The sequence below is a fragment of the Methanobacteriaceae archaeon genome, from assembly GCA_013403005.1.
In the GTDB taxonomy this organism is placed as follows: domain Archaea; phylum Methanobacteriota; class Methanobacteria; order Methanobacteriales; family Methanobacteriaceae; genus Methanobacterium.
In genome coordinates this window covers 1-53,694 of the sequence record JACBOA010000009.1, presented here as the reverse complement: position 1 = coordinate 53,694, position 53,694 = coordinate 1, and the positions used below count along the sequence as shown (strand labels likewise).

Below are 53,694 nucleotides of genomic sequence, written 5' to 3'. Positions count from 1 at the left end.
CACATCAGTTTTCTCGTCACCCACAGCACCCGAAATAGGCACCGCAGCAACAACCAAACACAGCATACAAACTACTGCGTAGGTAAAGTTTCGCTTCACTCGCTTAATTATACCGCCTCCGTGTCCCTAAAAAACTTTTAAGGGACATTTTTTTGGTTACAATTTTTTGGATAAGATGTTCTATATAAAGGTTTCGAAAAAAATCGTGAAAAAACAAGTTATATGAGCTTTTTTTTTAATTTAAAGCAAATTTAGAGGTTTTAGATCATACTGATTATGGATAATCATCTTTCTTTATTATTTTTAGTAAACTAGCCATATATTTTCTTTATTTAGAGAAAAAGGCAATATTCAATTGTTTAAAACTAAATAGATAATATTCCTTATAATGATAAAATAGCCATGAATCAGCCCTTAAATAATTGAATAAATCTGGAAAGTGTTAATTGGCAAAAATAAGGTCTTTTCTAAATTTATATAATTTAGATGATTATAAAGTCTTTTCCAGCAATCAAGGTAATATTTGGTGTTAATTTATATTTGCAAGATGTTTAATGTGATTTGTAATAAAAGATTTTTAATAATATTTTTACTTGGGATTATGATAAGATCAGGCGATAAGCTCTTAGTAGTAAAAAATGAGAATAAATAATGTTAAAAAAAGAATTAAACTATTGATTCTTAGATAATCTATTACATTTATCCAATCTATTTAGGAATCATCACCTAATTTTATTCTGTTTATGTTTTCCGACAATTTTAAGAGATAATCTGTCAATTCATCAATTTTAGTGGCCACCACAGATTCAGTTATTTCTTCCAGATCAGGTTCATTACTTGTATCATATACTTTTATTGTGGTTTCGGTGAAGTTCTCCATGTTAAACCTTTTGATTTTCTCTAAGGCTATCTGGAGGTCTTCATATGCTTTCAGTTCACCCAGTATGTAATTCCGCTCAGCGATTAGTTCTTCTAAATTCACGAAACATTCACCCCTCAACTTCGATAATACACCACTATTAATACACCAGATTCCAATTAATAAGAAATTGTAATATTTCTTTTCACACCAAATCAAATATGATTTATTAAAAGATTATCATATTTTTAGTGGTTTATATGTTTTCATTTGATTTTATTTAAATACTGAAAATTCAGACAATTAAAATTAGTTAAATTTGTTAATATTCCACTGAAATATTAGTAGATTGAATATTGTATTAGTAGATTGAATATTGTTTTATAACCATCATTTAATGGTACTTGAATTATTTTTTAATAATTTTATCCATGGATGTTTGCAAAGACTTCAACCATGGTTTAACCGTTTCTGATAGTATGTTTTTGCTTTCATTAACATCAGACGTGGTTGAAGTTTTTTGGTTGGTTATAAAATCTTGTAACCAGTCTGCAAGTTCATATTCATCCAGGTTTTCTAAAAATACCCAAGCATAACCTTCGTGTTCCTTGCTGAGAGTGAGGTTGCCTTCAATGATCTTACCGGACATTATGATATGCACTGCTCTTATGACCTTTAAATTCTGCTCAGTCACACCTACAACATGTTCCAGAGAGATTTTGAGTTTAGTTTCTTCATATACTTCCCTAACTAGTGCATGATCGAAGGATTCGCCCTGGTCAACTTTTCCACCTGGAAGCTCCCATTTACCAGGATTAGTCTTTGAATCAGTAGATCTTTTTAAAATGAGAACTTTTCCATCATCATTTGTCAATAAAACGCGTACAGAAAGGCCAAAGATATAGTCAATCATGGTTTTTTCCTATTTTAGATAGCTACATAAACATTCCTAATTATGATTTATAGTTTTTTAATATTTTCTTCTTATTCATAATTCTCAAAATCCGCTGGTGAAGAACTATAAATTTCTCAAGTTTTTTTAGTTATCAATGATTTGAGATTCTAAGAATCTATTCCTTGAGATTTATTCATTATAATCATTAATGATTATCAATTTCTGCCTTAAGCTCTAAAAATCAGTATAATCATTAAATATGATTATTAAAATGGTATTCGCATTAACACTTGATTGGTGCATGAATTTCATTTAAAGTGTTAATTTAGCTGATCTTCATTAAATAAAAAATCTTAAAAAATGCTAGAATAAAATCCGCAAAGATGTTTGAAGATTAAAATTTCACTCAAGTTTCATTGTTAGATTAAAAAAATAAAAAGAAAGATGGAGTTATTGGTTCCATCTTTATTTAACCTTCATTAGGCTCCTACTGGATAACGGTCATTCCAGGTTTACTGCTTTGAGCGTAGTATCGATTTGAATATCCATTGCCTTTGTAGTCGTAATCCACCCATTCACCGTTTGAATATACTTGAACAGATCGGTGGTTTGAGACATAACTGTTGGCGTACTGTACGATTCTTGCTTTTTGACCGGATGCTGTAAGTTCATTGTACAAAACATAACTATTTTCCCAACAATCACCTGTACCTTTACCACTGCTCCATCCACTGCTAGTAGATCTGTAGGAGCTGGAATAGGATTTGCTGGTTCCATATGATGCTTTGGTAGTTGAACTTCCAGATTTGCTGTATGAGCTGGTTGCGGTGCCCTCACCAGATGCTTGGATATTTCCATTGACTAGATCATCCATGTACTGGCGGGATATTTTTCCCACAATACCGTCTTCTTTTATTCCAACGTACTGCTGGAATGCTTTGACTGCTTGTTCAGTGCAGTTTCCAAACTCACCATCAATTTTACCCTTGTAAAATCCCTGAGTTTGTAACCATATCTGCAGTTGGGTGACTTTATCTCCAGTCATTCCTAATTTCAAATCTTGGTCTGTATTTGCGTTTGTCACGACCGTGTTTTCAGTATTTGAACTTTCCACGGCTCCCACTGAAGGGATGACCATGAAAAGTGCACACAATACAAATGCTATTGCTTGTGTGAATTTTCGCCTAATTTTATCGCCTCCGTGTCCTAAATCTTAAAATAAATGATTTAGGACTTTTTTAACACCACAACTTCATTAATCATGATATATAAATCTTTCGGTTTATTTTCATTTTTTACAGCTATTTTAAGCTTGTATTTTTAATTAAAGCTTTTTTAGAAGTTTTTAATTTACTGTTAATTAGAAAAGACCAGCAGAGGTTTAAATCCATTAAATATCACTAAATCATTGCCTAATTTGAAAAAAAGAACATTGCCTTCGCTTTTTTACTAAGCTGATAACTGGTGGATTATAACCTTAAAACCGCTGCACCCCATTGATATGTAAAAAACCAATATATGCCTTTAATACAAATTTAAAACAATTATAAGTACTTATTTTCATATTTAAGTAAATATTTCTTCTTTAAATTTGTATTTAATATTTTTTTATCATTTCTTGAATTCAAGGTAAACAAAAATGAATTTTTAGACATTTTGTTGTACCAGTATAACAAATAATATCTGAAAATAGATGGATATTAACAAAAGATCTTAAAAAAGGTTTTGTGAGTAATGTCACAATTCATGTTGGAATGCTTATATTGATGTGAAACTACATAAAAAAAACATATACATGGCAAATAATGGAATTTATACCTCATAAAGGAGTTTTAATATGGAAAAAGATATCAATAATGAAAATCCTGAGAATTCCAATCTTATTGATATTTTTAATAATGATAAATATCGCAACTTTGTTCAAAAAATGTATGAAAGCGGTAATGAACAAATGTTTGCTCCAGTTTATTCTGGCATTCCCACATTTTGGAGGACCAAATCCTGCCAGTATTTTGCAGAACTTGATATAGCTCTTGCAGGATACCCTGTAGATCTGGCATCAGGTGTTCCCGGTGCACGTATGGGCCCCAGAGCCATTAGAGATAAATCCAGTTACACTGGAGGTTATATGAACCATTACAATGGAATTATACCTTTTGATATTTGTAGAGTGGCAGATGTGGGTGATGTTCCTTTAAAAAATTCTTATTCTATTGAAGAGATTAACAAAGATACGGAAGAATTTTACAAAGAGATTTGGGATGATGGAGCATCCCCCATAACAGCAGGTGGTGATCATTCAGGCACCTATCCCATATTAAAGGCTATTGGTGAAGAAAAACCAGTTGGTCTGGTGCATTTTGATGCCCATTGTGATACTGCCAAAGCAATTAACGGAGGTAAAAATTCCAGTGCCAGTATCCTTTACCATGCTGTAGAGGAAGGTGTTCTAGATCCCCGTAGAACTGTTCAGATAGGTATTCGAGGTTCTATGGAGCCTTTATGGGATTATTCTTATGAAACTGGAATGAGAGTATTGCATATTGAAGAATTCCACCAAATGGGTGTTTCCAAGGTCATTGATGAAGTTAGAAGAGTCATTGGTAAGGGACCTACCTACATAACCATTGATATTGATGCTCTTGATCCAGCCTATGCACCGGCAACTGAACTACCTACACCAGGAGGTTTGACTACATTTGAAATGCAACAGATTATCAGAGGACTTCAAGGAGCAAATCTAGTAGGAGGAGATGTTATGGAACTTGCACCCCCTCTTGATGGTCCTAATGGAGTCACTGCAATGACTAGTGCATTCATGATGTTTGAAATCCTGTGTGTAGTGGCAGATTCTATTGCTTCTAAGAAAAAGAAAAATGGATGTTAATCTAATTAGAATCTAATAAGAACAATTCGTGAGATTATTGTTAAAAATAATTTTTCATTCCTTATTAATATTACAACGGATTTAAAAAATCATTCCCACACAACAAAGTATTTATATTAGTTCGCATAATAACTTACGTTCGGGGATAGACGAACCAATACGAACCTATCGTTTGCCATAAAAAATTCTTCAATCCTCAAATTTACCCATACATCCAGTTAAAAAGATTATTGATATTAAAATAAGTAGAGTGGTGTTTGTAATGAAAACCGAAGATTTAAACATGGAATGCCCTAAATGTGGTTGTAAAGATAAAAGCATATCTCAAACAAAAAATAAAGAAACAGCTGTCGATATATGCTACATACCCCATATACCTGATGGAGTTGTTGGTGTAATACGCTGCAGTGAATGTGGTCATGTGTTCGAGTACTGTAAAAACCGAAAACTAAAACAGGAAGTTAAGAAAATTCAAATCTAATGGATAAGAAATAGCTTGGACTTCAAATTACCAAATTATTTTTGAAATAATTACAAAATACCTCGAATATTAAGGTAATTATGGTAACTTTAACAAATCTACTTGATGAATTTCCTATTTTCAAATCTATTATTTTTATGAATTTTTTTATAAAAAATTACTACATAGATTAAAATATAAAAGAAGATTAATCTTTCTAATAAGAAAATACAATTAATATCTTATATTGTATTAAAATAATATTATTGAGTCTTGTTTTTTCTAAAGACACTTTATAACTACATTATTTATAATCTTGATAAATAGAAATCGAACTGTTGTATTAATATAAAAAAATTTAAAGAAAATGATTCGAGTAAAATGAATTACAATTATAATACCCACTACATGAAATTCATAAACTTTATATGTTCATAAGAGCACAATATTGTTTATTGGATGTAATATGAAGGCGGGTGGATAATGGCCATTGATTATACCATGTATGATTTTATGGATAAAGAAGATGTTGAAAGGTTTTTTGATGATTTGATCGAAGAAAAACTTTTCGAATTGAAATTAAAATATAAGTAATAATCATACAAAAAAGAAAACACTAAAACTTAAGGCTATAATTTAATTTATGTGGTAAAGATTTCCTAATATGAATAATCTTATTTTACACAAATCGTAATTACACAAATCATAAACTAAACCGCCGGTTATCTCCAATAAAAGTATTAATGGATAAATATAAACTTATTAGATTGATTAGTAAAATTTGAATGAATAGACTTTAAATAAATCATTTATCCTTATTTCTTTGTCATATTTCCTTGAAAAGCATCTTATTCCAAATAATATCTTACAAGAAAACCTTATCATTTGTATTATAAATTCATTTGTTATTATCAATCATTTTTGTTCATATTATCACTGTTTATATCTCCCCCCTAATCATTGTCTTTTTTCTGATTTCTATAATCTTTGCAGGATACCTTTAACTTTTGCATCTAGATTATCTGCATAGTGCAAGGCCACAGCTTCTGGAGTTTTAGGATTCACTGGGGATCCCCAACCATTTTGAACATCACCATGATGACTTAAAATTAAATGTAAAACCTGTAATTGAATGTCTTCTGGGGTTCCGATTAACTGCATTTTTTCTTTTACCATGTCACATGATATGAAGAGATGATCCAGGAGTTTACCTTCCTCGGATATATCAATAGAAATTAAATCATAATCATAATTCTTCATTTTCCCCACATCATGGAGTATGGCGCCTGTGTATAATAAATCTGAGTTCAATCGCGGAAATATTTCACAAACAGTTCTGCAGATAGTGAGAACTTCAACCGTGTGCTCCAATAATCCTCCCAGATAGTTATGGTGGTGGATTTTTGCTGAGGGTGCATTGCAAAAATCTTCAGTGAATTTTTCATCATTGAAGAATGCTTCTAGAAGATTTTTCAAATCATTATTATCCATTTCATGGATAGTGGTGTAGATCTCATGGAGTAATTCTTCCTGATCTTTACCAGAAGTTCTGGCAAAATCATCAATATCATATTCATCTTCACCAAGCAACTTAAAACCATCTACTTTAATACTGAACTTTCCAGAATTGCGAGGAAACTCATCAACACTGCCGATTATGTTATAGATATTTTTTTCATGAATATTTTCATAAATCTCAGATGCATTATTGTTGGTGAACATGCGAGCGATTATTTCTCCAGTTTTATCAGTGAGCCTTAGCTCAATATAGTCTTTCCCATTTCTAGCAGTTTTAATGGTTTTACTGGCAACTACAAATGATGCTTTTATTCGTCGGGATGATTTTAAATTCTCTATGAAATCTTCTTCTTCCTTTTTGAACATTTATTATTCTCCTGAGACAATCAACAATCAATTGTGCAATTGAAAAGGTTTCAAAACTTTACAACCGATAAACTAATTACTTAATCCATTTATCCATAAGATTAATCTTAATCCTTGAACAAACATTATTAAATCTTTAATTGATCAAATATTAATTGTATTCTATAATTGTATTCTATTTTTGATTTGAGATGGAAATAATTTAAGATGGGAATGATCCTTTATAGTTCAAGGTAGAGATATTACTACCAATAAATATTAACTATCAATGATCTTTTCCAGGTTTAAAAAAATTCAAAAAAATGGTATTTAATTATTAATCCCATGGAGGCATTTGTTGACTGGTATTGACTTTTTTGGTGGGGTGGATGAAATTGGTGGAAACAAAATCAGAGTAAAAGATGAAAACGCTTCTTTCTTATTGGATTTTGGAATGGGATTCTCACGAGCCAATGATTATTTATCTGAATTTTTACAACCCCGTAAAGGTAATGGTATTCTAGATTTTTTCACACTGGGTTTATTGCCCTGCATAAAAGGGATCTATCGAGAGGATTACTTGAGACATGTAGGTTTATCTTACCCGGATAAAGCTTCAGTTGGGGGTGTTCTCATAAGCCACTCTCATGTGGATCATGTAGCTTATGTTCATCATTTACGTGAAGACATTCCCCTGTATCTTTCCCATGAATCCTTTCTAATTTTAAAGGCTCTTGAGGATACTGGTGCTGCACCTTTCTCAGAATATCTACATTTAAATAAATCTTTTTATCTTGAACCAAAAAAAAAGGGTGGAGGGTATAGAAGGAGCAGAGGTGTCCGTGTTGAACGCGAAATACAAATAATGGAACCTTACAAAGCCTTCAATATCGGAGACTTCTCTATCAAATCAGCTCCAGTTGATCATTCACTACCTGGAGCTTCAGCTTTTATATGTGAAAATGAGGATGATACTATTGTTTACACAGGTGATCTTCGTTTCCATGGACGTAAACCGCATTTAACTCATAAATTTGTGAAAGAAGCCAAAAAATCAAAACCCACCGTTTTGATCAGTGAAGGAACCCGTATTGACAGTGGGGATAATGTGAATGAAATTGACATTGAGAAAAGAGCTGTTAAGGAAGTGGATAACTGCAAAGGTTTGGTGGTTGTTAATTATCCAGTGCGAGACCTGGACAGGCTCATAACCTTTTACAAGGTGGCTCAGGATACCAATCGTGAACTGGTGGTAAGTCTTAAACAGGCTTATATTTTAAAACTTTTCCAGGAAAACCATGGTGAGTATCCTAAATTATCTGATGTGATGATTTACAAACCTCGTAAGGGATGGGGTCTTTTGGGAGAGAGAAGATATGCTTGTGTTGAGGGAGAATGGTTAAGTTCTGAAGATATTCAAGATGATGAATCATTAAGGGATTATAAAAAGTGGGAAAGGGAATTTCTAACAGATGAGAATATTGTCACTTTTCAGGATCTCAAAGAAGACCCTCAGGATTATATTTTCAGATGCGATTTTTTTGAGTTAAAAGAATTAATTGATATAAAACCTAAAGAGGGTATATATATTAAGTCCAGTACTGAACCCTTTGATGAGCAGATGGAAATAAATGAAGAGAAGGTTCGTAAATGGTTAGAGTTATTCAACTTACCTCTTTTAAATAAGGGCTTCCATGCATCTGGTCATGCCAATGGTGTTGAGATATTAGACATGATTCGAGACATAAATCCAGAAATTGTGTATCCAGTTCACACCCTCCACAAAAATAAATTCAAAGAACTTGAAAACAATGGTATTAAAGTAAAATATCCTGTTTTAAGTGATAAACTAGATTAAAAAGATATATTAAAAGATATAATTACTTATCAGACTTTGTTAATGGGATCTGTTTTGTTAGGTTTTGGAATACATTGTAAAGACCACTCCTATTAACAAAGATAAAGCAAAAAGGATGATAAGTCCTATTAAAGACTTGTCACTGTTTTTTATCCCCAACCATTTTATGAAATAAATATCATCAGCATTATCATCAGCATCAGATTTTTTTGAAGTTTTAGAATGCGACGGAATCTTAGAACTCTGTTTTGTTTTTAGGACTTTCTTGGAATTAATGGAATCTTCAGCAGACTCACTATTTTCCATAAGAGAGGTGTTTTTTAAATTTTTATCAACTTTGAATTCTTCTTTCAGTTCTTTATAATCATAAAAATCTTCTCTGATTTTAATTGTTTTTCCATTATCTGTCTTTATACTTTTATCCTCATAGAAACCGCTTAGTTTAGATTGAGTAAGTTCTGATGGAATTTGTGTTGAATGATTATGTTTATTTAGAGTTTCAGTAACATCAGCCATATTAATATCAGATTGATTTATATCAGATTGAGATTTAGAAGAAGCTTTATCTTCTAATGGGGGTTTAGCTACTGGTTTAGCTTGTTTTTCAACTGAGAGATTATCATTTGTCATATCCTTCTGGATGTTACGCCCTAGATAGGTATTCTTAGAAAGTGTTTTCCCTCCCGGGACACTTTCTAAAGATTTATTGTCAGAAACATAATCCTCACTAATCTCAGAATCTGGATAAGCATCCTCAGAACCCACTCTTATTCTCGAACTAACACCTAAGGAATCATCCTCGTTGTCCACTTCAACTGAATCATGGTCTATTGCTGAAGAATCAGGTGTGAAACTTGGTAATATATCACTATCCTCAATTTCCTCATGTGAATTGGTAGGAAGACCCGCAGAACCGGTATCTGCATTTTGTGTTATTTGAATGGTATCAGAAGAACCCTTCAAGGAATCTCTACTCTGACTACTATCCGATCCAAAGGATTTTTCCTCATTAACTCTTTCCCCTGTACTAATATCTGTTTTGTAAATATCTGTTTCATGAGGAGTATTTTTGGATTTAATTTTATCTGTTTTAATACTATAATCTGGAGTAGTTTCAGATTCAGAGATTTCTATTTGAGAAATTTCTTTAGTATTAATTTTTGCATCTGATTGATCTTTGGATTTTATAGAAGTTTCAGGGATTTTCTTATCAAATAATTCACTTTGATTAGAGATTTGAGTAACAACATCTATCTTTGAATCTTCCTTTCCACCTCTATTTATAGATTCTTCAATCTTCTCCTTTTTAGAGGATTCGAATTTTTTAGAATAATTTCTATTTCGATAATAATTTCTATTTTTCGATTTAAATCCATTTTTTTTGGATTTAATCTGATTTATAGCAATTTCAGCATACATCTTCAGAGTTGAAGTTTCTTCTTTAAGAAACTCTTCCAATGGTTTCAGAGCCCTTTGATCTGCTAGCACGCCTAGCGCCTGAACAGCATCCTGTTTTATTTTTTCATCAGGATATTTCAGAGCTCTTATTAAACTATCAACATCTTTAATCTTTTTGTATTTATTTATATCAGGCTTTGCAGAACCATAATAACTCTGTCGATAGTATGCTCTGTTTTTAACAGGAGAACCTTTAATTTGATAGATTGAAATTGAATTAACTGCAGATTTAACTTCATTTTCATCACAATCATCTTTCATATCACTTCTAGTAGGTTTCGATTCTTCAAATTTTTCTATAATCTGTTCAGGAGCAGTACTCTCAAGGGACTCGTCTGCTTTCTCATACTCTATACTCTCATTAAATTTTGAAGTATCCTCCAGCTTATAATACTCATCTAACTCCCTATTTCCCATACCATGAGATTCTCTGTCTATCTCTAACTCTTCTTCCAATGATTTATTTCCATCTATTCTATCAGCATCATATGATTTTTTAGGTTCAGCAGTGTTTATTTCATTAGAAGGTGAAATATCCTCAGTGAATCCATTATCTTCAACAGTATTCTCTTTTTTAACATCTATAAAATCCTCACTGGAGTATGACTTTTTGTTAAGTTTTTTTTTGGATTTTAAAAAGTCTTCTAAATCATCAACATATTTTAAAGGACCATAACATTCACATGATACAAAATCTTCGGCTGACTCTCCCTCCCGAAGTTTATAGTAACCTCCACATCGTAGACAAATCAAATAGCCCATATTTTCACCAAAAATAAACACATTAGTATATAATGAATTGTGATAATGTATGTAAAAATTTGTATGTATATATGTGTAAACATTTATGTAAACATTTTAAAAAAATTTTCTTTAGGAGTATATGAAGTTTTGCAATAGTTCTTCCCAAGCATCTTACAAAGAACCGATTTTTTATGATATAAATTGATATATTTCCAAATTTCACTTCATTGTAATAATCTAATATTAGTAGAAAAAATTAGGGATAATATAGTGATAATATTTTGCAGTTTTTTGAATAAAGCTTAAACTTAACTTAAACTTATCTTATTGATTATCAATCATTTTATAATAATTCAATCTGTTAGTACAGATTTGATCTGATACCTTTTTTAAGTTAATGGTTAGAATTAAATCTATGGAACATGGAGCTAGGAATAGAATTTTAATTCTCATTTTTATTGGCGTTTTTATGGGATCACTGGATATTGGAATAGTTGGTCCAGCACTGACTGCCATTCAGGAACAGTTCACAGTTAATGAGCGGATATTGTCTTGGGTATTTGCTATTTACATTTTATTTTTCATGATTGGAACGCCTTTAATGGCTAAATTATCTGATATTTATGGGAGAAGAAATCTCTATGTTTTGGATGTTTTCATATTTGCTTTAGGTTCAGCGATTACCTTTACATCAGTTTCTTTTGAACAGTTACTTCTGGGTAGGGCTGTTCAGGGTTTAGGGGCTGGAGGAATCTTCCCTGTTGCCAGTGCTTTTATTGGAGATACTTTTCCCCCTGAAAAAAGAGGTGGGGCTCTGGGAATTATAGGTTCAGTCTGGGGTTTATCTGGAATTTTAGGACCATTATTAGGAGCACTACTGTTGAATTTTGGTTGGCAGTGGCTTTTCATTATTAACCTCCCTATAGCTGCTTTGATTATTTCACTTAGCTTTTACATATTGCCACCATCTCAAGGCAGGAAGGATGTTCATTTCGACTGGTTAGGCACAGCGACTTTCTCAATTCTGGTGGGATCCCTGGCATTTGGTGTTAATCAAATAGACACCAATAATTTCGCAAATAGCATATTTTCACTTTATGTATGGCCATTTTTATTCTTAGCAGTGTTATTACTACCGATTCTGATAAAAATCGAAGGAAAATCTCCTGATCCTGTGGTAGAGATTGATCTCTATAAGAGTCGAGAAGTTAAGATAGCCACCAGTATCGCAATTGGAACTGGATTGTGTCAAACTGCCATTGTATTCATGCCCGCCTTAGCAGTCATAGCACTGTCATTATCCACATCCAGTGCAAGTTTAATGGTGATACCCCTTGTCTTGGCATTAGGAATTAGTGCACCAGTTGTAGGAAGGTTGTTGGATAAATTTGGCACCAAAATTGTGATGTTTGCAGGGACTTTAGTCCTGATAGCTGGTCTTTTTATGTTAAGCTTCTTTTCCACAGATTTCTACCTATTCATAATCTCAGGAGTTGTAATTGGACTAGGTTTGGGTACTGTAATTGGATCACCACTTCGTTACATAATGCTAACTGAAACCCCTCCTAACAAACGTGCAGCTGGACAGGCACTTATAAACTTCAATGCCAGTGCGGGTCAATTAGTGGGTGGAGCTCTTATTGGTGCAGTGATAGGTTCTCAAGGAGGTAAATTAATTGGGTATGAAACTGCCTATATCTTAATCGCTTTTTTAGCCATTGGAATGATGATTCTAACATTGGGGCTTAAAAGTCGCTCTGAACAACTATTAACAATGAAGGATAATAATATGTCTTAATTTTTTTATAAAAAACTCAACATTATATCTACACAGATATTAGGTATAAACAAATTAGATAAGAAATAAATATTAAAAAATTAATTCCCAAAAAAACCACTTTTAGATTTTTTTGATTTATATAATAGATTTAATGTAAATTTTTATTTAAATTTTTATTAGTTATATTCAACTATTGGTATATTTTTTGCATCCAGCCTTTATTCCTCTCATCATTTTGGATTTCAGATTATCATAGTTGGTTATAGCTCCAGGTCCAATGTGAAGAATAATATCCCCAGGTTTGGAGTGTTTAATGGACATTTCCCCGGCAGTGAACATATCTTCCACTGCTATCTTAAGAGCATCTGAATCTCGAGCCCCCTCTAAGAGTTCATGGGCTGATTTCATGTCCAGGATCTTGGTAGTTTCATTAAATCCACTGGCAATGATTACCTGGGCATATTCTCCTAAAACTTTACCAATTTCAAACTTGTCCCGTGGATTGGTGCTGTCAGGATTGTCTATTAAAATAATCAAATTTGATTTTTGAGGCCTGGTAAACTGTTCTAAGGTGGAAATAATACCTTCAGGAACAAATGCTGCATCGAAATGAACTTCACGGCCTGCATAATCACCTATATATTCAAGACGACCAGGGATACCTTTGATTTTACTTAAAGCATTCTCTATAGATTCTATTTTTAATCCGTAAGCTAAAGCCACTGCCACAGCTGCCACCGTGTTTTCAAAATAGTATCCGCGGAGATTGAATTCAGATTTAAATTCTCCTTCACGACCTTTTAATTTGTATTGGATTCCAATGATTCCATTATGAATTGAACCTGATACATCACATGAACTGTTATCCACTCCATAGAATATGGTATTTTTATGTAATTTATTATGTGATTTCAATATATCTCTACATTGTACATTTGAAATTAGAACATCACTGGAATCAGTGATCATTAGCTTTCTCTGAGCATACTTTTCCACTGATCCATCAAATTCCGATAAATGATCAGAAAAAATGTTGGTTATCAGTCCCACCTTAAGGTTGAGTTCAGAGAGTAATCTGATGGTACCATGGGGTAATTCCAATACAGCCAAATCGCTTTTAAGATGATCGCCTTCAATTATTCCCTCTACTATAACTTCGCTGAGAAGATTTCCAGAAAGTGATGAACAAGTCCATACATTATAACCTGCGTTTTCGAATATTTCAGAGATAATATGAGTGGTGCTGGTCTTTCCCAGGGTTCCAGTAACTCCAATAACATCCATGTTAATTGCACTGTCTAATATGTTAGCTATATCCTGGTTAATGAGTAACTTTAGTTCATTACTAACTAAATGATGTCTCACCGGGGAATCCTTAGGGATATTAGGAGATATATAAACTGCATCTACATCTTCAATATTAGCCGGATTATCACTTCCCAGATGAAGGCAAACACCTTCTTCCTCCATCTTTTTCAGAGTATTCTGCACAGCATCTGGAAATTCCTCCAACTTCTTTTGATCAGTTATCTGCACATTATGACCTGCGTAATTTAGAATTCTGGCAGCTGGCCTCCCTGCATTACCTGCTCCAATCACCACACACTTCATATTTAAGTCACCACGATTAATTTAAAATTTTTATACTTATGAAAAGTTCAAAGTTAGATTAAGATATTAGATTAAATAACCTGAACTGTAAATATTTACTAAATTTTGATTAAATTTATCATATCTTAATAAATTTAATCCAACCTAATGAAAGCTATGAATATACCAACAATATCAAGAATATAAATTATTATTTTTAAATTATGATTTTTAGTTAATGATTGTTTTGTATTCCTAATTAATAAATTAACAATAAATTTTAAAAATATTGGTAATAATGCTAGTGAACTTTATAAAAAGGATAACATCATTGAAAAATTATTTAACCTCTAATTGTATTTCAAAGCTTATAAATTCGACGAACTTTTGTTAAAAAATATTATTCAATACGTTAAAGGATTTATAGAAAATAATGATTAGTATTAGATGATGAAAAAGCCTATGGAAATATTATCAATCTTAAAAATAAGATTGTGCGGATAACTGTTTCTAATTCTATTTCTAATTCTATATTAAATTGAATTATACGATATTGAAAATGATATTACAAATGAAGTTTAAAACTTATGAAGACATAAAATAGATTGTAAAAAATTTAGAATTGTGAATATTTGTATCTAGAAAATGTATCAACAAAACATTTTTCTCAGCAAATATTTTTATACCATTAAAAAAGGAGTGCAAATCTTATGGCAGTTCAAATCAATGAAAACTACTTGTTGCTTCAAAGCAACTATATATTTTCTGAAATCAACCATAGAGTTGAAAAATACCAAAAAGAAAACCCTGATGCCCGTATTATACGTATGGGGATCGGTGATGTTACACGTCCTTTACCTGAAGCAGTGATTGAAAAATTTCAGGAAGCTGTCCATGAAATGGGTAAAAGTGAATCTTTCCGAGGCTATGGACCAGAACAGGGTTATGACTTTTTAATTGAAAAAATTATAGAACACGATTATGGAACTCGTGGTATTGAATTATCCCATGATGAAGTATTCATCAGTGACGGAGCTAAATGTGATACAGGTAATATTCAGGAAATATTTGGCCTTAATAACACTGTAGCAGTTACAGATCCAGTTTATCCAGTCTATGTTGACAGCAATGTGATGGCAGGTCGAACAGGGCCCATGCAAGAAGATGGGCGCTACCAGAAACTGGTTTACATCCCCTGCACTGAAGAAAACAGCTTTGTACCTGAACTCCCGGAAACCCCTGTAGACCTAATCTATTTATGTTTCCCTAACAACCCTACCGGAACCACACTAAACCATGAACAACTCAAAGAATGGGTGGATTATGCTGCGAGAAATAATTCAATCATTCTCTTTGACGCTGCGTACGAAGCATACATCCAGGAAGACAACATACCACATAGCATCTACGAAATTGAAGGTGCCCGGGAAGTTGCCATCGAATTTAGGAGTTTTTCTAAAAATGCAGGATTCACCGGCACTCGTTGTGCTTATACCGTAGTTCCTAAAGAACTTGTGGGCTTTGATGCTGGAGGCAATCCTCATTCACTTAACAGTTTATGGAATCGTCGCCAGACAACTAAATTCAATGGTGTTTCTTACCCTGTGCAGGTAGCAGCCAGTGCAGTTTATTCCCCTAAAGGTCAAAAAGAGATAAAAGAATCCATTGAATATTATATGAATAATGCATCTATTATTAGAGAGAGTTTAAGTTCTATCGGTTTAAGAATTTATGGAGGAATCAATTCACCCTACATATGGATAAAAACACCGGATGAAATGGATTCCTGGCAATTTTTTGACTTCCTACTAAATGAAGCACATATAGTAGGCACCCCTGGTGTGGGTTTCGGTCCCAGTGGAGAAGGTTATCTTAGACTTACAGCTTTCAACACCCTGGAAAACACAAAAGAAGCCATGGAACGGATTTCCAAATTATCATTATAAATTAAAAGAAATTTTAGAGAAAATAAGTCATTCTTTAGAAAAGAAGAGTTTAGTTGGAGTTTCGATGGTTAAACCTAATCTAAAAAAATCAATGAAATTCCATATTCCTATTTTTCTATTTTTTATCAAAATCATTTGATAATTTGATTATAAGGTAAAAAAATTGATGATATAATCTTAACATAAATTTAACAATAAAATAATGAATGAAATAAAAATGAATGTTTATAATAAATCATGTTTTACTACTTCAACAACTTCATATAGTCCAATAAAGCTTCTTTGTAACTTCTGAGTTCTGGAAATCCTTCCATTTTCCAGTTGTAATTTTCAAGTACAGAATATTTAGGGCGTGGTGCAGGACTTCCAAATTCTTCAGTTGTAACAGGATTCAATTGTACTTCAACACCTGCATTTTCAAAGATTAACTGAGCATATTCATACCATGAGCAGTGTTCACTATTGGTAATATGATAGATACCATAAGCTGGTTTAGTGATTAGCATTTTAATGGCTTCAGCCAGATCCACAGTGTAAGTGGGGGATCCTATTTGATCACTGACCACGGATATGTTGTCCATCTCCTCAGCCAGTTTTAGCATGGTAGTAACGAAATTGGGACCATGATATCCATATAACCATGATGTTCTGACTATGAAGAATTTGTTTAACAAATCACGGATGTATAATTCTCCCTGATGTTTGCTTTTTGCGTATATGCCCAGTGGATTGGTCTGGTCGTATTCACGATAGGGAGTGTCTTTAGTTCCGTCAAAAACATAATCTGTAGAGATATAAACCAGAGCACTGCCGGATTCCTGGCAGGCCACAACAACATTCCTTGTTCCCAGGGCATTGACTTGATAAGCGAGTTCTGGTTTTGATTCACTACCATCAACATCGGTAAAAGCTGCAGCATGCACCACTACATCTGGATTTAAATCTTTAACTGTGTTAATTGTTTTATCGATGTCAGTGATGTCCAGGGTTTGAATGTTGGTAGTGGCTACTTCATGGTCTATTTTGAATATAGCCTCTAAATCATGGCCTAACATTCCTTCTGCCCCGATTATCATTACTTTCATATTACCACTATTAATTTTTATACAATAATCTTATTATTTCACAGAAACAGTATTTTTGTTAATTTAGGGATATTTAAAACTTTTAAAATGGTTTTGGGTTTAGATTTTAATAGTTTAGGTGGAATATTCTGAATTTATGCGTACATAGTCATAGCTAAGATCACAACCATAGGCAGTTGCCTTGAATTTTCCAAGTCCTAAATTTACAATTATCTTTATTTCTTCCCGTTCCATTATACTTTCAGCCAGTTCCAATTCTTCGGTTCCGTCAAAAGCCTTTATTTCTCCGCAGTCAACGATTTTAACAAATCTTTCCCCTTCTTCCAGACGTACACTTATTTTATCTTCATCCATACGTGCTCCGGAGTATCCTACTGCAGCCACTATACGTCCCCAATTCGGATCTGCCCCAAAAAGTGCAGTTTTAACTAGGGGGGATTTCACTATTGCCTTGGCAGCACTTCTTGCATCTTGCTGTGTTAGAGCACCCTCAACTTCCACTTGCATGAATTTGGTGGCACCTTCACCATCATGGGCCATCATACGAGCCAGATCTCCGCAGAGATATTCCAGGGCTGTCTGGAATTTTTCATCGATTTTTCCTTTCCCTGGTTTGGCCATTAATACCACCACGTCATTGGTGCTTTCATCACCGTCAACAATCACCATGTTGAATGTTTTATCAACGGCTTCTTTAAGGGCCTTCTGAAGTTCGGAGGGGCTGGCTTCTAAATCTGTTGCTATAAATGACAGCATGGTTCCCATGTTCGGTGCGATCATCCCCGAACCTTTGGCTATTCCACCGATTCTAATTGATTCTCCATTTTTTAGGGTGGTTTCTACTGCGCATTCCTTAGGATAAGTGTCAGTGGTCATTATGGCTTCGGCAGCGTTTCGTGAGGCCTGAGCAGAGTTTTCCAATCTGCGTAGTGCCTGGGTGGTGAGTTCGCTGATAATATTTACTGGTAACTGGCGACCTATGATACCTGTGGAGGCAACTGCCACATCTTCTGGAGGTAGGTTGAGGCTTTCTGCAACTTGAGACGCCATTAATTCTGCAACTTCAATTCCTTTTTTTCCAGTGAAACAATTGGCATTTCCGCTGTTGGCAACCACTGCTGAGATTTTACCATTTTCAACAGCTTTTCTGGTGACGGTAATTGGGGCAGCTTGAACTTTGTTGCTTGTAAACACGGCTGCTGCATTACTTCCAGGGTAATGGATTACTGCTACTCCATAATTATCTTCACAAGCACCGGCTGCCTTAACATTTTCAACTGAACATATTCCGCCATCAATTTTTTTCATTTGAATGCCGCCCAAATCATATTATTATAATTTTATTGTAATGTATGTGATATCATTAATTTCTTAAAATGTGATTAAATCACTTGGAGTCTTACGATAGGCTTTAAATTCATCAGATTATAGAATCTCGAGAGATTCATCTATTTAGTCACCAATGAATAGTTAAATGACCTATTCAATGATATTCAGTAGGGAATGACTACTTAGGGTTTAGTTATATTATTACTTCCTGTTTGATTTGTACTCGGACTGGTGGGAGTGGTTGGAGTTTTTTCCTCATAAACATCCTGGGGACTGGATGGGGTGCTTGGTACAGTGGAAGGAGTAGAAGCTGTAGTTGTGTTGGGAGTGGTGTTATTTTTTACATTGTAAATAACTGGAAGCTCGCCTGGCACTTTGATGTTATATGAAAAATTATTAGGTGTGTGGAAACTGAAACCTGTGAACATACTAGCTCCTGTACCAAATCCGAATGCAATTAAGGATATAACCAGTGCTACTGCAGCTTTAGCTTTTAGTTCTGGATCCATTGAATCAAACTCTTTTTTATTAATTTTTAACTATTCTTTTTCTTAATTTTTAATTCTAATAATATTTAATAATATTTGGCTTTAATATTTTAACCCAATAGGTTTCATTTAATCTAATTATCATAATTTTCAGTTGAGAAATGATTAATTAGATCGTTTAGGGGATTGTTCCAATCACGAAGGTATAGCACGAAGGTATAATTTATGCCGTTAGTGCATATAACAAAGCCAGTCCAATGGCTACCAGTCCAAATTCCCAGTACCCTATATTCCAGCCAATTAATGTGACAATGAAAACAAATACAAAGATGAATATAACCCTGCCTGTTTTCTCCTGGAGGAATTCAACAACTGCGCGGGTGAATTCTGAGGGTACGTAATAAGCATAGACTCCATCTGCTAAATCGAAAACCATGACCGGTGAGTTATTCCATATTTTAATGCTATCAGCCATTTGAGCTCTTTCACCAGCTTCACGACGACTTTTACCTATGCCCACCCGTAAACGGGCCCCGTTGTTCAGAGCATGCCATGATGAATCAATACCTGCACGGAGTGCTGCGTCTTTGGTGGGTAGGTTGGCTATAAGATCGTCCCCTCCTTCTCGGTAGCCTTCTATTTTACCATGGCAATCTTTTTCAATGAAATTTTTAATCTCATTCATGATTTTAACCAGCTGGTCACGGCCCTGTTCCTCGATAAATTGGGTTGAGTCAAAAGCATCTATGAAAAGATAATTATCGTATACTGCTGGTGTGCCTTCCAGATTGCTTAGTTTGCTGGAGAATACTATGGCAAATTCTCCTCCCAGTTTGGTGAATCCAACACCGGATGTTTTTCCAATTTGTTTGTTTAGATTAATGGAACGTTCAATTGCTGCAGCTCCCGTCATACCTACAGCTGCTCTTACATCTATTTCCCTTTCCATCCCTATCTTTATAAGTTCCACACCTACCCTAATAGCATCATTTTTTGATAGGAGTCTGGATACTATCTCAGTATTGCTTCTTTCTACAATTGTACCGTTTTCTTTTTTTATGACACTGACAAATTCATCAATAATCCTTTTGTTACCTGTGAAGACTTCCACATAAAGGTAGCGGTCACTTCCCATGATGATATTACTTAAGAGTGCGTATTCATTAACATCATTCTCTGCAGGTTTTAATTCAACGAACCTGCGATTTTCAGGTATATTCCCACGTCCAACTTCCTTCAAGAGATTCTGGAAAATGTTTTCAGTGGTTATATTGGCTTTTTCAATTTCCAGAAGCATTGTTCTGGTGTAGTTCACCATTTCTACGTATTCCTGTTCCCTTTCATTGGTGGGGTAATATTTGGTACCTATACTCAAAACCCGATGCTTTAAGAGGAAACCAAATATGGTTCTCAACAGGTAATTGCCTGCCATCTAATTGTCTCCTCCCTTGTCCAGGTTTATATCGAAGTGTCCTGGTTTTTCCATTAGCATACTGGGTTTGACCGAGACTATAGGGAACTTCCAGGTTCCTAACCTGGCAGCAACAGTGCTGGCTATATTACGGGAGTTTTTCTTAACAAAAGAGTAGTCATGATCATTTATGGTGATGTTCACATTGAATGGTGATTCCTCTAAAATTTCATCAGAATAGATGATGTTAAGTTCAAATGCCCCGGGTTTAGTGAATAAATCATTACGAACAGCAACAAGAGGTGCGTGGTCCAGTTTCAAACGATCACCCACAGTTACTGCAATATTACCTGCATTTCTTACTGCATCCCTGTAGTCTCGGGGACTGACCAGTACAAATATTATAAAATCGCTGGTTTTCTCGGCATCTTCCACCATTTGCATTACTTTATCAAATAGGGGAATTTTCATAAAGACTCCTTCAATCTTAGAGTCAATACCTTCATCCCTGCTCTTGGAAATTCTATCTATTGCTTCTTTAGCAACTGCAATACCCGAAAGCTTCTTATTCTTTTTCAGTTTATATGAATCATATCCTTTTTTCTCAAACTCGGATAATATTTGGTTACAGATTTTCTGCAGGATATTTTTGATTTTTTTAGGCTTCGCAGAACTTCCTATTACGATTTCGTCTCCTTTGAAGCTGTAAGGAATTCTTCGACTGTTTATGTCTCTGAATTCATCATAATATTCTCTAAATGCATCATTTGATAATATTTTAGCATCTTCATCTTCGGCTAATTTCAGGATGTAGTGATCAGCTGTGGTTCCAGATGGTACTTGGTGTATTTTCTCCTCATCAAGAAGTTTGTTGAATTCTTCCTTCTCATCTATTTCATGCCTTAGCGAAGCATCAGCAATGAGTATGGGATGGTAACCTAATTTTTCCAGAGCCTGAACAGCTTTGAATATTTTTTGTAGGCTGGGCTTACCATCTTTTTTTCCAAAGTGGGCTACGTTAGATGCATCCACAATTACCTGCAATTAATCACCTGCACCTGTTTTCATATCGGGCTAGACTGCGACTATTTCCATCAGCACTTTCTAAGTTGATTTCTATATGTTCATTATCTATATTAATGGTGTTAAAGGACGGGATATCTTTACCTCTCAATTTCAGGGATGAAACAGTTCCAGCAGTTGCAAAAACTGTCTCATGAACAATCCAAGTATGTGGAACATGTTTATGACCGGATAAAACTAAATCAGCATTGTTTTCAATTAAAGACATTAGGATATCCCCGGCATCACTCAAAACATTTCTTTCCCTTCCAGTGCGAGGAACTGGAATGATATGGTGATGTAATGCGATAATTTTGAACAATCCTTCCCTAGATGCTATTTTAATCTCCTTTTCCATGAAGTGCTGCTGAGATCTGCCTATCTTTCCATAGTTAAGATCTGGTTCACTGCTATCAAGTCCAATAACTTTGAACCCTTGTTTTTCAGGAGTTTTTTCTACGGTAAGGGTTCCGTAACGATGGTCTTTAATTACTTCTTCAAAGCAGCGGTTTCCCAGGTGACGGGAATCATGGTTTCCAGGCACAACTACAATGGGACTTTTGAATTGTCTTAAATACTCTGCAGCCTCTTTTAATTCTGAGTAATATCCATTATCCGATAAGTCACCGGTTATTACGGTAGCGTCAACTTCCATGTCATTTATTCTATCAATAGCATTGAGAATTAATTCTTCTCTAAATGCCAGTGCACCTACATGCATGTCAGAAATATGGGCAATTAAAACCATTCAACTTAACCTCAAGATGGCCTCAGCCAGATCCCCATTAGTATCTTCCAGAGCTTTCCTGGCTTCTTCCTGGGTGACACCGGTCTGGGAGGCCACCAAGTCCACATCATCATCAGGAATTACCAGCTCAGCTTCTATTTTTCTTTCCTTGGCTTTTCCAGATATCTGATAAGTATCCTGTCCCATGAAATTCATCACATTAACTTTGGGATTGTTGATAACCAATTCTTTATTTTTGAATTTGATTACTACTTCCATGACACCTTTAACATCTTTCATGTCCATTCCCATCTGTTTCATGGCTCTTTGCATCTGTTTGAGCTGTTTTGGATTCATTCCTGCACCTGGTAACATTATAAGCCTCCTTTGCGTGTTTTAACTGCTTGACCTGTGTTAAAATCAAGTATTTCTTTTCCATTTAAAATTGACTTTCCAAAGGCCAATAATTGGTCTTCAGCATTCACTATCAATACTTCTTCCTTTGCATGGATATCTATATCACAATTTATAACGAATTTAGCAAATATACTTTTTCCTTCACGAGCAAAGGGTTCTGCATCCTCATTCACCACCACCCTGTTTTTAGGGTAGGGGAGGAATCGATGCAATCTCCGTGCTCCCTCACGTGCTAGGACAAATATACCATCACTGGCCCTTAAAGTGGCAATGAGTTCTTCACCATCATAAACATGACGTATTTTACCAGTTTTGCGACTTTTCACTATTTCTACTTTTTCATTAAATAATCCTTCACCAGCACCAGTACCAAACTGATAATCTGCAATCATTTTTATTCTATCAAGGTCGTTAACTTTATTTTCAGGGTTTTTTGAAAATATGTACTCTTTGGTTTGGAATATTGTATTAAGTTGGAATGTATCCATCACTTCTTCACTAACAATAATCTCCTCAAAATTCTTAAAGTAATCCTTAAGAACATGAACGACCCTTTTAATTGAATCTTCATCATAATCATGAGGTGATTCATTTTGAGCAAGTGGATAAACCTGATCCAACTCCAGGGGAATCACAGCAAAGGGTACATCAACTACAACCATCTGCATATCCTCATATTCATCAGTACTTTCTAGTTCATTGCATTCCATTTGACTTATTTTGTAGTATTTTTGCGGAACTTCTAAATGTTCTGAATAGGGTTTGTTGGTGCGAGGAAGGACTAAAACTTTCTTTTTTAATGGTGTTCTTTTAATCCTTTCCAGGTGTCTGTATACTTCTGGACGATGTAGAGATTCTGATCCAGAGTAGAAGAATGCAGATTTTTTGTAGGGAGGATCATATTTTTCCAAGTCTTCAATATAGTTTTTAAGACTTCTAAGTGCTTCCAATAAGAATGGATGTGCTCGACAACGCTGCTCAACAAGTTCCCATAAACTACCTTCTACTATAGCTTGACGTATTTGTCTTATTTCTGCAAAACTTATCCATAAATTGTGTTTAGCAATTAATTGTACCCTGTCTTCTTTTTCCATTTTAAGTAATTCATCTGGTGTATGGGTGGTGCATACTTCACAGGAACAGGGCATTTCATATAGGTTTTCAAGTTTTAGTGTTCCGTTGGGCATTAAAAGACGGTCATCCTCAGCGTATAAAATGTAGGCCGCCGAATCAAAGAGATCGCATCCCATGGCCACTGCCAGTGCAAAAATCATAGGATGACCTGCACCCATGAGGTGGCGGGGACGTGAATCTGGTAGATTGCTTACTGATGACATAACCACTTCCACCAGTTCTTCATAACGGTAAGACTCCATGAGTGGTACAACTGCTCCTATGGGGTGCACCTGGAAATCCATTTTTCCCAGTTTCTTTGCACACTTTCGGCGCAGATCAGGGAAAGTGGAACCCTGCACTACGGAATTAAGCATTAATTCTTGCCTCACTTCCAGTGCCTCTGCCGCTCTTTGAAGTGTTATTTCCAGTTCACTTTCAGCTCGTTCCCTTTTAACAGAGGGCGGGGTGGGTATGTCCAAAGAGGTTCCTATATCAGTCCCAATCTTCTCTTGAAACTGCAAAATCTCCTTATTAGTAACTTGTACGTCGCCATATTCGGATAGCTGGAATGAACCTGAATCTGTAACAATAGGTCCATCAAAATTTATGAGTTTATGAACCCCCTCTTTTTCTGCAATTATCTTCAAATCTTCATTCTTGTAGATTAAATATGCATTGGTAATCACTACTTCTGCTCCGTAATCAGATACATTGATGGTCTGTTTTCCAGGGTGTATTACTGGCATGAGTGCTGGGGTTTTAATATTTCCATGGGGTGTTTTAAGGATTCCCAGCCTTCCCCGAGCATCTTTGTATTTTATTTCAAAGTTCAAATTTTTCACCTTAAATCAGATAATTAGATTAAAATCATAAATTTTCATTTATATATCTTATTTAGATAATCTATTTAGAAAAATTCCAATAAATTATAATTCCTTTATAATTCCTTATTTTTATTTAAAAGATTTTAAGATCATATAGATACGTAATTATAGATACGTATCTTAACCATCAAATTGAAAATTTAGATTCAATTACTCTTGATGATTAGTTTTAATCTTCTTTCCATCTCTTTAACCCTTGCACTGGACCCTTTTGATCTTCCCTGTTTACAGTTACAGATACATGAAGAAAACTGAGGACAAACTAAAAATTTAGCTTTTTGGGAATTTATATCACTAATATTTAAGTCAGCCAAATGGTTTAATACTCTTCTTTTAGTTCGTTCTTCTTCTAAACTTTGAGCCAGGTAAATGGGAGTTTTCACAGTTGAAGCCATTTTAAAATTGCCCCTGGCATGAATTCGATCTTTTTTTCGTCTTTCTAGTATCATATTACTGGAATCTGTTAATTTATTATCCCTGTAAGGTATCCCTGCATCGGATAATGCTATCATACGTTCGTCATGGGATGAGAGGGGTTTTGAAATTTTATTTACATCTCTGGATGCAATTGTTCCTCCAGATCGATTCATGGCTGGGCCTTCACCAACTTCCAGACCACATGCAATCAATGCGTATCGCACCGGAGCTGCTGCGGTGTAGGTAAGGATTAAACCATCATCTTTCAAAAGAGAACTTAAGATTGAAAGAAATTCAAGGGTGTAAAGTTCTGGAGATTTGGCAGGGCTAAAAGGGTCCAGGAAAATCGCGTCATACTTACCCCTAGGAATATCCTGCACCATTTCTCTGGCATCTGTACAGTGAATTTGTATATTGAGAAATTCTGGGATTTTTTTGTCTTCGTGAGAAAATTCCAAGTAATGATTATCGATAAGGAAGGTTTCTATGGCCTTTTTTATTATCAAATGTGATTCAGATGGGCTGGGTATTAACAAAGATGCAGCAATGGTTTCAATGGATATTTCAACCATGTCAATTTTTATTTCATCAACCTTAATATTCACCTTTGAGTCTAAAATGTAGTCCAGTGCAGCTGCAGAATTAATACCCAGTCCACTGCAAATATCTAGAATTGCAACTTTTTTCTTTCCACCTAAACATGCAGGATTAACAAATTTTTCTTTAGCCTCAGAATAAGCACCGTAAGCTGTGTGCATCGTTTCTCTAGAATCCCCTAAATCATCGGACTGTAATGTATACGATCCATCAGATGTTTCAAAAAGGTACTTCTTGATTTCAAGTTGTGCCCTTTCACGGGCTTTCATGTCACCTTCTTTTTCATTTTTAAACCATTCCCTAACCAGGGAAATAACTGCTTTTTCTGGTGTTAATGGTCTATACGAAGAATAATTTTTATTATTTTTCATTAGAATTTCTCTTAAAAACGGTGTTTAGTCAATTTTATCTGATAACTGGATTTAAATTTATCATGATACTGATAAGCATTGTTAAGAATCATATAAGATAATTAAGATATGACTTTGATTTAATTATTAGAAAACCTAACAAAACCTAACTTTGTATTTAGAAATCTTTTTTCAATGTAAACTTTTCAATGTAAACATTATCAACATACCACTACTTAAAATGGTGGAGGGAACTGTAAAGTAATGGGTTTTGGACTTTTCATTAAAATTTGAAATTCGTTTTTTATGATTATTTCACCAAACAAAGACAAGTTATTGCGAAGATTGTTTGCAAATATCGTTCAAACCCAATAAATTTTCAGCCCTGATGGACGAAAAGTCTAATAGTTAATAACACTAATTTATATTATATTAAATTATAAATTTAAATTATAAAATATTAGAGATAAATAATTCAGGAATACTTCATTTTTCAAATATTAAAATATTTTTGGAGCTGTTATAATGACAAAAATTATTGGAATTGTTGGGAGTCCTCGAAAAGATGGTAATACAGAAAATCTGGTTAAAGAAGCACTTAAAGCTGCTGGAAAGGTTGGTGCTGAAACTGAAATTATCACTCTTGCAGATAAAGAAATTGAACCATGTGTAGCTTGTGATATATGTAAAGCAACTGGAGAATGTGCCATCTACGATGATGTTCCAGATATCTTGAGAAAAATGCTTGATTCTCACGGATTGATTATTGGAAGTCCAGTGTATTTTGGAAATGTCTCTGCTCAAGTTAAAATTTTAATGGACCGTTCCCGACCTCTTCGTGGTGATTTTAAACTCCAAAATAAAATTGGTGGTGCTATAAGTGTAGGTGGATCCCGCAACGGTGGTCAGGAAACCACCATATCCACCATACATGATTTCATGTTGATTCACGACATGGTTCTTGTAGGGGATGGTGCTCCTTTAGCTCACTATGGGGGAACTGGAGTTGGGGGGGCTAAAGACGCCTCTGAAAGTGATGAAATAGGCTTGGAAACATCACAAAACTTGGGTAGAAGGGTGGCTGAATTAGCTGTAAAGTTAAATGGTTAAGTTATATGGTTTAAATATTCAAAAATCGTGTTGTTATTTTTTTTATTGCTTAAGTTACAATCTGAATAATCACATCGTGGAAAGGAAAATAATATGTCTAACATAGTGTACATGATGCATGTTGATTGGGATTGGATAAAACAACGTCCTCATTTCATTGCTGAAGAGTTGTCACATTTTTTCGATGTGCAGGTATTTTGTAGAACCTATCCAAGTAGCCTTCTCATCAAGGCGTCTCATAAAACCAAAACGAATAATGTTAATGTTCATCATTTCTACACATTACCTTTCTGTTTTAAGAAAGGAATTTACTGGATTAATAAATTTTATCTAAAAGTGTATTTCTGGTATTTCCTAAAAAAATACAATCCTGAATTTCTTTGGATACCTTTTCCAACATTGTATGAATACATCCCCAAAAAAAAATACAAAATAGTCTATGACTGTATGGATGATTATACAGAATTTGGTTTTGACAAATATTATAATGAAAGAATAAAGAAATGCGAAGAAAAACTGATTAATGATTCCCTTGTTATTTTCACATCCTCTGAAAACTTGTATAAAAAACTTAATGAAAAATATTATGCTAAGATTAAGGATAAAATATTAGTCGTCCGTAACGCTTTCGATGGTTTGGTTTTAAATAATGAAATTGAAGAAAAAAAAAGAGATACCAAATTCAAAATAGGATATGTTGGAACAGTATCTTCATGGATTGATTTTGAATTACTGGAGAGAACACTAGAACATTTTAAAGAAATAGAGTATCATTTCATTGGCCCTGTTTATCCAGAAGTTTCCGAATTGACTTTAAACGAGAGGATAATATTTCATGGTCCTGTTGAACATGAAAAATTATACTCCTTCGTGAAGGATTATGATTGCATGATTATGCCCTTCAAATTAAGTGATTTAATTTTTTCTGTGGATCCTGTGAAACTTTACGAATACATCAATTATAATAAACCTATTATATCCATATTTTATGATGAAATAAATCGTTTTTCACCTTATGTTAATTTTTATTCAGATGAATCCGAACTGATGGAAGTTTTAAAAAATTTAATTATACAGAATTTTCCTAAAAAATATTCAAATGAAGAAAGAATTGAATTCCTAGAAAAAAACACTTGGAGTAACCGAGTGTCACAAATTCTGGAGCATTTGATGTAAAAGCAGATCAAGCTTACAAAGAAATAACAGGATCAATTTCCATGTTACTAGCACTTAGGAACAATTAGTTCCATTTCATCTGCAAGTTTCTCTATGCAGATTTTCTAAACCATTCTTTCTCTATTTTATAGATTAACATTCTCTAATATTAGTTCGTTTCCAATTTCCTTCCTGCAGTAACTAAATTTCAAACAGTAACATTTTCTCAGCATCAACCTCAATATTTATTCAGCAAACAATGCAGTTCCTTAGGCATCACCTCATGGTTCTGAAACGACACGAATGTTGTACAAATGCAAACTTATATTATCTTGTGAACGAGCAAACTTAAAATAACATAATCAATATTCATAAAAATATAATAAATTATAATTTAATTAATATAATAGCTTTAAAAGGAAAATATCCATTGATGGAGAACTAAAATTGAATCAAGACATTGAAGTTAATGAAATATTATTTAAAGAACATATTAATGACATTTACGTAGTTGTTCCCGCTTATAATGAATCAAGAACCATTAAAAGGGTTTTAACAGAATTGATTTCTCTTGGACTAAATCTTATTGTCATTGATGATGGCTCTACCGATAACACATACTCGGCAGTAGAAGATATCTTAAAACAATACCCAGACCAGCTAAATTTATATAGACATCCATTAAACAGGGGATTAGGTGCGGCCATTTCTACAGGAATTGAAGCTGCACTAAGGCAAAATTCCCAGATTACTGTAACTTTCGATGCTGATGGTCAACATCACTCCAGTGATATAATTCCATTATGCCAACCAATTCTCGAAAATCAAGCTGATGTGGTTATTGGAAAGAGAAATTTTAAGGAAATGCCTTTCCGTAAAAAATTTGGTAATCTGGTGATGAATATTATCACCCTCATCTTTTATGGTAAGAATGTTGGAGACTCCCAGTCAGGATTGAGAACATTTAACCGTAAGGCAGTTGAGTTAATGGAACTCCACTCCCGTGATTACGGTGTTTCATCTGAGATAATTGGTGAAGTGCAAAGAAAAGGACTCCGTTTGGTCGAGGTTCCTATAACCACTATTTACACTGATTATTCACTTTCAAAAGGAACTAATACAAAAATCGGTTTGAAAATACTTGCAAAACTTATCAGAGGTTTTTTTAAATAGTTAAACTTAAACGAATAAAATTTTTAGGAGTTAATAAATGATAATATACCAGTATATTGGATTATTAATTGGAATCGTAGGAGTTCTCTTTACTTTAATAAGGTTTAAAGATAAAAAGATGACTTTTAACATGCTCTTAGTGTGGGCAACAATCTGGTTACTTCTAATTATTTTTTCCATCTATCCCAATACAACTTCTATTTTGGCCAATATAACAGGTATAGGTAGAGGACTAGACTTAATACTAATTCTCGGACTGATCAGTTGTTTTTACTTAATCTTTAAAATTTACAACATGATTGAAAATATTGAAGAAGAAATAACTATTCTAGTTCGTGAAATGGCCTTGGAAAGTAAAAAAATCGACAATAAAGGAAAAAATGGCAAAGAAGAATCAACTGATAAAAAAAATTATAAAATAGAAGAGCAATTTACTAATCGATAAATTAGCCCTAAATAAAAAAAAATCATAATGTTGAAAATTGCTAGAAACATCTATTTTAACACCAATTTTGTATTCTTTACACTTTTGCAGACAAAGTAGGTTTACCGAGTAATCTTAGAAACAAATTCATTGCAAAAATTTGAATTCTAAATAAAAAGGATAATTTATTATTTTTATATACCGTTGTACACCATTCCCCCGAAGTATCACATAATTTAGGTTTACAGCTAATAACTGCTAACCATTCAAGATTTAACCTGCAAATAGCACAGATAATACCCAAAAAAGATTGTAATTTAATAGAAAAACCACCATTTTGAAACATATGTTTATATTGGGTTAATGCTTCATCCCAATTACCATTTAATAAGGATAATCTAGCTGAAACTGCAACCTGGTCAATTAACAGTTTTTCGTGAAACTTCACTTTTTCATTTATATCAAATTTAATCGTTTTTTTAATCGAAGGATCTAGTTTTTCAAAAAAATCTACTGAAATCATGAACGCTTTAGTTACTTCAGTCTCTTGTACCGTGGTTACCTGTGCCTTATGCTTCCTCCAATAGCCCAAAACTGAGTCAGAAGGATAGAATTTTCCTTTCAAACTAAGTTCTAAAAAAGTGCTGTAATCTACAAATGGTACATTCTCATACTGTAAAAAACCCCCGATGGATAATAAAGCTTTTTTATCTATCATCACAGTGCAAGGTTGCATGAAATTATAAATGAGGAGATTTTTTATTATTTCCTCCTGTGACATGCACATAAATGGCTTAAGGCTGTGAAGGTCAAAAGATATAATTTCATTTTTATTATTTATGGTATTCTTTCTTCCCCAAGTCAATATAATATCCTTACTTGCAAAAATTTTTACTTGTTCTTCTAATTTATTACTAGACCATGCATCATCACCTTCTAAAATAGCAATTAAATCACCGTTAGATAAATTCAAAGCTTTATTGTATGTTTCATTTAGTTTCCAGATGCCAAGATGATCTTGTTTGACATATTTAATTCTTTTATCCTTGTATTCCTGAATTATACGGCCAGTTCTATCCGTAGAACCATCATCTATAATAATCATTTCCCAATTTGGGTATGTTTGCTCTAAAACACTCTCTATGCAACTTGAAATGAATTTTTCATGATTATACGTTGGAGTTATAATAGAAACCAGCGGGTAATATTTTTTAGTGGTTTTTTTAAGTTTCTCTGGAGATTCCATACTTATAACCTAAGATTTTTTAAATGATTGTTGAAATTTAGAAATTTTTGCTTAATCTCATTTAAAAATCTCTATAAATATAATAAATTATCCCATTGATCGATAATTTTCTTGTAAGAAAAATTTGAAGCTAATTCACGTGTGTTTGAATATTTTACTTTTAAATCGGGATCTTCTATGATCTTAATCATCATATCCGAAAAAATATGTTCATCCTCAGTTAATGGTAATTCTTCCAGATTTTTAAATATGATTTCATTTTGGAAAGATCTGGTGAGGATTGCGTGTTTTCCAAAATAAGGATAATTAACTGCTTCTTCTAAATCCAGTTCTGGACATAAAACTTCCCTCGGACCTGTTTTGCAATCTGTGGATATAATTGGAATATTCATCGAAAGTGCTTCGATTAAAGATAGGGGCAGACCTTCCCATAGGGAACTGAAAACAAAACAGTCACTATTTTTGAGGAAGGGATAAACATTCTCCTGTTCACCTAAGAGAAATACATTCTCACATAAATCTAGTTGTTCAATTAATGCTTCGAGATCTTCTCTCAGAACACCTTCCCCCAAAATCAATAATCTTGCATTTCTATAATGTTCCACAACTCTTCTAAAACTCCTAATCAAAAACCAATGACCCTTTTGCCGGGTTAATCTACCTACATTAATGAAATTAAAATATTTTTGTTGATTCTTCACATTAAATAACTTTTTATAGTCTTCAGGAATTTTTTCCAGAGATAGATTAATGTTTTTTTCAATATCAATCATATTATAGATGGTTAATGTATTTGAAATACCGTAAGTGTTATTTAGAACCTTTTCAACTTCTTTTGAAACACACACCACATCATCCGCACGCGAATAGAAGAATTTTACCAATCTGAATTTCAATGGACTATCTAAAAATATTTCTGGATTAATATGCTGAGAAAGAATAATACGCACCTTGTTTCCATAAAGCCGACTTAAAACAGCATGAAAATTTGCCACTTCAGCCACTGAGATTATGGTATCAATATTCAAATCTTCACAAAGTCTTTTAATTTTTGGAGAATATCTTAAAAGATCAAATACTCTTTTAAAAGCATTTCCATAAATATAAGCCTGGTTAAGAGTATAATAGTCACCTTTAAAACTGTATTTTGGGTTTTCATCCATTAAAGTTAAATATGAAACATGATAACCTTTATGGTAAAGTTGTGTTCCCAAGTTGGCGGCGAACCTTTCAGATCCTCCTCCTACTTTAAGTGATTCAACCAAAATTAAAACTTTCATGATTTATACTACTCATTTTTTAATTAAAGCCCTTTCTATGTGGATTATGTGGATATAATTAGCAACATATGTTATTATGTGACTTTTGGTTCAATAAAATTTAGTATAATAGTAGTCATGGTTTTATGTGTATTTAAAATTATTAAATTATAAACCATTCATAGTATTAACCAATAGTATTAAAGAATCTCTTTAATAAAAGAAGAGTAATTACTGAAGTACTGGAAATGACACTAATTTAACCCTTTGAAATGTTCAATAAAAACTCAAATAAAAAACCACTTGGTTATAATTAAAAGGAGCTGTAAAGTTATTGGGGTTGGAGAGAATTTGTAAACAATCTTTGCTTTGACTAATCTTCTTTGGTGAAAGAACCATAAAAAAGAATTTCAAATTTTGATGAACAGTTATCAGCCATTAAATTTACAGTCCCAATTAAAAAAATATTATGTGTTATGATGCAGAAAAGATGGAATAAATTTTTTGGAGAAATATTTTTCTCTTACTTCCCTGAAGGAAAAATCAAAAATATTCTAAAATGTTTTATCGCTAATAAATACTTATTTAGAAATAGCGATTTTAATACAACATATAAGAATGATATTTTCATTGAAAGTACGGAGAAAATGTCTACAAATTCTGTGACTATCCCTCTAGCGATTTTTATGAAATTTTAGAAGGTTATTTAAGAAAATATACAATCAAAAAAAATGATACAATAATAGATTGTGGTGCTTATCAAGGAACTTTCTCAGTTTTAGCATCACAACAGGTGGGGGAAAAGGGTTTGGTAATAGCATTTGAACCTGATCCGGCAAACATTAAAAAATTATTGCACAACATAAAACTTAATAATATTTCCAATATAATACCCGTTAACAAAGGCTTATGGAATAAAAAAACACAATTAAATTTTAAAAAGAATGATAAAGGTTCATCGTTAATATTTGAAGAAAATATGGCAAATTCTACCATTAATGTTTCAGTTGTCTCTTTAGATCAAGAATTGGATAATTTAAGTATAAATAATGTTGATTTTATCAAAGCTGATGTTGAAGGGGCTGAAATTGAACTAATAAAAGGTTCCAAGAAGATTCTATTAAATAACAAGGTTAATTTGGCAATTGCATCTTATCACCAATTAAATGGTGAAAAAACATATATCCGTCTTGAAAAAATGTTAAATCAATTAGGCTATGATTCTATTACTGAATTTGAAGAACATTTAACAACATATGCAAAAAAAATCTAAATGATTTCCATTAAACACTTTTTGGTGATTTATGATATGAGTATTTTATGCAAATAACAGCAATTGATAAGTGAATTGAACTTTCAATCCATAAATCTTGATTTTAAATTCCCTAAAAATTTAAGTAAATGAACTATATAATGATTTGTGGAGTTATTATTTTAATAAGGTATCCCATTGAGTTATAATTTTTTCTTTATCAAAGTTTTTGGCGACTACTCGACCGTTAGAGTAATTTTTAATTAAATCAGGATCTTCAATCATTCTAATCATCAAATCAGCTAACATTGCCTCAGATTTATTGAGAGAAACTTGACTGACCGTGGAAAAAACAGGAACTTTATGAAATTTGTGTGTTAATATTGCGTGTTTGCCTAAATAAGGATAATTAATCTTTTCATCTAAATCTAGTTCAGGGCATAATATCTCTCTAGGGCCTGTTTTACAATCAGTAGATATAACTGGGAGATTCATTGAAAGGGCTTCAATTAAAGATAAAGGTAGGCCTTCCCAAAGGGAACTTAAAACAAAACAATCACTAGATATAAGGAATGGAAACACATTTTCTACCTCGCCCAACAAAAAAACATTCTCATTTAAACCAAGTGAAGTGATCAAATCTTGCAAATTCCCTCTTAAATCGCCCTCCCCCAAAATTAATAATCTTGCATTCCCATAATAATCTACTACACGCCGGAAACTTCGAATCAAAAAGTACTGTCCCTTCTGATAATCTAATCTACCCACATTAATGAAGTGAAAATTCTTCTTATTATTCTTTCCTTCAAAAAAGCCATTATACTCATCAGGAAGTTCTTCCAAGGATAGTTTAATATTTTTTTCAATATCTACCATATTATAGATAGTTAAGGTATTTTCAACACCATAATTTTCATTTAAAATTCTTTCTACATCTTTAGAAACGCAAACGACCTTATCAGCACGAGGAAAACAATATTTGATTAATCGGAATTTTAACGGACTGTCTAAAAAAATTTCAGGATTCATATGTTGAGTTAAAATGATACGTACCTTATTTTTAAAAATAAACCGACTTATGAGTGCTTGAAAATTAGCCGGGTCACCAGCTGATATAATAGTGTCTATATTTAGATCTTCACAGAGTCTTTTAATCTTAGGGGCGTAAGTTAAAAAATCTAATCCTCTTCTAAGATCATTACCATAGATATCCCTCTCATTAAGAGTATAATAATCTCCTTTAAAACTGTATTTGGGGTTTTCATCCATTAAAGTTAAATATGAAACATGATAACCATAATTGTATAGTTCAGTCCCCAATATTGCTGCAAACTTATCTGAGCCTCCACCAATCTTCAATGAATCAACCACTATTAAAATTCTCTTCTCCATAGGAATACCCATTTAATTGAATGTTTATTATTTACAGATACTCATTATAAATCCTTTTAAGACACCAAAACCATACCCTATATGTATAGCTGGAAATATTAAAAAAGCATATAGATATTTTAAACTACGATTTTTTAATGAAATAGTTAATGTATAAGCTAAAATGATTATTAAATAAATTAAAATGGGAAAAAATATGAAAAACAGTTCTTTAGTACGTATAAAACTTATCATACCTAATATTAAGCTAATTATAGAAATGAAAAGATAGAAAACCAACAAAACTGGAATTAAATGGTATAGTTTTAATGTTTCTTTGTATTTCAACACTAGTTTAGCTCTTCCTTCACCATAATCAATCATTTGTCTTAAAAATTGTAGAGTGTTAGGCCGACGATACTGGTATACCAAAGCATCAGGATGTTTCAACAGTACATAACCTTTTTTTAACAGCTTATAATTAAAATCAGTGTCTTCGCACTGAGTCATTAATTCGTCATATAAGATTCCTTCATTTCTAATGATGGAAAGTTTGTAAAGAGCAAATGCTACTGTGTCCACCATTTGAATCTTCTCATCCTTCCTGTAGGCTGTTCCCAAACCTCCGAGTGATGTGCGCAAAACCTGGGCAACTACTTTACCATAATCAGTGTCATCATCCGGACTGGAATAGGTGGAGCCCACACCACCAACTTTACACTTCCTTTCATACTTCTGGTAACTCGAAATGAGTGTTTCCAGCCAATCTGGATCTACATAGCAATGTCCATCAAGATAAGCAATGTATTGAGCCTGTGATGCCTTAATTCCAATATTCCTTGCAGAACTTATAACCTTCTTTGGATTATCAAAAAGTTTAATCCTAGAGTCTTCTTTCATTTTTTCCTGTACAATGTCGCGTGTTCGGTCCTTAGATTGGCCGTCAACAACGAATATCTGAATATCTGCAATAGTTTGAGCCTGTAAACTGGTGATGCATCTTTTCAAATGTTTTTCTTCGTTTCGAACTCCAACAATAACATCAACTAGACTCATAAACTGTTCCTCTATGAATTACTTAACCCGAATTAAACTGAAGCTAAACCCCTAAATTAAAATATCCATAAATTCAATTTATCAGTACTAATGTAAAATCCATTTGTTGTATAATATTTGTGAGTCTAAGGTGATAAAAATCATTATCTACTTTCAGGGCTGCACTGCCCGTGATAAACTTCAAAATATCTCTAGGAATACCCGTAAGATTCTGGATGCAGCTGGAATAAAATATAAAATTCTGGATAATGAAGGATGTTGTGGTTCCATCCTCCTGCGCACTGGATTCCAGGAAGATGCCATTGAAGTAATGGAAAAAACTTTTGAACAACTCAAAGGTGAAAAAGTACTCCTTAGCTGTGCTGGATGCTACCGCACTCTAAGTGAAGATTATCCTAAATTGTTTGGAGAAAATTTAGATGTTATTCACATCAGCCAGCTCCTAAAGGAACTGATAAATGATGGAAAAATCAGTTTAAAAAAAGACCAACTTAAAGCCACTTACCATGATCCATGTCACTTGGGAAGACACTCTGGGGAATATGATGCGCCTCGTGAGGTTTTAAGGGCAAAAGCTGAACTCCTGGAGATGGATAAGATCAGGGAGAATGCGAATTGTTGTGGTGCAGGAGGTGGTGTTAAGTCTGCCTATCCGGAATTATCATCCGAAATTGGCATTAGCCGGGTTGATGACGCCCTTGAAACTGGTGCTGATATTCTGGTAACTTGTTGTCCTTTCTGTGTTTTGAACTTAGAATCTGAAAAATTAAGTGTTATGGACCTCACTGAGTTTGTATCATTAGATGATGCATTATCAAAGGGAATTCTTCCACCAAAGAAAGATATAAAGAAAAATATTATCAAAAGTAAAGATGGTTCATCACCTATGTCAGTCACCACCAAAAAGGACACATTATCAAATCAGGATGTTCAACCACAGAGGAAGGTTTCCCATGAATGAATCTGAACTAAATATAATGAACCGTTCCTTCTCCAAATTAGATGAAAGACGTGCCAACCTCCTTCATGATGAAGCAACTATTAGTTTGAAAGAAAGGGTTAAACTTATCCGGAAAAATTCTGTTAAACACCTACATCACCTTTTAGAAAAAGCACAAGAGAACCTAATAGAAAACGGGATAGAAGTTATTCTGGCCAATGATGCGAAAGAAGCAAAAAAAGCCATTTACCACTTGGTGAAAAAGGAACAAATAATAGCTAAATCTAAATCCAACACTGCGGGGGAAATATTGTTAACGGAATATCTTGAAAATAAGGATATTGAAGTTCTGGAAACTGATCTGGGAGACAGGATAGTCCAATTCCATGCCAGCCGACCAACACATCCCATCGGACCTGCATGCCACCTGAATATGGAAAAAATTGCAAAAATAGTGTCCAATGAATTGCAAAGTGATGTGAAAGCTGAACCCCAATCAATTCTGGAAGCTGTTAAATCTGATATTCTGGAAAAAATCCCAAATTGCAAGGTTGGTATCACTGGTGCGAATTCTGTGGCTGCTCTAGATGGTTCCCTGGTAATGGTGCATAATGAGGGTAATATCGGCCTACTCACCATGATGGACCTTCACATTGTACTGGTGGGAATTGACAAATTGGTATCCACACTGGAAGAGGCAATTTCAGTGGTGAAATTGGAAACCATTTATGCAACTGGTAAAAAAGTTCCAGCTTATATGAATGTTATCTCATCACCTTCCAAAACTGCTGATATTGAACAGATCCTCTTAAAAGATATGTATGGTGCTAAAAGAGTGGTTGTAGTGTTTTTAGACAATGGCCGTAGCCAGGCTTTAAAAGAAATGGAAGAATGTTTGTGGTGTATTGGGTGTGGATCTTGCATAGTAAATTGCCCAGTTTACACGACTCTTGGCCCAGAGTTTGGTTACTTACGTCATCTTGGAGGCAGAGGAATCGTTATGAGTCATTTCATAGACCCTAATATTACCTATGATTCTGGTCTTTTCAAATGCACCTTGTGTGGCCATTGCACAGTTGAATGTCCAGTTGAAACACCGATTAAAGACATGTTAGAAGAGCTGAGAAGAGAATCTGTTAAAAATGGGATTTATACTGAAAATCATGCCAGAATTAGAAATAATCTCATAAAATCAGGTACACCCTATAAAGAATAATCATAATGGAAATGGACTTAAATGATAATAGAGAAATTCTAAAAAAAGGGAGATTTCAAAATAAGAACAATAAAAAATTATGTTTAATTTAGATATAACGTGATTTAAAATAGTCTCAGAATCATTGCTTATATTTAAGATGGGAAATGTGAAGTTAAGGGGGTTTACAGTTTATTGAAATTTTAAATTAGTTTATTAAGTTCTTTCACCAACAAAGACAAAGTAAGGCAAGGATTGTTTGCAAATACTCTGCACCCCCAATAACTTTACAGCCCTTTACAATCATAGGTTTTAAATATTAGTTAGAAGACTTGATTATTAATAAATAGGAGGAATTATATTTGCTTCTCTTGATAAGTCCCATAAACACCCAAGAAGCACGAGAAGCCATAAAAGGCGGTGCAGACATAATTGATGTTAAAAACCCTAAAGAAGGTTCATTAGGGGCTAACTTCCCCTGGATTATAAAGGATATTCGCAGAATAACTCCTGAGGATATGCAAGTTAGTGCTACTCTTGGAGATGTTCCCTATAAACCCGGAACTGTCTCCCTGGCAGCAGCCGGTGCAGTTGTTTCCGGTGCAGATTATATCAAAGTAGGATTATACGGAACTAAAAACTATTCTGAAGCTTTGGAAGTAATGAAGAACGTGGTGAAAGCTGTTTGTGAATTTAATGATGATGCTATTGTGGTGGCATCAGGATATGCAGATGCTCACCGGGTGGGTGCCGTGGACCCCATGGAAATCCCCAGGGTAGCTGCGGATAGTGGTGCGGATCTGGCCATGGTAGATACTGCTGTTAAGGATGGGAAAACCCTATTTGATTTTATGAATGAAGAAAGCATTTCCAGATTCACCCAGGAAATTCATGACTATGGTCTTAAATCAGCTCTGGCAGGTTCAGTTACTGAAGAACAATTACCATTACTCGCTGAACTGGGCTGTGATGTTGCTGGAATTAGAGGAGCTGCATGTGTTGGTGGGGATCGTGATTCTGGAACTATTCATCACGAAGCAGTTGCCAGACTCAAACAGATGGTAGCCGGTTTTTAGATAAATAGTCATTGATATACTATTAAATGTTAAAGATAGGACCCAAATAACAATATGAATAGCGAATTTTCCAATTGACTATTATTATTACTAGATTTTACTATTGATGGAATGGAGGATGCAGGTTATGTTTTCAGATAAATTAAATAAAGCCCCTAAAGGATACACATTTGACGATTTTTTACTGGTGCCATCTGAATCTAATATAGAACCTAAAGACGTGAACACCAGGAGCAGGGTTTCCAGAAATTACTATTTAAACATCCCTATTGTGAGTTCTGCTATGGACACTGTTACAGAAGCAGAAATGGCCATTGCATTAGCTCAGGAGGGAGGTTTAGGAGTTATTCATCGTAACATGACCATTAAAGAGCAGTTAGATGAGGTTAAAAAAGTCAAAAGTTCTGAGGATCTCACCATTAGAGATGTTATAACCACATCCCCAGAAAGTTCCATCAAAGAAGCCAACACCATCATGGATTTGGAAGATGTTAGTGGTCTACCCGTAGTTGAAGATGGGAAGGTCATTGGTATAATCAGCCGGAGGGATATTAAACCCATTATAAACTCTGATGCCCAGAAAAAGGTGCGTGAGTTTATGACTGAAGAAGTGGTGACCATCAGTGAATCTACATCTCCAGAAGAAGCCTTGGATATTGCATATGATAACAAGGTGGAAAGACTGCCTGTAGTTAAAAACGATCGTATCGTTGGTATTGTAACCATTAGAGACATCCTAGAGCGCAAAAAACATCCCAATGCTGTTCGTGATAAGGAGGGGAGGTTCCTGGTTGCTGCGGCTACTGGCCCCTTTGACATGGAACGAGCCATTGCACTGGACAAAGCAGGGGCTGATATTATAGCTGTGGATGTGGCTCATGCACACAAACCAAGCATTATTAAATCTGCTAAGAAAATGAAAGATGAAATAAGGGCTGATCTCCTGGTAGGAAATATTGCAACTGGTGAAGCAGCCGAAGCAATCATAACTGGTGCTGATGTAGATGGTTTGAAAGTAGGTATCGGTCCGGGTTCAATCTGCACCACCAGAATCATAGCTGGAGTGGGAGTTCCTCAGTTAACTGCCATATCATCAGTGGCTGATGTTGCTCATGAGCATGGTGTTCCGTTGATTGCTGACGGGGGTTTAAGATATTCAGGAGATGTTGCTAAAGCCATTGCCATTGGAGCGGACTCAGTTATGTTGGGAAGTCTCCTGGCTGGGACTTCTGAATCTCCTGGAGAAGTGGTTATAATGAACGGCCGTAAATTCAAACAGTACCGTGGAATGGGTTCCCTGGGTGCCATGACTGGAGGTTCTGGAGCAGGAACTGACCGTTATTTCCAGGAAGTAAAAGGTCCCATGAAACATGCTAAACTGGTGCCAGAAGGTGTGGAAGGGGTCGTACCATTTAAAGGACCGGCCAATGAAGTGATATTCCAGCTTATGGGTGGTCTTAAAGCTTCAATGGGTTACTGCGGAGCCATTAACATAGAAGAAATGTGGGAAAAATCCCGCTTCGTAAGAATTACATCCAGTGGTATGACAGAAAGCCATCCCCACGACCTTATGATTACCAATGAAAGCCCTAACTATCCCACAACCAGGCTCATGTAATTTGAAGCATTTATTTATATTTTTTATTCGATAAATGCAAACAATTTAAATGAGACAAAATTTTTAATGAGTTTAGAAGTTAAAAAACTTTCTAAGGTAATTTAAGGACAAAAATATTAATTTTAGCATTCTTTTTTCATGAATAGACCAAAATCCAAATATTGGAGATGATTATGCATTCATGTATAATCCTTTGTGGTGGTAGAAGCCAACGCATGGGTACAGATAAAGGATTAATAAGCTTGGATTCTAAACCCTTGATAATCCACATTATGCAAACCCTTGAAAGACTTGCTGATGAAATAATTCTGGTATTTAGAGATGAAAAACAGCTCAGCTTATATGAAAAACATATTAATCACTTCAAAAAACACTTAAAAGAAGATGGTCTCCTTATAAAAATGATAACGGACCAAGAAATGGATAAAGGTCCGCTGATGGGCTTATTTACTGGTTTAACTCATGTTGAAAGTTATGGTGCTCTGGTATTACCCTGCGATTCTCCTTTTATATCTTCAGATTTCGTAAAAATGATTTTTAAATGTGTTGAAGATGATAAGACCAATGAATATTCTGCAATAGTTCCTCAGTGGCCTGATGGTTCTGTTGAACCATTACATGCCTATTATCATAAAAAATGCCTTCCTTTGATAAAAAACAGATTAAAAGAAGGTTTTAATGACGTTAAATCTCTTTACAAAGTTGTTAAAGTAAATTATGTTGATGTAAACCTTCTAGATCCTGAAAAAACCAGTTTCAGAAATTTGAATCGTCCAGAAGACTTAAATTCATCTTGAAGATTTATCTCTAACCATAATGCCCTATTAAAACCAATAATTAATTATAATTAGATAATATAATTTGATAAATATATTTTAATAATAATTTGATAATCAATTTGATAAATCATATTTGGATATTATTTATTTATCAGGGATGGACATCCTAAAAGTAAGAATGTAATCATGACCATTATTTCCATGACCGAATTTTTAGATAATCCAAGATAAGTCCCAAAAAAAGATTTTTTTTATTTAAATGGATTTAAAGAGAATTATAGAGATTTATCGGTATTAGTGTGGATATTATTGAATTTTTTAAATCAATACTTTTTCCACAACAGGGAGATCATCAATAGGTCCGATTTCCACGCAACCCGGGTTTCTTCCCATCTCCAGGAAGAATTTATTCACCCTTTCAATCATGTCGATATATTCTCTTTTTTCTATACGGCAGCCATCAACAACTGCATATTCTGGCAGGTATCCATTCACCCTTTTGTATTCTAAAACCTTATCCACCATTATCCTATATTGCTCGAGAGTCAATCTCTCCATGGCATCGACCACATTTAGTTTTTTAAGTATATTGTTGGCACCATATAAAAAGGTTACGATATGTGATATCAAATTCTTGCTTAGAGAAAATCTTTTTTTAGAAAAATATTGGATAATTAATACTGTAATAAAATAAGGGTATTAAAATAAGGCCAAATTTTATTCTAATCTGAATTTATAATTGATCATCAGACAATTTAAGATAATCGATCTTTTAATTTCACGTTCAATAAGACCATCATTTATTCGCTTATTAACAATTGATAAACTTGATATATTCTTAATTTCCCTTATTAATTGAATAATCCTCTTGCATTTTATATAAATCAATTATTATTCCTAATATCCGATAAAGTCTCTAATCCTTGATTAATCGTTGACCTCCACTTGTGATGTGGGATCAAAGGGGTTGGTTCTAATGGCCAGTGAGAAGAGATAAGGATAATTATTCATGAGATGTTCCATGTACTGGAGCCACTCCAGGATCATGAGACTGTAAACCCTTACTGTATCACCAGAAAGATGCTGATAGTCTGATGATGGTAAGCTGGATATATCTTCTCTTTTTTCCAATTCTTCCATAAGATGAAATACTGCCCATAAGAGTTCAGTGAAAGTTTCATGTTCTAGCAGATTGGGATTTTCTAGTAATGCCAGTAAAAATTTTCTCTTTTCCACCAGGAAAGTTTTAGTGTTCTTCAAAAATTCAATGGAATCCTTGTTTTCACCGCTGATATCCAATCCATAGTCAAAATTTTTAATTTTATCTCTTGCTGCCCTGAAGTCCTTAAAAGACCAATTATTGGTTATCAAAAGGTCATTCCTTATGTTATCAGTGTCTGGGTCGAATTTTATTATGGATCCCATTAGTTCAGTTCCTACTTCGCTGAAAAATACTCCTATAACCATGTTCAGCTTTTCCATCATCATCTTTTTTTCTCTACTGCTGATGGCGTTTTCAATCACCAGCACCACAAAGAGTATTTCAATTGGTAAGAAGGCAATATCAATACCTATATAAAAAAATACACCATGGGAATCATGAAAAATTAAGTAATGACCAATATATAGTAAAGCTGATAAAAGAACCAGTAAAATTCCCAGTTTTACTTTCCAATCAAAACGATGCGATAATTTCATTGAGACACCTGGATTAGTTATTTTTCGAATTCAATTGTTTTTTGATTTCAATTGTCAGAACTGAAGGGTTTTTATCATTAAAAAATTGTTTGTTATTATAAACATTAACCATAATCATTAAAACCGTTATTATTGGCTTATTTATTCGAATTTTTCAACATTTTAGCTCAATATTCTAATTAAACGCTTAATTTCACTCTTAAACTTTTAATAATTGTTATTTTTTTGTGGCAGATACAATAGTAATCGGATTTCTTCCCATCATCATGGTACCCCTGTTTGTTACCTTACCTTTGGCAAAAGTAATTTCAACGACATCAGGTATTACAGATAGTTTTTTGAATGTTCTCACTGCTTCTACACGGGTTTCGAGGAGTATGGAAGTAACCACAATCCTGCCCTTTGGATTTAGTTTTTGGAATCCCTCATTGATTATTAGAGGAAGATCACCACTGCTACCTCCAACTAAAACTACATCAAATGAGGTTATTTCTTTCATTACACTGAGAGCATCTCCCTCAATGAGTTTAACCTTTTCCAGAAGTCCATGTTTTATAATATTTCTCTGAGTAAGGGATATGGCTTCAGGGTTCTTATCTATGGATATAACTTCCTTAGCCCTCATTGCAGATTGAACAGTTAATCCTCCGGTCCCACAACCTACCTCCAGCACTACATCATTACTGGAGATTCGTGCTTTACACATGACTAAACATCGCACTTCTTCCTTAGTAGGGCCTGGCACTTTTTCTGACTGGATAAAATCTTCGTCTTTAATCATGGAACTTCTCCCTGCCAGCGCTGGTAAAGTTCATGGTCTATATGAAGGTTATCCAGTATTTTTCCCACGAGAAAATCAACCAGGCCATTAATTTCCTGGGGTTGGTGGTAAAATGCAGGCATTGCTGGTAGGATTATACCTCCTTCCTTACTAATTTTTAGCATGTTCTCCAGATGAACTGAACGTAAAGGTGTTTCTCTAGGTACTATTATGAGCTTTCTCCTCTCCTTTAATGCCACGTCAGCTGCTCGGGTAACAGCATTGCTAGCAAATCCTGAAGAAATAGCTGAGACAGTTTTCATGGTGCAGGGTACAATAACCATGGACTTGAATCTACATGAGCCACTATTAATAGCACTGGTCAGGTCATCAGGGGCATAGTAATGATGGCAAAGTTTCTTAAGATAATCTTTTTCAATTCCCATCTCATGCTTTAGTATAATCCAAGCAGGGTCAGTAACCACCAGTGCAGTTTCTTTACCCATTTCATTTAACACTTCCAGAAGTCTAACCCCGTAGACAACACCACTTGCTCCAGTAATGGCTATAACTATCATTTTATCACATAATTTCAGTTCTTCTAAATAAAAAATTATTAAATAAGTTTATTAACTTTTATGATACTGATATCGCTTTTTTTTGAGAGTTAATAGTGTTTAATTTAATACTTTGATTAGAAATTCTATTAGATTAATCCAATCAAATTATCTCACATTTAATGCCTTTTAAATTAATGCATTTTATTTATCATTATCCTATTAATTCTCTTCATGAAAATCATTATATTAAGTCATTATATTAATCCATATGCGGAGGTTTAGACAAACATATAATATTATTTGTTAATATTGATTATTATGGACTAATTATTTATCCAGAACATTGATATAATCCCTGAAATTTATTCTTTCTGCTTTTTCTGCACAATCTTCTGGTAAGTAGATAGAGAGATCTGCATGGTTGAAACGAGAATCTTTCAGGGAGCGCACCAGGTTAGAAACTTCACCTAATTTGACAATGACTCCATTGAGAGATATGGGAGTACTTAATTCGTGGAAAGATGGATATTCTGGAATATCAACCAGCACACAGTCATTATTGGTTCCAATTTCTAAAGCGATCTCTTCTTCTATTTTATTAACCATAGCCGCATCCATCTGAAAAACTGCTTCCGGATTAGGAACTTCATCTAGTTTCACGGAATATACTCGTTTGTATAATTGTCTGGTGTCTAATCTTTGGATAATATCCTGAATATATCCTTTTTGAGACCTGGCAGCTGAGATTATGTCAATATCATCATATCTATATATCTCACGGGCATTAACAATCTCTTTTTCTAATATTTTCTTCAAACAGCGTCTGAACATGGCATTGGCAATCCGGGTGGTGTGATGTTGATAGACACTTGGATACATGAAATAACGGGCTAGTAGCATGGATTCTGCTGCTTGAACTCCTTTACTCCTGAGTACAAGACCGTCATCAAGTTCCATGTTGTGAATTAGGCGTTCCACATCAATTACACCATAAGCAACACCTGTGTAATACGAATCCCTCAGGAGGTAGTCCATTCGGTCTACATCAAGTTCTCCGGAGATTATTTGTCCTAAAGGTCCATCACCATTTATCAAACTCAAAATTTCTTTAATGGAAAATTTTTCAGATAATATGTCGCCTAACTGTGATTCTTTTATTAGTTTGGAAGTTAGTTCTTCATGTGATGACTCTAATACTCCCTCTGATACATGAGAAAAGGGTCCATGGCCTGCGTCATGCAAAATAGCACAACTTCTTACCAGTTCCCTGGTTTCCTTATCAATTTGCAGATGCTCTGCCAGGCGGGAAGCTAGGTACATGGTTCCAATGGAGTGCTCAAAACGGCTGTGATTAGCACCGGGATAAACTAAATAGGTGAATCCCAGCTGTTTAATCCTTCTTAATCTCTGAATCTCAGGAGTATCAGTGAGACGTACTTCAAATTCTTCTAAACGAAGGTTACCATGAACACTGTCCCTTATAAACTTCAATTCAAACCCCCTCATCTTTAAAATCTCATAAAATATATTGAATTTAGCCCCATCTTGTCATAGCAATAATAATAAATCAAAAAAAATAAAAATAAAATAAATGAATTTATTAACCTCCAGATAAGATTACCTGAGTTCCTGTGCTGCCGAATTCTTTCTTTTTAAAGTCTAACTCGTATTTAACTCTTTCAATAATTTCTTCCAGTGCTGCTCTGGTTTCATGCCGGTGCGGTCCTGCCACTGCCGCTAGGAATAGAGGATCACCAGGTTCAAATTGACCCAGATAATGGACTACGGCTATGGATCTCACCCCATGTTTGTCCTTAACCTCTTTCACCATGGCTTCAAGTTCTTTTTCAGTTTCATCCTTATTCATGGTGGTTAAAATTATTTTTTCAGTGGTTTTGGCACGATCTTTACCTCTTACAAAACCCTCAAAGGTAAATATAGCCCCGCACTCATTAATTGAAGGATCTTCTTTGATTTTTTTGGTTAAATCGGACATTTTGATGATTTTTTCATCATCAGATTCTCTTCCACCATTTATAATCCTTGCAAGTATCATTCTTCACTTACCTCCTTTCTTGCCAGGTGTTTAAGGCGTGAAATTCCATCAATCTCATTTATAACTTCCACAACCGCTTCTGGGAGTAATTCTTGCCAATCCTCGCCATTAAGCATTCTGCGACGCACTTCGGTACCGGAATATATTTTTCGATTGAATAAGGGTGGTTCTGTTACTTCGTAACCCTTTTCTATAAAGAGTCGCTGCACCAGTGGGTTTCCAGCATATACATGTACAAATGGCGGAGTTAACATCTCCATATGTGCAACCCAAAGGGAATTGCATTCGATATCCTGTACTGGGATTATGTAGTAAGATGATGCCGGGATGCCATTCTCAGCCAGGGCTTTGCTTAGCATCATCACTCTTTCTCCAGCAGTAAAAGGATCTTTCAGACTATGACTTAACTGAGCACTACCAATACATATTATGACTTCTTCAACTTCATCCAGAATTCTCTTAATCACTTGAAGGTGACCCTTATGCATTGGCTGCATTCTTCCAACTAAAAGCCCTCTCATAGTTATCTTCCAACAAAAATTCTTAAATTATATAGACTATCCTTATAAACTTTGTATAAAATGTCTTAAAGTATGGTTTAAATAGTGTATTGCCTTATATTCTACAAGTTCTATTAATAAGTGTAAACTATGTTACTTAACTCTCTTTATACCGGCATAAATAATTAACCTAATACTATTAGAAGTATTTTCAATTATAAATCCTGAATAAACATTGAAGGCATTTAAAGAAGAAATAGATATTTTTATCTGAGTTTTAATGATTCATTAAACTTACAAAAATCCAAGAGAATGAATGAGTACTTAAATATTTTCTAATCTGATAATGATGTGTTAAAAACAAAGACATGAATACAAGACAAGATAACTTTATATCAATAAGTGGTCAAAAGAGATTATTCTACTAATGTGAAAGTAATGTGGAATGATATATTGCAGGATAAGTTGGCAATAAATTTAATTTTAAGAAATAATTAAAAATAAACGGTGATACTGGATGATAAAGGTTGAAAATCTATCAAAAACCTATCATATAGAAGAAGGGTTGGATATTAAGGCACTGGACAATGTTAACCTTGAAGTAGAGAAAGGAGAGATATTGGGAATAATTGGAACCAGTGGTTCAGGAAAAAGCACTCTTCTCCGCGTTCTGAGGGGTGTAGAACCCTTTGAAGAGGGAAAAATTACCATTGATGAGGTTTCGGTTACACCAGATTCAACACCTTACTACTCCCGTAAACTACGTAAGGCAACTGCCATTCACCTGCAGCGTTCATTTGGACTTTGGTCAGAAACAACCCTGAATAACGTCATCCGAAAACTTTACGGTTCAAAATATGGTGATGAAGCACTAACTGATTTTGATTTTGCATATGACGAGTTTGAAGAAGAAGCCATGGATATACTGCGCATTGTAGGGCTGGACCACAAAGCAGATCACTTTGCACCTGTTTTAAGTGGTGGTGAAAAACAGAGACTGATAATGGCAAGACAACTGGCAAAAAAGCCTAAAGTATTACTTTTAGATGAACCAGCAACAATGTCATGCCCTAAAACTAAACAAGAAATATTAGATTCTATTAAAAAAATTAACCAAGATTTAGGAGTAACTGTTGTACTGGTATCACACTTGCCTGAGGTCCATCATTATCTTTCTCATCGAATGCTGCTTATGGAGGAAGGAAAAGTAGTAGATGAAGGAGATCCTGATGCAATAATCAAAAAATTCCTCAGAAAATTGGAACCAGAACTGCCAGGAAGAGACCCGGAAAATATCGGTCAAACAATTATTAAGGTTCGTGATCTTGAAAGAAGGTTCTATCTCCTCAAAGCAGGAAATGTCTTGGAGCTGAAAGATGTTGGCTTTGATGTTAATGAAGGAGAGATTGTTTCCCTAATTGGACCCAGTGGTGCAGGTAAAACTGTTCTTTTACGGATGATAGGTGGTCTGGATCAGCCTGATGGCGGTAATGTATCCTTTAAACTTGACGGAGAATGGGTGGACATGCACCAGCCTGGAATAAGTAGAATGAAAATCCGAAGACAAATGGGATTCATGCACCAGGAATTTTCACTGGTACACCATGCCCGTATTAGAGACCAGATAGCTGGCAGATTAGGTGTTAAAGGCATTATGGTTGTTGACGAGGCAAAAAAGAAAGCTGAAGAACTTGGTATAAGCGACTTAACCCTGGATGTCCTCTATCAGTTAACTGATCTTCCTGAAAATGAAGCAAAAGAACGCTTGGAAAAAATAGGGCTTTCTGCAAATATTTTAGAAACCCTGTTCCCCAGTTTCCCTGATAATGAAATCATAAAATATGCTGAACCCATATTCAAAGCCCTGGACTTACCCTTAGATGTGCTTAACCGCCGTTCTTATGAGTTGTCCGGGGGGCAGAAAGTGAGAGCAACCCTGGCACTGGTACTCACCTCCCAACCAAAAGTCCTTATTTTAGATGAACCCTTTGGAGATCTAGACCCTATAACCTTGAGAATGGTTTCAAACTCTCTCAAACGCATTAACCAGGAATTTAACACCACCATAATTATGGTCAGCCATCACATTGATTTCATTGAAGAACTGGCAACACGAGCCATTCGCATGGATGATGGAGAACTCATTGGAGATGGAAATCCTAAAAATGAGTGTCAAGACTTCATTAATAGCTGCGGTGCAGATTATCTTAAGAATATAGAAGACTGGAAGAAAAAAATGCATAGTGCCTGATTTTGTAAAAATATGTGGAGTGATTCAATGAAATTCACAGATCTTGACTTAGGAAGTTTTTACCGAGTGGTTGCCCCTCGGCCCACCATTATAGTTACCACCATCAATCAGAAAGGGGAAGTAAATGCTGCTCCATTCTCATTTACCATGCCAGTCTCTGTTAACCCTCCCTTAATTGCCGTGGCATCTGTCCCCCAGCACCACACTTACCAGAACATTGCAGAAACTAGGGAAATGGTAATAAACATACCCCATGAAGATATTCTCAAGGAACTGTGGGTGACTGGTGAAAAATTCCCTCAGGGAGTTAATGAGATTGAAAAGGCAGGATTAACCCAGATGCCATCTGTTGAAGTTAAAGCACCATGGATCAAAGAATGCATTGCTCATTTAGAATGCAGGGTTGTGAAAATTCTAGAATGTGGTGACCACAACTTAGTGATAGGTGAAGTGGTAAAAATAGGTGTCCGAGATGATGCTCTCAAAGAAGGACTTCTGGATGCAGAATCAATGCGACCTATCCTGCACCTAGGTGGTAAGGAATTTGTGGTGGGAGATCATCGCAGAAATGTTGATGAATAAAAAAAGAAATTCAAACATAAATTATTTGATAATGATCACAATGATTAATGATAAGAAAATAATGGAATAATGAAGAAAGGGAATGTTTAGAACCTGAAATAGTTTCTTTCCTAACTAGATACCGAAATTAATGAGATTAATGAATGGATAATGGAAGTTTAGAACATGTTCAATAATATAATGGTTCCCACTGATGGATCAGTCCATGCTAAAAAAGCCGAAGACATGGCACTTTCCCTGGCTAAAGAACTGGGCTCTGAAGTTGTTGCTGTGCATATCATTGATGAAAAACTTATATATCCTTATGAAGTACTGGAAGATGAAGGCAAAGCCATCCTCCATAATGTGCATGAGAAAGGAGAAAAAATGGGTGTTAAAGTCCATGAAATACTGATTGTGGGAAGCCCTACTCATGATATGGCCAAGATAACCCAGAAGGCCGGGGCAGATCTGGTGGTTATTAGTTCTCATGGTAAATCTGGTTTGGAAAAGTTATTGTTGGGTAGTGTTGCTCAAAATGCCCTTAAAAAGGTTGATGTGCCAGTATTATTAGTTAAATAAGAATTATAGGGCAGATTTGGTTAAATATTAATTTTTCTATAATTACTTTTTTATTCTCATCAAAAAAATATAAATTTAAAGATGTGACTAGATGAGACTGTGGAGCCTGCATCCATCATATTTAGATAGTAAAGGACTGGTAGCAGTCTGGAGGGAGGGATTACTAGCTAAAGCAGTTCTTGAGGGCAAAACTAAAGGTTATAATAACCATCCTCAGCTAGTAAGATTCAAAAATCAAAATAATCCCCCTCTTTTTCTGGACACTTATTTACATCATATTTACCTGGAAGCAGAAAAAAGAGGATATAATTTCAATCCCCAGAAGATTGGAACTCGAAAAACCCTGCAGAAAATCACAGTTACACAGGGACAGGTCTTATATGAACTCAATCATCTAAAGGGCAAACTAAAACAGCGGGACAGGAATCAATACCAAAAGTTAAAAAAGTTAGATTTCCCCAATGTTCATCCCAGTTTTAAACTTATCCCTGGAGATATTGAGGATTGGGAGAAATTAAAAGAGAAAAAATAGAATAAAACACCAATAGAATTAATAATCAGAAATGAGCATAAATTATATTGATACAGATCTAACATCTAACACCTACATAACACCTAACATAATATTCTAACCAATATTCAAACCCTTAATATCCTATTATGGTAGAAATATTTAAGAAAAATAACCAAAATCAATAAATCACTGCAAATAATGATTTGAATAAGTGGTATCAAAGTAATTTTGCGGTAAATCAAATGAAAAGAGTGCTGAAACAGAACTGTCCAGGAACCTATTTGAATATCTTCCTGACTCTAGTTTAACTAGTTTGATTTGTATAAGGTACCTAATATAAGATTACACCACATTTTAGTGGAGGAAATCAAATGATGCGAAGATACAAATGTAAGGTTTGCAATTATATTTACGACCCTGAAGTTGGAGAACCTCGAACCAACACCCCTCCTGGAACTGCCTTCGAAGATCTGCCTGATGATTGGAACTGCCCTAAATGTGGGGCTGGAAAATTTCGGTTCATCCCTCTATAAAAGATTACTGTCCATAATTAAACTATTTTTTTAAACAAAAATCCTCTGATACCTCCATAACATCTATCTAACAATTCATCCAGGATAAGGTAAGTCATCGAAAGAAATTTACTAAAATTTAAAGGTGATTAGTTTGAAAAAATGGAAATGCAGGTTATGTGGATACATATATGACCCTGAAACCGGTGATTTAAAGCGTAAAATCGAACCAGGAGTTCCATTCGAGGACTTGCCCGAAAGATGGGTTTGTCCATCATGCGGGGCTAAGAAAAAGGTATTTGCTGAGGTTAAATAAGTTTAATAAATAAATTTTTTATTAATAAATGTGAAATTTCTTAAATGAAATTCATGAATCTATCATGAAGATTTAAAAATGAGGTAAAAAAAGAGGTGTAGTATTATGCAAAAATACCTGTGTAAGCCTTGTGGATATGTATACGATCCTGAAGAAGGAGATGATATGTCAGGGATTGAACCTGGAACCGCTTTTGAAGACTTGCCAGATGACTGGGTATGTCCAATGTGCGGTGCAGGTAAAGATATGTTCGAACCTGTAGACTAATCAGAAGTTTTAGTCAAAAGCTCGAACCAGTAGATTAATCAAAAGTTTTAATCAAATTCGAACCAGTAGATTAATCAAAATCAAAATATTACGTGAGGGAGGTTAGAGGTCATGTTGGATGAAAAGATGCAGGAAGCCCTTAACTACCAGTTAAATAGGGAACTTTATTCAGGTTACCTATACCTGGCCATGGGAGCTTACTTTGAAGATCAGGATTTACCTGGATTTGGGAACTGGATGCGAGTTCAGGCCCAGGAAGAATTAAGTCACGCCATGAAGTTTTATGACTACCTAGTGCAGAGGGGTAGCAGAGTTATTCTAGCTGAAATTGAGAAACCTCAAAGTGAGTGGGATTCTCCACTGGCAGCTTTTGAACATGTTTACCAGCACGAACAGATGGTAACTGGTCTCATAAATGAACTGGTTGATCTGGCCATGGAGCTTTCTGACCACGCCACCAACAATTTCTTACAATGGTTTGTAGCTGAACAAGTGGAAGAGGAAGAATCTTCCAGTGGAGTTCTTCAAAAAGTAAAACTAGCAGGAGAATCCAGCAGCGGACTTTACATGCTAGACCAGGAATTAGCAAAAAGAGTTTTCAATCCACCAGCAGCTTCTGAGTAGAATTCTACTTAAATCTTTTTCTTTTATTAGTAATGCAAAGTTAATGGTTGTGGAACTGTTCATTAATATTTCATAACTGGTTTATTTTGGTTCTTTCACAAATAAAGACAAAAATAGTGATAGAATGTTTGGATATATAGCTCTAACCCCCCCTAATAACTTTCAGTTATTTTTTTAATTTCTAGAGAATATCTGATAAATTTTAGTCGTTTTTACCCAATCAAAGACCCCATTCATTGAAAACATGTCTTAATTATTTTAACCCATTTATACGTCAGGAAACATACTATCTTGTTTCATGTGATAATTTAATTGATATCTAGGGATTAATATTAGTTTTAAAGGTGATGTGTTCTCAGAAAGAGCATTAATCCTATATTGATTTGAAGACATATGTCATCAATAATGTTTAGTAAGATGCGAAATATTACTATGAATTCATATTTTGCTTATCCATGTGGCTATTTTTTTCGAAAAATTGATAAATGGAATATAACCACAATATTAGTTATATGAGGGTATAATTCGTATATATGTTGCCAAAAATACAAGCTTGAATACCCTCCTTGGTAGAATTTTCCCAACTAAAATGTTTATGGGATTTATCAACTATAAA

The 53,694-nt window shown here is 34.4% G+C and carries 49 protein-coding genes; 23 read left to right on the top strand and 26 right to left on the bottom strand.

Annotated features, from left to right (window positions below):
- Window positions 1–712: 712 nt before the first annotated feature.
- The 3 genes from HVN35_07905 to HVN35_07895 all read right to left on the bottom strand — a co-directional run bounded on the left by HVN35_07905 (window position 713) and on the right by HVN35_07895 (window position 2,892).
- Window positions 713–982, bottom strand: coding sequence for a hypothetical protein (locus HVN35_07905; protein ID NYB52464.1), 270 nt, complete (start codon window positions 980–982; stop codon window positions 713–715).
- Between the two features lie 286 nt (window positions 983–1,268).
- Window positions 1,269–1,772: an NUDIX domain-containing protein gene (locus tag HVN35_07900; GenBank protein NYB52463.1), complete on the bottom strand. Its 504-nt coding sequence runs from the start codon at window positions 1,770–1,772 to the stop codon at window positions 1,269–1,271.
- A 469-nt stretch (window positions 1,773–2,241) separates the two neighbouring features.
- Window positions 2,242–2,892, bottom strand: a complete 651-nt coding sequence (locus tag HVN35_07895; protein NYB52462.1) for a peptidoglycan-binding protein — start codon at window positions 2,890–2,892, stop codon at window positions 2,242–2,244.
- Window positions 2,893–3,591: 699 nt separating this feature from the next.
- On the opposite strand from HVN35_07895, the gene HVN35_07890 reads away from it, so the two are divergent.
- Together HVN35_07890 and HVN35_07885 are read left to right on the top strand one after the other, a co-directional pair.
- Window positions 3,592–4,641, top strand: coding sequence for an agmatinase (locus HVN35_07890; GenBank protein ID NYB52461.1), 1,050 nt, complete (start codon window positions 3,592–3,594; stop codon window positions 4,639–4,641).
- Window positions 4,642–4,903: 262 nt separating this feature from the next.
- Window positions 4,904–5,122, top strand: coding sequence for a TIGR04165 family Cys-rich peptide (locus HVN35_07885; GenBank protein NYB52460.1), 219 nt, complete (start codon window positions 4,904–4,906; stop codon window positions 5,120–5,122).
- A 957-nt stretch (window positions 5,123–6,079) separates the two neighbouring features.
- Here the strand turns inward: HVN35_07885 and HVN35_07880 are convergent.
- Window positions 6,080–6,985, bottom strand: a complete 906-nt coding sequence (locus HVN35_07880) for an HD domain-containing protein (GenBank protein ID NYB52459.1) — start codon at window positions 6,983–6,985, stop codon at window positions 6,080–6,082.
- Window positions 6,986–7,322: 337 nt separating this feature from the next.
- On the opposite strand from HVN35_07880, the gene HVN35_07875 reads away from it, so the two are divergent.
- The gene (locus HVN35_07875) at window positions 7,323–8,822 is read left to right on the top strand and encodes an MBL fold metallo-hydrolase (protein NYB52458.1); all 1,500 of its coding nucleotides are present in this window, start codon (window positions 7,323–7,325) and stop codon (window positions 8,820–8,822) included.
- Window positions 8,823–8,879: 57 nt separating this feature from the next.
- Here the strand turns inward: HVN35_07875 and HVN35_07870 are convergent, their stop codons facing one another.
- On the bottom strand, window positions 8,880–11,042 hold the full coding sequence (locus HVN35_07870) for a HEAT repeat domain-containing protein (GenBank protein ID NYB52457.1): 2,163 nt from the start codon (window positions 11,040–11,042) through the stop codon (window positions 8,880–8,882).
- Window positions 11,043–11,439: 397 nt separating this feature from the next.
- On the opposite strand from HVN35_07870, the gene HVN35_07865 reads away from it, so the two are divergent.
- On the top strand, window positions 11,440–12,822 hold the full coding sequence (locus HVN35_07865) for an MFS transporter (GenBank protein NYB52456.1): 1,383 nt from the start codon (window positions 11,440–11,442) through the stop codon (window positions 12,820–12,822).
- A 168-nt stretch (window positions 12,823–12,990) separates the two neighbouring features.
- Here HVN35_07865 and HVN35_07860 read toward each other — a convergent pair whose 3' ends face one another.
- Entirely contained in the window at window positions 12,991–14,415 is a 1,425-nt protein-coding gene (locus HVN35_07860; GenBank protein ID NYB52455.1) for a UDP-N-acetylmuramoyl-L-alanine--D-glutamate ligase, read from the bottom strand.
- Between the two features lie 689 nt (window positions 14,416–15,104).
- Between HVN35_07860 and HVN35_07855 the strand changes: the two genes are divergently transcribed.
- The gene (locus HVN35_07855; GenBank protein NYB52454.1) at window positions 15,105–16,340 is read left to right on the top strand and encodes an LL-diaminopimelate aminotransferase; all 1,236 of its coding nucleotides are present in this window, start codon (window positions 15,105–15,107) and stop codon (window positions 16,338–16,340) included.
- Between the two features lie 245 nt (window positions 16,341–16,585).
- Here HVN35_07855 and rfbD read toward each other — a convergent pair whose 3' ends face one another.
- The 9 genes from rfbD to HVN35_07810 form a co-directional block, all read right to left on the bottom strand.
- The gene (gene rfbD, locus HVN35_07850; GenBank protein ID NYB52453.1) at window positions 16,586–17,425 is read right to left on the bottom strand and encodes a dTDP-4-dehydrorhamnose reductase; all 840 of its coding nucleotides are present in this window, start codon (window positions 17,423–17,425) and stop codon (window positions 16,586–16,588) included.
- A gap of 114 nt (window positions 17,426–17,539) precedes the next feature.
- Entirely contained in the window at window positions 17,540–18,733 is a 1,194-nt protein-coding gene (gene argJ, locus HVN35_07845; protein NYB52452.1) for a bifunctional ornithine acetyltransferase/N-acetylglutamate synthase, read from the bottom strand.
- 203 nt (window positions 18,734–18,936) lie between these two features.
- Window positions 18,937–19,263, bottom strand: a complete 327-nt coding sequence (locus HVN35_07840; GenBank protein NYB52451.1) for a hypothetical protein — start codon at window positions 19,261–19,263, stop codon at window positions 18,937–18,939.
- Between the two features lie 202 nt (window positions 19,264–19,465).
- Complete coding sequence (locus tag HVN35_07835; GenBank protein ID NYB52450.1) at window positions 19,466–20,674, bottom strand: hypothetical protein; 1,209 nt, start codon at window positions 20,672–20,674, stop codon at window positions 19,466–19,468.
- On the bottom strand, window positions 20,675–21,697 hold the full coding sequence (locus HVN35_07830) for a Zc3h12a-like ribonuclease (protein ID NYB52449.1): 1,023 nt from the start codon (window positions 21,695–21,697) through the stop codon (window positions 20,675–20,677).
- A 4-nt stretch (window positions 21,698–21,701) separates the two neighbouring features.
- Window positions 21,702–22,463: a metallophosphoesterase gene (locus HVN35_07825; GenBank protein ID NYB52448.1), complete on the bottom strand. Its 762-nt coding sequence runs from the start codon at window positions 22,461–22,463 to the stop codon at window positions 21,702–21,704.
- Complete coding sequence (locus tag HVN35_07820) at window positions 22,464–22,817, bottom strand: nascent polypeptide-associated complex protein (GenBank protein NYB52447.1); 354 nt, start codon at window positions 22,815–22,817, stop codon at window positions 22,464–22,466.
- Window positions 22,817–24,808, bottom strand: coding sequence for a tRNA guanosine(15) transglycosylase TgtA (gene tgtA, locus HVN35_07815; protein NYB52446.1), 1,992 nt, complete (start codon window positions 24,806–24,808; stop codon window positions 22,817–22,819). Before tgtA ends, HVN35_07820 begins: the two co-directional genes overlap by 1 nt.
- 197 nt (window positions 24,809–25,005) lie before the next feature.
- Window positions 25,006–26,244, bottom strand: a complete 1,239-nt coding sequence (locus tag HVN35_07810; protein NYB52445.1) for a hypothetical protein — start codon at window positions 26,242–26,244, stop codon at window positions 25,006–25,008.
- A 504-nt stretch (window positions 26,245–26,748) separates the two neighbouring features.
- Here HVN35_07810 and HVN35_07805 point away from each other — a divergent pair.
- The 4 genes from HVN35_07805 to HVN35_07790 all read left to right on the top strand — a co-directional run bounded on the left by HVN35_07805 (window position 26,749) and on the right by HVN35_07790 (window position 30,106).
- Window positions 26,749–27,333 carry a flavodoxin family protein gene (locus tag HVN35_07805; protein ID NYB52444.1) on the top strand — a complete coding sequence of 195 codons (585 nt, stop codon included), beginning with the start codon at window positions 26,749–26,751 and terminating at the stop codon, window positions 27,331–27,333.
- Window positions 27,334–27,444: 111 nt separating this feature from the next.
- Window positions 27,445–28,509, top strand: coding sequence for a hypothetical protein (locus HVN35_07800; protein ID NYB52443.1), 1,065 nt, complete (start codon window positions 27,445–27,447; stop codon window positions 28,507–28,509).
- 438 nt (window positions 28,510–28,947) lie between these two features.
- Complete coding sequence (locus tag HVN35_07795; GenBank protein ID NYB52442.1) at window positions 28,948–29,661, top strand: glycosyltransferase family 2 protein; 714 nt, start codon at window positions 28,948–28,950, stop codon at window positions 29,659–29,661.
- 37 nt (window positions 29,662–29,698) lie between these two features.
- Window positions 29,699–30,106, top strand: a complete 408-nt coding sequence (locus HVN35_07790) for a DUF2304 family protein (protein NYB52441.1) — start codon at window positions 29,699–29,701, stop codon at window positions 30,104–30,106.
- A gap of 76 nt (window positions 30,107–30,182) precedes the next feature.
- Here HVN35_07790 and HVN35_07785 read toward each other — a convergent pair whose 3' ends face one another.
- Both HVN35_07785 and HVN35_07780 read right to left on the bottom strand, forming a co-directional pair.
- Complete coding sequence (locus HVN35_07785) at window positions 30,183–31,331, bottom strand: glycosyltransferase (GenBank protein ID NYB52440.1); 1,149 nt, start codon at window positions 31,329–31,331, stop codon at window positions 30,183–30,185.
- A 71-nt stretch (window positions 31,332–31,402) separates the two neighbouring features.
- The gene (locus HVN35_07780; GenBank protein ID NYB52439.1) at window positions 31,403–32,611 is read right to left on the bottom strand and encodes a glycosyltransferase; all 1,209 of its coding nucleotides are present in this window, start codon (window positions 32,609–32,611) and stop codon (window positions 31,403–31,405) included.
- Window positions 32,612–33,281: 670 nt separating this feature from the next.
- Here HVN35_07780 and HVN35_07775 point away from each other — a divergent pair.
- Window positions 33,282–33,863, top strand: coding sequence for an FkbM family methyltransferase (locus HVN35_07775; protein NYB52438.1), 582 nt, complete (start codon window positions 33,282–33,284; stop codon window positions 33,861–33,863).
- Between the two features lie 156 nt (window positions 33,864–34,019).
- Here the strand turns inward: HVN35_07775 and HVN35_07770 are convergent, their stop codons facing one another.
- The gene (locus tag HVN35_07770; protein NYB52437.1) at window positions 34,020–35,234 is read right to left on the bottom strand and encodes a glycosyltransferase; all 1,215 of its coding nucleotides are present in this window, start codon (window positions 35,232–35,234) and stop codon (window positions 34,020–34,022) included.
- A gap of 27 nt (window positions 35,235–35,261) precedes the next feature.
- Window positions 35,262–36,269, bottom strand: a complete 1,008-nt coding sequence (locus HVN35_07765) for a glycosyltransferase (protein ID NYB52436.1) — start codon at window positions 36,267–36,269, stop codon at window positions 35,262–35,264.
- 142 nt (window positions 36,270–36,411) lie between these two features.
- On the opposite strand from HVN35_07765, the gene HVN35_07760 reads away from it, so the two are divergent.
- The 5 genes from HVN35_07760 (at window position 36,412) to HVN35_07740 (ending at window position 41,895) form a co-directional block, all read left to right on the top strand.
- A complete protein-coding gene (locus HVN35_07760) occupies window positions 36,412–37,230 on the top strand; it encodes a (Fe-S)-binding protein (GenBank protein ID NYB52435.1) in 819 nt (272 codons plus the stop codon).
- Entirely contained in the window at window positions 37,223–38,425 is a 1,203-nt protein-coding gene (locus HVN35_07755) for a lactate utilization protein (GenBank protein NYB52434.1), read from the top strand. Before HVN35_07760 ends, HVN35_07755 begins: the two co-directional genes overlap by 8 nt.
- A 341-nt stretch (window positions 38,426–38,766) precedes the next feature.
- The gene (locus HVN35_07750; GenBank protein NYB52433.1) at window positions 38,767–39,480 is read left to right on the top strand and encodes a (5-formylfuran-3-yl)methyl phosphate synthase; all 714 of its coding nucleotides are present in this window, start codon (window positions 38,767–38,769) and stop codon (window positions 39,478–39,480) included.
- Window positions 39,481–39,607: 127 nt separating this feature from the next.
- Complete coding sequence (guaB, locus tag HVN35_07745; protein ID NYB52432.1) at window positions 39,608–41,098, top strand: IMP dehydrogenase; 1,491 nt, start codon at window positions 39,608–39,610, stop codon at window positions 41,096–41,098.
- Window positions 41,099–41,271: 173 nt separating this feature from the next.
- On the top strand, window positions 41,272–41,895 hold the full coding sequence (locus tag HVN35_07740) for a molybdenum cofactor guanylyltransferase (protein ID NYB52431.1): 624 nt from the start codon (window positions 41,272–41,274) through the stop codon (window positions 41,893–41,895).
- A gap of 300 nt (window positions 41,896–42,195) precedes the next feature.
- Here HVN35_07740 and HVN35_07735 read toward each other — a convergent pair whose 3' ends face one another.
- The 7 genes from HVN35_07735 to HVN35_07705 all read right to left on the bottom strand — a co-directional run bounded on the left by HVN35_07735 (window position 42,196) and on the right by HVN35_07705 (window position 47,472).
- The gene (locus tag HVN35_07735; protein ID NYB52430.1) at window positions 42,196–42,435 is read right to left on the bottom strand and encodes a pseudomurein-binding protein; all 240 of its coding nucleotides are present in this window, start codon (window positions 42,433–42,435) and stop codon (window positions 42,196–42,198) included.
- Between the two features lie 369 nt (window positions 42,436–42,804).
- The gene (locus HVN35_07730; protein NYB52429.1) at window positions 42,805–43,575 is read right to left on the bottom strand and encodes a hypothetical protein; all 771 of its coding nucleotides are present in this window, start codon (window positions 43,573–43,575) and stop codon (window positions 42,805–42,807) included.
- Between the two features lie 217 nt (window positions 43,576–43,792).
- Window positions 43,793–44,356: a precorrin-6Y C5,15-methyltransferase (decarboxylating) subunit CbiT gene (gene cbiT, locus HVN35_07725; GenBank protein NYB52428.1), complete on the bottom strand. Its 564-nt coding sequence runs from the start codon at window positions 44,354–44,356 to the stop codon at window positions 43,793–43,795.
- Window positions 44,353–44,913 carry a UbiX family flavin prenyltransferase gene (locus HVN35_07720; protein ID NYB52427.1) on the bottom strand — a complete coding sequence of 187 codons (561 nt, stop codon included), beginning with the start codon at window positions 44,911–44,913 and terminating at the stop codon, window positions 44,353–44,355. The genes cbiT and HVN35_07720 overlap by 4 nt, the downstream gene beginning before the upstream one ends.
- Window positions 44,914–45,222: 309 nt before the next feature.
- On the bottom strand, window positions 45,223–46,401 hold the full coding sequence (locus HVN35_07715; protein NYB52426.1) for an HD domain-containing protein: 1,179 nt from the start codon (window positions 46,399–46,401) through the stop codon (window positions 45,223–45,225).
- Window positions 46,402–46,495: 94 nt separating this feature from the next.
- The gene (locus HVN35_07710; GenBank protein NYB52425.1) at window positions 46,496–46,951 is read right to left on the bottom strand and encodes a molybdenum cofactor biosynthesis protein MoaE; all 456 of its coding nucleotides are present in this window, start codon (window positions 46,949–46,951) and stop codon (window positions 46,496–46,498) included.
- Window positions 46,948–47,472: a nicotinamide-nucleotide adenylyltransferase gene (locus HVN35_07705; protein NYB52424.1), complete on the bottom strand. Its 525-nt coding sequence runs from the start codon at window positions 47,470–47,472 to the stop codon at window positions 46,948–46,950. Before HVN35_07705 ends, HVN35_07710 begins: the two co-directional genes overlap by 4 nt.
- Before the next feature lie 496 nt (window positions 47,473–47,968).
- On the opposite strand from HVN35_07705, the gene HVN35_07700 reads away from it, so the two are divergent.
- From HVN35_07700 to HVN35_07665, 8 genes are all read left to right on the top strand, one after another.
- Window positions 47,969–49,702 (top strand): ABC transporter ATP-binding protein, encoded by a 1,734-nt coding sequence (locus tag HVN35_07700; GenBank protein NYB52423.1) that lies wholly within the window; start codon window positions 47,969–47,971, stop codon window positions 49,700–49,702.
- Window positions 49,703–49,729: 27 nt separating this feature from the next.
- On the top strand, window positions 49,730–50,284 hold the full coding sequence (locus tag HVN35_07695) for a flavin reductase family protein (GenBank protein ID NYB52422.1): 555 nt from the start codon (window positions 49,730–49,732) through the stop codon (window positions 50,282–50,284).
- Between the two features lie 165 nt (window positions 50,285–50,449).
- The gene (locus HVN35_07690; protein ID NYB52421.1) at window positions 50,450–50,845 is read left to right on the top strand and encodes a universal stress protein; all 396 of its coding nucleotides are present in this window, start codon (window positions 50,450–50,452) and stop codon (window positions 50,843–50,845) included.
- A 91-nt stretch (window positions 50,846–50,936) separates the two neighbouring features.
- A complete protein-coding gene (locus tag HVN35_07685; protein ID NYB52420.1) occupies window positions 50,937–51,377 on the top strand; it encodes a hypothetical protein in 441 nt (146 codons plus the stop codon).
- 356 nt (window positions 51,378–51,733) lie between these two features.
- A complete protein-coding gene (locus HVN35_07680; GenBank protein NYB52419.1) occupies window positions 51,734–51,892 on the top strand; it encodes a rubredoxin in 159 nt (52 codons plus the stop codon).
- 133 nt (window positions 51,893–52,025) lie between these two features.
- Entirely contained in the window at window positions 52,026–52,187 is a 162-nt protein-coding gene (locus HVN35_07675; protein NYB52418.1) for a rubredoxin, read from the top strand.
- A gap of 105 nt (window positions 52,188–52,292) precedes the next feature.
- A complete protein-coding gene (locus HVN35_07670) occupies window positions 52,293–52,454 on the top strand; it encodes a rubredoxin (protein ID NYB52417.1) in 162 nt (53 codons plus the stop codon).
- A 111-nt stretch (window positions 52,455–52,565) separates the two neighbouring features.
- Window positions 52,566–53,078, top strand: coding sequence for a ferritin (locus HVN35_07665; GenBank protein ID NYB52416.1), 513 nt, complete (start codon window positions 52,566–52,568; stop codon window positions 53,076–53,078).
- Window positions 53,079–53,694 lie beyond the last annotated feature (616 nt).

Bases quoted from the DNA above. Each gene is read 5' to 3' on its own strand.
- HVN35_07780 (NYB52439.1), bottom strand. From the start codon at position 32,611: ATGAAAGTTTTAATTTTGGTTGAATCACTTAAAGTAGGAGGAGGATCT.
- HVN35_07705 (NYB52424.1), bottom strand. From the start codon at position 47,472: ATGAGAGGGCTTTTAGTTGGAAGAATGCAGCCAATGCATAAGGGTCAC.
- HVN35_07840 (NYB52451.1), bottom strand. From the start codon at position 19,263: ATGGATCCAGAACTAAAAGCTAAAGCTGCAGTAGCACTGGTTATATCC.
- HVN35_07855 (NYB52454.1), top strand. From the start codon at position 15,105: ATGGCAGTTCAAATCAATGAAAACTACTTGTTGCTTCAAAGCAACTAT.
- HVN35_07825 (NYB52448.1), bottom strand. From the start codon at position 22,463: ATGGTTTTAATTGCCCATATTTCTGACATGCATGTAGGTGCACTGGCA.
- HVN35_07680 (NYB52419.1), top strand. From the start codon at position 51,734: ATGCGAAGATACAAATGTAAGGTTTGCAATTATATTTACGACCCTGAA.
- HVN35_07700 (NYB52423.1), top strand. From the start codon at position 47,969: ATGATAAAGGTTGAAAATCTATCAAAAACCTATCATATAGAAGAAGGG.
- cbiT (NYB52428.1), bottom strand. From the start codon at position 44,356: ATGATTAAAGACGAAGATTTTATCCAGTCAGAAAAAGTGCCAGGCCCT.
- rfbD (NYB52453.1), bottom strand. From the start codon at position 17,425: ATGAAAGTAATGATAATCGGGGCAGAAGGAATGTTAGGCCATGATTTA.
- HVN35_07900 (NYB52463.1), bottom strand. From the start codon at position 1,772: ATGATTGACTATATCTTTGGCCTTTCTGTACGCGTTTTATTGACAAAT.
- HVN35_07835 (NYB52450.1), bottom strand. From the start codon at position 20,674: ATGGCAGGCAATTACCTGTTGAGAACCATATTTGGTTTCCTCTTAAAG.
- HVN35_07820 (NYB52447.1), bottom strand. From the start codon at position 22,817: ATGTTACCAGGTGCAGGAATGAATCCAAAACAGCTCAAACAGATGCAA.
- HVN35_07740 (NYB52431.1), top strand. From the start codon at position 41,272: ATGCATTCATGTATAATCCTTTGTGGTGGTAGAAGCCAACGCATGGGT.
- HVN35_07860 (NYB52455.1), bottom strand. From the start codon at position 14,415: ATGAAGTGTGTGGTGATTGGAGCAGGTAATGCAGGGAGGCCAGCTGCC.
- HVN35_07895 (NYB52462.1), bottom strand. From the start codon at position 2,892: ATGGTCATCCCTTCAGTGGGAGCCGTGGAAAGTTCAAATACTGAAAAC.
- HVN35_07785 (NYB52440.1), bottom strand. From the start codon at position 31,331: ATGGAATCTCCAGAGAAACTTAAAAAAACCACTAAAAAATATTACCCG.
- HVN35_07665 (NYB52416.1), top strand. From the start codon at position 52,566: ATGTTGGATGAAAAGATGCAGGAAGCCCTTAACTACCAGTTAAATAGG.
- HVN35_07690 (NYB52421.1), top strand. From the start codon at position 50,450: ATGTTCAATAATATAATGGTTCCCACTGATGGATCAGTCCATGCTAAA.
- HVN35_07800 (NYB52443.1), top strand. From the start codon at position 27,445: ATGATGCATGTTGATTGGGATTGGATAAAACAACGTCCTCATTTCATT.
- argJ (NYB52452.1), bottom strand. From the start codon at position 18,733: ATGAAAAAAATTGATGGCGGAATATGTTCAGTTGAAAATGTTAAGGCA.
- HVN35_07890 (NYB52461.1), top strand. From the start codon at position 3,592: ATGGAAAAAGATATCAATAATGAAAATCCTGAGAATTCCAATCTTATT.
- guaB (NYB52432.1), top strand. From the start codon at position 39,608: ATGTTTTCAGATAAATTAAATAAAGCCCCTAAAGGATACACATTTGAC.
- HVN35_07710 (NYB52425.1), bottom strand. From the start codon at position 46,951: ATGATACTTGCAAGGATTATAAATGGTGGAAGAGAATCTGATGATGAA.
- HVN35_07870 (NYB52457.1), bottom strand. From the start codon at position 11,042: ATGGGCTATTTGATTTGTCTACGATGTGGAGGTTACTATAAACTTCGG.
- HVN35_07730 (NYB52429.1), bottom strand. From the start codon at position 43,575: ATGAAATTATCGCATCGTTTTGATTGGAAAGTAAAACTGGGAATTTTA.
- HVN35_07810 (NYB52445.1), bottom strand. From the start codon at position 26,244: ATGAAAAATAATAAAAATTATTCTTCGTATAGACCATTAACACCAGAA.
- HVN35_07670 (NYB52417.1), top strand. From the start codon at position 52,293: ATGCAAAAATACCTGTGTAAGCCTTGTGGATATGTATACGATCCTGAA.
- HVN35_07715 (NYB52426.1), bottom strand. From the start codon at position 46,401: ATGAGGGGGTTTGAATTGAAGTTTATAAGGGACAGTGTTCATGGTAAC.
- HVN35_07805 (NYB52444.1), top strand. From the start codon at position 26,749: ATGACAAAAATTATTGGAATTGTTGGGAGTCCTCGAAAAGATGGTAAT.
- HVN35_07765 (NYB52436.1), bottom strand. From the start codon at position 36,269: ATGAGTCTAGTTGATGTTATTGTTGGAGTTCGAAACGAAGAAAAACAT.
- HVN35_07720 (NYB52427.1), bottom strand. From the start codon at position 44,913: ATGATAGTTATAGCCATTACTGGAGCAAGTGGTGTTGTCTACGGGGTT.
- HVN35_07685 (NYB52420.1), top strand. From the start codon at position 50,937: ATGAGACTGTGGAGCCTGCATCCATCATATTTAGATAGTAAAGGACTG.
- HVN35_07735 (NYB52430.1), bottom strand. From the start codon at position 42,435: ATGGAGAGATTGACTCTCGAGCAATATAGGATAATGGTGGATAAGGTT.
- HVN35_07770 (NYB52437.1), bottom strand. From the start codon at position 35,234: ATGGAGAAGAGAATTTTAATAGTGGTTGATTCATTGAAGATTGGTGGA.
- HVN35_07865 (NYB52456.1), top strand. From the start codon at position 11,440: ATGGAACATGGAGCTAGGAATAGAATTTTAATTCTCATTTTTATTGGC.
- HVN35_07695 (NYB52422.1), top strand. From the start codon at position 49,730: ATGAAATTCACAGATCTTGACTTAGGAAGTTTTTACCGAGTGGTTGCC.
- HVN35_07755 (NYB52434.1), top strand. From the start codon at position 37,223: ATGAATGAATCTGAACTAAATATAATGAACCGTTCCTTCTCCAAATTA.
- HVN35_07790 (NYB52441.1), top strand. From the start codon at position 29,699: ATGATAATATACCAGTATATTGGATTATTAATTGGAATCGTAGGAGTT.
- HVN35_07880 (NYB52459.1), bottom strand. From the start codon at position 6,985: ATGTTCAAAAAGGAAGAAGAAGATTTCATAGAGAATTTAAAATCATCC.
- HVN35_07885 (NYB52460.1), top strand. From the start codon at position 4,904: ATGAAAACCGAAGATTTAAACATGGAATGCCCTAAATGTGGTTGTAAA.